Consider the following 55899-nt stretch of genomic DNA (forward strand, 5'->3'; position numbering starts at 1 on the left):
TTCCCGCAAACACATCGAATCAGCCTATTTAGGCTATTTTTTCCACCATTTCTGGCGTTATTTCCGGTTTTTACTGAGATCTCTCCCACTGACGTATCATTTGGTCCACCCGAAACAGGTTGGCCAGGGTGAATAACATCGCCAGTTGGTTATCGTTTTTCAGCAGCCCCTTGTATCTGGCTTTCACGAAGCCGAACTGCCGCTTGATGATGCGAAACGGGTGCTCCACCTTGGCACGGATGCTGGCTTTCATGTATTCGATGTTGATGGCCGTTTTGTTCTTGCGCGGATGCTGCTTCAAGGTTTTTACCTTGCCGGGACGCTCGGCGATCAGCCAGTCCACATCCACCTCGGCCAGCTCCTCGCGCTGTGGCGCTCCTTGGTAGCCGGCATCGGCTGAGACAAATTGCTCCTCTCCATGAAGCAGATTACCCAGCTGATTGAGGTCATGCTCGTTGGCCGCGGTGGTGACTAGGCTGTGGGTCAGGCCACTCTTGGCATCGACACCAATGTGGGCCTTCATGCCAAAGTGCCACTGATTGCCTTTCTTGGTCTGATGCATCTCCGGATCGCGTTGCTGCTCTTTGTTCTTGGTAGAGCTGGGTGCCTCAATGATGGTGGCATCCACCAAAGTGCCTTGGGTCATCATGACGCCTGCTTCGGCCAGCCAGCGATTGATGGTCTTGAACAATTGACGGGCCAGTTGATGCTGCTCGAGCAGGTGGCGGAAATTCATGATGGTGGTGCGATCCGGCAGGGCGCTATCCAGGGATAATCGGGCAAACAGGCGCATGGAGGCGATTTCGTACAGGGCATCTTCCATGGCACCGTCGCTCAGGTTGTACCAATGCTGCATGCAGTGAATACGCAGCATGGTCTCCAGCGGATAGGGCCGTCGGCCATTGCCCGCCTTGGGATAAAACGGCTCGATGACAGCGGTCATATTCTGCCATGGCAGAATCTGCTCCATGCGGGAGAGGAAAATCTCTTTTCGGGTCTGACGGCGCTTAGTGCTGAATTCACTATCGGCGAAGGTGAGTTGATGGCTCATGATGTCCCTCTGGGATGCGCTCCGGATGAATATGATGATCTCATATCAGGAACTTGTTCGCACCTTCCCCAGATGAACGCCGGATCCACCTGCGATATCAATAAAACCCCGGCCCAGAATGCCGCAGCGGAGAAAAAGAGCAAGGACTTCACCAAATTCAAAGGCACTTACTCGGTGTTTGCCGCGAACGGCCAGCGTCTCGGTAATCGGGTCATTGTCGTTAAGCCGCGCGAGGTTCGTTACAAAGGTCAACTGGTAGAGCTTCCGCGCGTGATTAATGGCGTGCTGTTGTTCAGTGTCGACCTGACGCAATACTCAATCGCGGGTACACGCGGAAGCGAACTGGGTACCTGGCTGGATGACCGCACTAATACTGGCGGCACCATTGGCCATTAATCATGAATCAGTATCCTGAGATGCATATATTTGTTTATTGGTGGATTATGCGTTTGTGATTGTTCGGTTGCTGTATAATGAAAAATCTGAATGTCAGCTTCTGGCACAAAGCGGACATTACAGTTTTTCAGGGCTCTTTCTGCCGTCAGTTAGCCCAGTCTTCCAGAACCAGGCCAGGCACACGCTCAAACTCTCGCACGTTGTTCGTCACCAGCACGGCGCCGGCGGCGATGGCATGCCCGGCGATCGCCGTATCGTTCGGACCGATTGGCGTCCCGGCCGCAGTCAGTGCTGCCTTAATCTCCGTAGTTGCGTCCACCGCGGCGCGGTCCCAGGCGAGGATTGCATCAAGGCGGGCGCAGAATGCTTCGACAAGCATGCCGTGGCGGGGGGATGCCTTTTTTCCGATTGCACCGAAACGCATTTCGGCATAGGTAATGGCCGAAACCACGATTCGGTTATTCCGCAGCACTGCCTGCTCCAGCCGTTTAATGACAGCTTCGGGCTGCTCACGCATGATGAACGAGCAAATGTTGGTGTCCAGCATATAGGTCTTGATCACAGGTCAAACCTTCCTTCATCGCTGACGACGTCCCCACGCTCGGCCATAAAGTCCGAATCGGCTTTTTCGAGCTGAGTAAACGAACCCCATGTTGGGCGAACGGGACGAAGGATGATGCTGTCACCTTCCCGGACGATCTCCAGTTCGCTAACTCCCTCAAAATCCAGGTCACGGGGCAGACGAATGGCGCGATTATTGCCATTTTTGAAAATCGATACGGTTCTCATAATATTTCTCCTGATTGGCTGCCTTTTAAGCATATGCTAAGTATATGTAGAGGTGAAGCATATGTATAGATGTGGCATCTTCTGAGTTATGAGGTGTGCATATGTGAGACACGCAAAGCACGTCCCGCAAAGTAAACTGTCTGGAGAATGCCTGCGCTGAGTGTTTTTCGGGACGTTAAAATCAGAATGCTTCTACATCCGTAAACTCAACGATGTTGACTAGCTGAAGGTCATTCTTGAGGATTACATTCGGTACTACAACACGCGACGAATCAGCCTTAAATTTAACGGCCTCAGCCCGGTTGAATACCTCCTGAAGACCTACCCGCTGCGGCTTTAGCCACGTTATCCTGATTTCACCTAGACGGTCTGATGTTGGCAAGGGCATTACGAGGCCTGACGGCCCTCAGCAGTATTGATACCAGCCCTGTTGTTGCGGGGCGTTTCTGATGTTCCGGACACGGCCAGGCTGAAATGAACAGCATTCAAAATGAGCAAAAAGTGCTTCTCGTAAAAAATTTACAAATCTTTTTTGCAGGAAAACATGCCTCTAATTCGCAACAGGAAGCCCGGAGAGCGATTCTTCGTTACGCATAAGGCCAATTGTGTTTCAACAGTAAAAACTGTTTCTGAGGCCTTTGGTTGCGAATAGTGGGCTATTAACGCGTATTCCCGTAACGCTGAAAAGTCATGAATAGCTATGAATAGCAGTGACCTTGCAGGTAAACGTCAGGTTTATTACTATTCAGGCATCGATACTGACCGGAACCACTCAACACTGGTATGTTGATGGGGTATTGATGTCGGAGAGTAATCTCCCCCAGCCTAAGAGCGGGATATCCAAAGACACAGACCGGAACCCAACAAGAGTGGATAACATCGATGATCTACTCTGGTGAAAAGGCGCTGATATCAGCGCCTTTTTGCTTTTCTGGACGTGTAAACCGTCTGTCCATTCAGTCGCAGATGTGCGACATATGCAAATTTCATGGGCCTACTCTTTGGTATGGAGTGTCGTCCCCACTGATTGACTTCATAAGCTGATACAACATAAAGCTTTAAGCCGTTCGGGTGACCGTTGTCCTTACGCAAGTCAAAGAAGATCGCATAGTCATTAACCTCCATATAATGATACATCTCATTGTTTCCCTTATTGATATGGGGAACAACGTAGGAGGTCAGCAGATTTGTTGAAAGCATCTGCGGCAGGTTAAGGCTGGCAGCATATCTGTCAGCACAGAAAAATCGATCCGGTGGAATTTCCGGTCCGTTTCCTTTCTGGTCAGAAAAGACATGATTGCTGTAGTTGATTGTTATCTGTACGGGGTCAGGGATATTGGCGATTTCTGCCATAAACGTCAAAGGCGCGAGGTGCTTCATACAGTAGCTTTTTCCATTAAAGGAAAGATTTTTATGTGCGCCTTTCACTGTTATCCCTTACGAATCCAATGGAGCGGGAATTGTATCACAACCCCATGCGGGGCAGATGCGCCCGAGATGTAAAAGATGTGCATAGAGTACGCGCATGGCCGGCCTCACTGGCTGGTATCCTGAAGAGGCCAACCATGGTTACTATGTCTCCCGCTGGGGTAACGGACGTGGCCGCCTGCTGTTCACCTGGATAGTCTTGCTCGGTGCCGCTGTCGCTGCGTTGTTTGCCAATGACGGCGCCGCGCTGATCCTGACGCCGATTGTGATTGCGATGCTGCTCGCACTGGGGTTCAGCCAGGGCACGACACTGGCCTTTGTCATGGCCGCAGGATTTATTGCAGATACGGCCAGCCTGCCACTCATTGTGTCTAACCTGGTTAATATCGTCTCGGCGGACTTCTTCGGTCTGGGCTTTACGCAGTACGCCTCCGTTATGATCCCCGTGGATGCGGCAGCGATTGCGGCCACGCTGACCATGCTGCATCTCTTCTTCCGCAGGGATATTCCGGCAACGTATGACGTTTCGCTGCAGAAGACGCCTGCCAGCGCGATCAAGGATCCGGCAACCTTCAGGGCGGGCTGGATTGTCCTGTTATTGCTGCTTGTCGGTTTCTTTGTTCTGGAGCCGCTGGGGATCCCGGTCAGTGCGATAGCGGCGGCTGGAGCAGCAGTGCTGTTTGTGGTGGCGAAAAGAGGCCATGCCATCAACACCGGGAAAGTCCTGCGCGGTGCGCCATGGCAGATCGTTATTTTCTCGCTGGGCATGTATCTCGTGGTCTATGGCCTGCGCAATGCAGGGCTCACGGAGTACCTGTCTGGCGTGCTGAATCTGCTGGCAGACAAGGGGCTATGGGCAGCGACGTTCGGCACCGGCTTCCTGACGGCATTTCTCTCATCAGTGATGAACAATATGCCGACGGTACTGATTGGCGCGCTGTCGTTTGACGGGAGTACGGCGACCGGCGTCGTCAAAGAGGCAATGATTTATGCCAATGTGATAGCTGCGATTTAGGCCCGAAAATCACCCCGATTGGCAGTCTGGCAACCCTGTTCTGGCTGCATGTGCTTGCCCAGAAAAATATAAAGATTACCTGGGGATATTACTTCCGTACCGGCATTGTTATGACTGTGCCGGTGCTGTTTGTCACTCTGGCCGCGCTGGCGTGGCGGCTCTCTGTCACTTTGTAATGAGATACTGATATGAGCAACATTACCATCTATCACAACCCGGCCTGTGGCACTTCACGCAACACGCTGGAGATGATCCGTAACAGCGGCAACGAACCGACTATAATTTATTATCTTGATACGCCCCCGACCCGCGATGAGCTTATTAAACTTATTTCAGATATGGGAATTACGGTGCGTGCATTGCTGCGTAAGAATGTTGAGCGTTATGAGCAACTGGGACTTGCAGAAGACAGGTTTACCGATGAGCAATTGATAGAATTAATGCTGCAGCATCCAATTCTTATCAACCGGCCAATTGTTGTCACACCTGCAGTAACGCGCCTGTGCAGACCTTCAGAGGTGGTGCTGGAAATTATTCCGGAACCTCAGCAGGGTGCATTCACGAAAGAAGATGGCGAAAAGGTTATTGATGAAGCAGGGAAGCGGGTGAAGTAATAAGCAACGAAATGGATAATTCGATTGTGGAACACGTTATTTAGCTTTAACAGCAAACAAAAAAGAGCCCATGTATTCCATGGACTCTTTCTGAGATGCCTCGATTATTCTGTCCAACTTTTGGGGGGCAGTACAAGGCGGGGCTTTCCACTTCCCGTCCCATGCATGAGACGGTCAGTCTCAAGCACCCACGGCCACTCTAACGAACCCTCATAAGAAAACCTTATCCAGCTCACACTTCTACGAGTCTGCTCGTAAACTTTTTCACTTCTGCAATGCCCCTTTTCCCGCTCAGGAGCGTGATATTCATCACGTTAGGCCAGCGGATAATCGTTATTCAGCGCAATTATGTGGCACAGATCACTGGTGCCGCTCTCCTTTCCACTTCGAAGTGGAAAACAACTCGCTACAAACCCGCAACAGCCAGCGTTAGTTTTATCCCAGAGCCAATAACGGGGTAAGACGAGTGATTAACGGAACGGTAATAAACGACACTGGAGACCAGGCGGCGCAAACTGAACAGTTGGCCGACACCATGCTCAGGCAGACTTTCGCCCTGCTTAGTCATCACCACATTATCCCCAATGCCGTTCAGGAGCAGATGCTGACCTCCCACGTTCGTGCCATGGCGCACCGGTCGGTAACCGGCGAGCCGTTGCCGGAGGTCGAGGCTGACCTGTTTGACGAAATTTCACCAGAATCCATGCGGCTTGCCCGTGAAGTGGTGGCGCAGTTTGGCAATCTTCCTGATGAAGAAGCCTGGCTGCTCTCCGTTCACTTCGAAGTCGCCAAAGACAACCTTTAAGGAGCACATCATGGAACAAATTACAGTGGTCATCGGCGATCGCCTGGGTAAAGGCCAGAAGGTTGCAGCAGGCGTTGAAAAAGCGGGTGGCCGCGCGGTCGTAGTACCGGGCATGGCGGCAGATATGAAGCTGGGCGACGTGATGAAGGCGGAGAACGCCACCTTCGGTATCTCCTTCTGCGGCAGCGGCGGCGCGGGTGCTATCACCGCCCAGACCAAATATGGCTATAAAGCGAAGTACGGCATGCGCTCGGTCGATGAAGGCGTTACCGCCATCAACGAAGGCTGCAACGTGCTCGGCTTTGGCTTTATGGATAAAGAAGAGCTGGGCGAGCGTCTGGTTCAGGCGTGGCAGAAGAAGCACGGCGCATAAGCATGAAAGAACAGTTCACCACCACGGTGAGAGTGAAGGGCAAAGGCGACGCCAAAGCGCGCGCCTTTGCCGACGCGCTGAACCATGTTCAGGCCGCGGTGATGAAAGCATCGCCGCATATCTTACTGCGTATTGAGCCACAGGATGTGCAGGTTGTTCAGGCGCAAGAAGCGGTGCGTAAAGAGGCGTTTCTGTTCTTCTTTTTGCGCCGGGAAAGACGCACCTACAGCGTGGAGCTGGACGTGACCGTCAACGTGACTGCCATCAATCTGGACCAGGTGGACTTTGTCACGCAACGCTGATTCTTACTAATAGGGCAGACGAATGTTCCTGATAATTTTAATAAAATCGCTCATCATCGGCGGCCTGGTTGGCGTCGGCGTTGGGGCCGGGGCTGCACGCATGTTTCATGCGCCTACCACACAGGGTATGGGCGCGTTTCGTACGTTGGGGGAGCTGAACTCCTGCGAGGGGGATCCCGCGTCCCACTTCTCCTTTGGGTTAGGCTTCTTCTTTAACGCCTGGGCCTCGTCGGTTGCGGCGGGTTCCTTCACCCAGGACGTTGACCACCGCATCATCCCGAACTGGGGTGCCGCAGCGCTGATGATCAAAAACCGCAACGTCGGCGAGACGCTGCACGATCCCCGCAAAATGGCGATCGCCTGCGGCGTGATCGGCATGATTGTCGTCACCTTCCTGAACCTCACCGCCTCCTCCGTTCCGGCTGCGTTGCAGGTCACCGCCGTTAAGGTGCTGGTACCGGCGGCAAACCTGCTGGTCAACACCGTGATGCCGGTGATCTTCTGGCTGGCGGCCATCGACGCGGGTAAAAAATCGGGCTTCTGGGCCACCGTCTTTGGCGGCGCGGCGCAGCTGATTATGGGTAACGCCGTGCCGGGTCTGGTGCTGGGGATCCTGATCGGTAAAGGGGTGGAAGAGAGCGGCTGGAACCACGTCACCAAAGTGATGATGGCGGCCATCGTTCTGCTCTTCGTGCTGAGCGGCTTCTTCCGCGGCTTCGACATGAAGATGATCGAATCCTTCCATCTGACCGTGCCGAACTGGCTCGACATGATCCACAACTCGCTCAGCGGCAAGTAACAGGAGCCTCTAAATGGAACAGAATAAAGGTTTTTGGTATGCCGACTGGTCGTTCCCGATCTTTGTTGGCCTGCTCTCCTCCGGCGTCTTCGCCGGGACGCACATGTACTACCTCTACGGCATCGGCGCCTTTAACGAAGTGGCCTTCGTGGCGATGCTGAAAGCGGGCATCGATACCGGTGCCTACGGCGCGGTGGCGGCGTTCGGCGCCAGCTTCCTGTTCGCCCGTATTATCGAAGGTTCCCTGGTGGGGATCCTGGATATCGGCGGGGCGATCCAGACCGGCGTCGGCTTAGGCGTGCCGGCGCTGCTGCTGGGGGCGGGCATCATGTTCCCGGTGACCAACTTTATCGCCTCGCTGGCAACCGGCCTGGTGATTGGCCTGGCGATTGGCTACGTCATCATCCTGGCGCGTAAATTCACCATCAATCAGAGCAACTCCACCTATGGGGCAGACGTGATGATGGGCGCGGGTAACGCCTCCGGCCGCTTCCTCGGGCCGTTGATTATCCTCAGCGCGATGACCGCCTCGATCCCAATCGGCATCGGTTCCCTGCTGGGCGCGCTGCTGTTCTATATCTGGCAGAAGCCGATTACCGGTGGCGCCATCCTCGGCGCAATGCTTTTGGGCTGGCTGTTCCCGGTCGCCCTTTAATACCCGCGGGCGCTCCGGCGCCCGTCTTCTCAGGAGAACCCCATGTTTGATTTACTCCTGCGCCGTGCGCGCCTCACCGACGATACCCTGACCGATATCGCCATTCAGGACGGGAAGATCGCGGCGGTTGGCGACATCACCGACCCCGCACAGCACACCGTTGAGCTCAACGGTGACACCTGGGTCAGCGCAGGCTGGATTGACTCCCACGTTCACTGCTACCCGAACTCGCCGATTTACCACGACGAGCCGGACAGCGTCGGCATCGCCACCGGCGTCACCACCGTGGTGGACGCGGGCAGCACCGGCGCGGACGACGTGGACGATTTCTACGCCATCACCCGCAAGGCCACAACCGAGGTCTTTGCCCTGCTGAACATCTCCCGCGTGGGGCTGATAGCCCAGAACGAGCTGGCAAACATGGCCAATATCGACGCCGACGCGGTAAAGCAGGCGGTGAAGCGCCACCCTGATTTTATCGTCGGCCTGAAAGCGCGCATGAGCAGCAGCGTGGTGGGCGAGAATGGCATTACGCCGCTGGAACGTGCGAAGGCCATCCAGAGAGAGAACGGCGATCTGCCGCTGATGGTACACATTGGCAACAACCCGCCAAACCTCGACGAAATCGCCGAACTGCTGAGTTCAGGCGACATCATCACCCACTGCTACAACGGCAAACCGAACCGCATTCTGACCCCCTCCGGGGAGCTGCGCGCCTCCATCACCTCCGCCCTGAAGCGCGGCGTGCGCCTCGACGTGGGCCACGGCACCGCGAGCTTCAGCTTTGAGGTGGCAAAACGCGCCATCGCGATGGGCATTCTGCCGCACACCATCAGCTCGGATATCTACTGCCGCAACCGCCTTAACGGCCCGGTCGGCTCGCTGGCGAGCGTAATGTCAAAATTCCTCGCCATCGGCATGTCGCTGCCGCAGGTGATTGAGTGCGTCACCGCCAACGCCGCCGACGGCCTGCGCCTGACGCGCAAAGGCCGCATTCAGCCGGGTCTCGACGCCGACCTGACGCTCTTCACCCTTAAGCGCCAGCCAACGCTGCTGGTGGATGCCGAAAACGACAGCCTGCAGGCTGAACACATTCTGGTGCCGCTTGCCGCGATCCGCGCGGGCAAGGGCTACATGACCGAACAAGGGAGCACGGAACATGCCTTCAATTTTTGAGAAATACAATTTAAAACAGGTGATTAACACCTCCGGGCGCATGACGGCGCTCGGCGTCTCCACCCCGCGCCCGGAAGTGGTGCAGGCGGCAATGGCGGGGATGAACCAGTACTTCGAGATGAAGGATCTGGTGAACAAAACCGGCGAATACATCGCGAAGCTGCTGGACGTGGAAGGCGCGACGGTGGTCTCCTGCGCATCCGCGGGCATCGCCCAGTCCGTGGCGGCGGTGCTGGTGAAAGACAGCGACTGGCTGCTGGAGAACCTCCACGTCACTCCAATTGAGAACAACGAAATCGTGCTGCCGAAAGGCCACAACGTCAACTTTGGCGCCCCGGTGGGCACCATGGTGGCGCTGGGCGGCGGCAAGCTGGTGGAAGCGGGCTACGCCAACGAATGTTCCGCCGATCAGCTGGCGGCGGCGATCACCCCGCGCACCGCGGCGATCATGTATATCAAATCCCATCACTGCGTGCAGAAGAGCATGCTCAGCGTGGAGCAGGCGGCAGTGGTGGCGCGCAAACACGACCTGCCGCTGATCGTCGATGCGGCGGCGGAAGAGGATCTGCACACTTACTACCGCGCCGGGGCGTCTCTTGTTATCTACAGCGGCGCGAAGGCGATCGAAGGGCCAACCAGCGGGCTGGTGATTGGCAGAACCCAGTATGTGGAGTGGGTGAAGCGTCAGACGGCGGGCATTGGCCGGGCGATGAAGGTGGGTAAAGAGGGCATTCTGGGCCTCACCTGCGCCATCGAACACTACCTGACGGCGACCAAAGAGAGCGGGGCGGAGATGGTGGCGAAGATGACGCCGTTTATCGACGCCCTCAACACCCTGAACGGCGTGACCGCCCGCGTGGTGTGGGACAGCGCGGGCCGCGATATCGCCCGCACCGAGATTAAGTTCGACGAAGCCACCACCGGCGTCGGCACCGGCGATCTGGTGCATGCGCTGAAGCAGGGCGAATACGCCATCTACTTCCGCGGCTATAAAGCGAACGAAGGGATTATCGAAGCGGACGTGCGCAGCGTCACCGTTGACCAGCTCAACATTGTCTATCGCCGCATCAGCGAAGTATTAGGCCAGGAGAAAACCGCATGAAACTGACCCCTAACTTTTACCGCGACCGCGTCTGCCTGAACGTGCTGGCCGGCTCGAAAGCCAACGCCAGCGCCATCTACGAAGCCGCAGAGGGCCATGTACTGGTGGGCGTGCTCTCCAAAAACTACCCGGACGTGGCAAGCGCGGTGGCGGATATGCGCGAGTACGCTCAGCTTATCGATAACGCCCTCTCCGTAGGGCTGGGAGCAGGTGACCCGAACCAGTCGGCGATGGTGAGCGAGATCGCCCGCCAGGTGCAGCCGCAGCACGTTAACCAGGTTTTCACCGGTGTAGCCACCAGCCGTGCGCTGCTGGGGCAGAGCGAGTCCGTGGTCAACGGCCTGGTCTCCCCCACCGGCACCGTCGGGATGGTGAAAATCTCCACCGGCCCGCTGAGCAGCGCGGCACCAGATGGGATCGTCCCAGTGGAAACGGCCATTGCCCTGCTGAAAGATTTCGGCGGCAGCTCAATCAAATACTTCCCGATGGGCGGTCTGAAGTGCCGGGACGAATACCAGGCGGTGGCGGAAGCCTGCGCCCGTCACGACTTCTGGCTGGAGCCGACCGGGGGTATCGATCTCGACAACTTTGAGGCGATCCTGCAGATCGCCCTCGATGCAGGCGTGAGCAAGATCATCCCGCATATCTACAGCTCGATTATCGACAAAGCCAGCGGGGATACGCGTCCGGAAGATGTGCGTACGCTGCTGGAGATGACGAAAAAACAGGTTAAGTAGTCCCTCACCCTAACCCTCTCCCGCCGGGGGAGGGATACACGATCAGGAGCCACCATGCATACCCGTAACCTGCTTGTCGCTTCACTCTCAATGCTTGCCACCGCCGCTGTCGCCCAGACGCAGTACGCCTGGGTGGGGACCTACAACCCCAACGGCGAAGGGCTCTACCGCTTTACCGTCGATCCGCAATCCGGCGCGCTCGCCAACAAAACGCTGGTGAGCAAACTGCCGAACGCTGCGCAGTTAACCGCCTCCCACGACGGCAAAACGCTCTATCTGGCAAGCGAAGTGGAGCAGGGGGTGGTGCAGGCGCTGCGGGTGGGCGATAACGGCGAGCTGAGCGAACTGAATCAGGTGGCCTCCGGCGGTGCGGGACCGGTCTATCTCTCGCTGACGCCGAACGGCAAGCACCTGCTGGTGGCCAACTATGTCAGCGGCTCCATTGCGGTGCTGCCGATCAACGCTGACGGCAGCCTGGGTAATGCCACGGATACCCACCAGGATCAAGGCGAACCGGGTGCCGCGAAACCCCAAGCCGCCGTAGAGGGCAGTTTTGCCATCAGCGATCACAATGGCCCCCATGCGCACATGATCGCCGCCGATCCGAGCGGAAAATATGTTTTTTCAACCGATCTGGGGCTGGATCGGATCTACCAGTACCGTTTTGACGATCGCACCGGGAAGCTCACCCCGAACGATCCGCCGTTTATCAGCGCCTCTTCGAAAGGGGCCGGACCGCGCCATTTCGTCTTTACGCCAAAAGGTGATGCCCTGTGGCTGATTAACGAAGAGGCGTCTACGCTGACCCATTATGCCGTAGAGGCCAACGGCACGCTGAAAGAGGGCAAGAGTGTCTCTGCGCTGCCAGCCGGCTACAAGGGCACCAGTTTTGCCGCCGGGCTGGCGTTAAGTGGTGATGGTAAACAGTTGTATGTTGCTAACCGTTTGCATAACAGCATCGGCCACTTTACCGTAACGGCGGAGGGTACGCTGACGCATCAGGACAATGTCTGGACGCGTGGCGATTACCCGCGCACCCTGACGCTCGATAAACAGGGGCGCTGGCTCTATGTCATGAACCAGCGCAGCGACAACATCACCCGGTTTCGCGTGGCGCAGGACGGCAAGCTGAGCGTCGAGCCAGACTATACCCCGGTCGGCAGCCCATCCCAGATGGTCATTTCACCTTAAGCTGTAAGAGGACAACCCCGTGCGATTTCCCAACCAACGTTTAGCGCAACTGTTCGAGATGTTGCAAAACGAGACGCTGCCACAGGACGAACTGGCGCAACGGTTGTCGGTCTCCACGCGTACCGTCCGGGCTGATATCACCGCGCTGAACGCGCTGCTGGCGGGGAACGGGGCGCAGTTTATCCTCAGCCGCGGTAACGGCTATCAACTGAAAATTGACGATCCGGCGCGCTATCAGCTGTTGCAGGCTTCGCATCCGCGGACGTTGCGTATTCCGCGCACCGGCCCCGAGCGGGTGCACTACCTGGTGGTGCGCTTTCTCACCTCGGCATTCTCCCTCAAGCTGGAGGATCTGGCCGACGAGTGGTTTGTCAGCCGCGCCACGCTGCAGAGCGATATGGCGGAGGTGCGCGAGTGGTTTCATCGCTATCGCCTGACCCTGGAGACCCGCCCGCGTCACGGTATGAAGCTGTTTGGCAGCGAGATGGCGATCCGCGCCTGCCTCACCGATCTGCTGTGGCAGCTGGCGCAGCAGGACAACCTTAATCCGCTGGTGACGGAAGTGGCACTCAATGCCGGCGTGCCGGAGCAGCTCGCCGCCGTCCTGCATGAGACCTTTACCCGTCACCATATCCGTCTGACCGACGAGGGGGAGCTGTTTTTACGGCTCTACGGCGCGGTAACGGTGCGACGCATCAGCGAAGGCTATCCGCTGCCGGAGTTTAACGCCGAAGAGGTGGCCGAGAACGTGCGCGACGCCGCGCGGGATATCGCCAGCGCCATCGCCCGGCTGGCCGATAAAACGCTGTCTCCCTCGGAGGTGACCTGGCTGGGGGTGCATATCGCCGCCCGTCAGGTGCAGGAGATCTCACCCAGCGCCATCAACGCCGATGATGAAGAGGCGCTGGTGAACTACATCCTGGGCTATATCAACACCCACTATAACTACAACCTCCTCGCGGACGCTCAGCTCCACGCGGATCTGCTGACCCACATAAAAACCATGATCACCCGGGTGCGCTATCAGATCATGATCCCCAATCCGCTGCTGGATAACATCAAGCAGCACTATCCGATGGCGTGGGACATGACCCTGGCGGCGGTGTCGAGCTGGGGCAAGTACACCCCGTATGCGATCAGTGAAAACGAGATTGGCTTCCTGGTGCTGCATATCGGGGTCGGCCTGGAACGCCACTACAACATTGGCTATCAGCGCCAGCCGCGGGTGATGCTGGTGTGCGACGCGGGCAACGCGATGGTGCGGATGATCGAGGCCGTGTTGCAGCGCAAGTATCCGCAAATCGAGGTGACGCGTGTGCTGACGCTGCGGGAGTATGAGCAGTGCGAGAACATCAGCGAAGATTTCGTCATCTCCACCGCGCGGATCGGCGAAAAAGCCAAGCCGGTGGTGATGATCGCCCCGTTCCCGACCGACTATCAGCTCGAGCAGATCGGCAAGCTGGTGCTGGTGGACAGAACGCGCCCCTGGATGCTGGAAAAGTACTTTGACGCCAGCCACTTCCGCGTGATTAATCAGCCCATCGACCAGCAGACGCTGTTCCGTGAGCTGTGCGGTCAGCTACAGGAGGAGGGGTTTGTAGATGCAGAGTTTCTCGACTCGGTGGTGGAGCGCGAGGCCATCGTCAGCACCCTGCTCGGCGACGGCATCGCCCTGCCGCACTCCCTCGGTTTGTTGGCGCAAAAAACCGTGGTCTACACCGTGCTGGCCCCGCAGGGGATCCAGTGGGGGGATGAAACCGCGCATGTCATCTTCCTGCTGGCGATCAGTAAAAGCGAGTATGAAGAGGCGATGGCCATCTACGATATCTTCGTCACCTTCCTGCGCGAACGGGCGATGACGCGGCTCTGTCAATGTCACGACTTCGCGGAGTTTAAAACCGTGGCGATGGAGAGTTTGAGCCGGTTTTGAGAGGCGCTATCCAGAATTCGATGTAATGCGAATGTAATGCTAAACTGCATTACACATTCGTTTTTACCGGAGGCATAATGGCCACGCTTAACGTCCGTCTGGATGACAAACTCAAAAACGAGGCATATGCCGTGCTGGAAAAACTGAACATTACCCCGACGGAAGCCGTTCGGCTTCTGTTCCAGTATGTCGCGGAAAATGGCCGCATGCCGGTCAAAACCGTGACGGTAAGTGACAGCGAAGATGAACTGATCAGGACGGTCAGGGAACGGCTGGCGAATCCGCAAAAAGGGATCAAGGTTAGTCTGGATGACCTATGAGCTGGAATTCGATCCACGTGCGCTAAAGGAGTGGCAGAAACTGGGTGATACGGTTAAGAGTCAGTTTAAGAAGAAGCTGGCAGTCGTCCTGTCAAACCCGCGAAGAGAGTCTGCCAGGCTACATGGCTTACCGGACTGCTACAAAATTAAACTCAGTTCGTCCGGTTATCGGCTGGTATATCAGGTCAGGGATAAGGTCATTACGGTATTTGTGGTCGCAGTGGGAAAACGCGAAAAATCAGCCGTCTATCACGACGCAAATCAACGGCTTTAAGACTCAACGCAGATGATGCACCACCTGGTTACTGCTGCCGCGCCAGATCAGCATCGGATCTTTCAGATCCTGCACAAATTTGCCGTCGATCAGCACGTTGATCAGATCCACCACCTGCATCTGCTCATCGTTCAGTTCGTCCAGCTTATAGCCCGTCCACACCCAGATATCTTTGCCCGGGCACTCGGCGCGAATGCGCTGCACCAGCTTCAGGATATCCGGCACGTTTTGCGGGTGCAGCGGATCGCCGCCGGAGAGCGAAATCCCCTGGCGTTTGATGCGCGTGTCGTTGAGATCGTCGATGATCCGCTGCTCCATCTCCGCGGTAAACGGCATGCCGGAATTCAGTCGCCAGGTGCTTTTGTTGTAGCAGCCGGGGCATTCGTGAACGCAGCCGGATACAAACAGGGTGCAGCGGGTGCCAGGGCCGTTGACGATGTCGACAGGATAATATTGATGATACTTCATAGCGTATAACCACGCCGGGTGTCGCGTAGCGATCCCGGCCTACAGTGTGAATGCGAATTGTAGGCCCGGATCGCTGCGCGCCACCGGGCATAAATGTGGCAGAGGGTTACCCGATCTGCCCATTCCCTAAATGCTTCACCCGGCGCTTCACCTCTTCCTGCTTGCCGGCGTTGAACGGACGGGCGTCCGGGCTGCCGAGATAGCCGCACACGCGGCGGGTCACGGAGACGCGGGCGGCGTCGTGGTTACCGCATTTTGGGCAGGTGAAGCCTTTGCTGGTGCACTCGAACTCACCGGTAAAGCCGCACTCGTAGCACTCATCTATTGGCGTGTTGGTGCCGTAGTAGGGCACGTGCTGATAGCTGTAATCCCACACGTCTTCCAGCGCCTTCAGGTTGTGCTGAATGTTCGGGTATTCGCCGTAGCAGATGAAGCCGCCGCTGGCGATCGGTGGGTAGGCCGCTTCAAAATCGATCTTGTCGTACGGGTTGACCTTCTTCTCCACGTCGAGGTGGAAGCTGTTGGTGTAGTAGCCCTTATCGGTAACACCTTCCACCACGCCAAACTCGGCGGTATCCAGGCGGCAAAAGCGATCGCACAGGTTTTCGCTCGGGGTGCTGTAGAGGCTGAAGCCGTAGCCGGTCTCCTCTTTCCACCGATCCACCGCGTCGCGCAGGCGCTGGACGATAGCGATACCTTTCTCACGCAGGGCTTCGCTGTCGTAGATGTGCTTGTCGCCAAACAGGGCGTTAATGGTTTCGTGGATGCCGATATAGCCCAGCGAAATGGAGGCCCGGCCATTCCTGAAGATCTCCGCCACGTCATCGTCGGCCTTCAGGCGTACCCCGCAGGCCCCTTCCATATAGAGGATCGGGGCGACGCGGGCTTTGACCCCTTCCAGACGGGCGATACGGGTCATCAGCGCCTTACGCGCCAGCACCAGGCGCTCGTCCAGCAGTTTCCAGAATGTTGCTTCGTTGCCTTTGGCTTCCAGCGCGATGCGCGGCAGGTTCAGGCTGATCACGCCCAGATTGTTACGCCCGTCGTGGATCTGCTCGCCGTTCTCATCTTCGTACACGCCGAGGAAGCTGCGGCAGCCCATGGGGGTTTTGAACGAGCCGGTGACCTTCACCACCTGGTCATAGTTCAGAATGTCCGGATACATGCGCTTGCTAGCGCACTCCAGCGCCAGCTGTTTGATGTCGTAGTTTGGATCGCCAAACTTGTGGTTCAGGCCGTCGCGGATGGCGAACACCAGCTTCGGGAAGACCGCGGTTTTGCGGTTTTTGCCGAGGCCGGAAATGCGGTTGCGCAGAATGGACTGCTGGATCAGGCGCGATTCCCAGCTGGTGCCCAGACCAAAGCCAAAGGTGACAAACGGCGTCTGACCGTTGGCGGTGTGCAGGGTGTTCACCTCATATTCCAGCGACTGGAAGGCGTCGTAGCACTCTTTCTCGGTGCGGGAGCGGGCATATCCATCCGCATCCGGGATCTGCCACTCTTCCGCCACCTGGCGATGCTTGTTGAAGCTGGCGGTCACAAACGGGGCCAGCACTTCGTCGATCCGGTTGATGGTGGTGCCGCCATAAATGTGGCTGGCGACCTGGGCGATAATCTGCGCCGTCACTGCGGTGGCGGTGGAGATCGATTTTGGCGGTTCGATCTCGGCGTTGCCCATCTTGAAGCCGTGGGTCAGCATGCCCTTCAGGTCGATCAGCATGCAGTTGAACATCGGGAAGAATGGCGAATAGTCGAGATCGTGATAGTGAATATCCCCGCGCTCATGAGCCTGCACCACGTCGCGTGGCAGCAGGTGCTGACGGGCATAGTGTTTAGCCACAATACCGGCCAGCAGGTCGCGCTGGGTGGGGATCACTTTGCTGTCTTTGTTGGCATTTTCGTTGAGCAGCGCGGAGTTGGTCTGTTCCACCAGGCCGCGGATCTCCTGGTTCAGGCGGCCGCGTTTTTCACGTTCAATATCCCGGTCGTGACGGTATTCAATGTAGGCGCGCGCCAGCTGCTTGTAGGGGCCGGACATCAGCTGGTTTTCCACCGCGGTCTGGATCTCGTTAATGTCGACCTTGCTGCGGCCCATCATCTGGTTGCTGACCACCTCTGCGACGGTGGCGCAGTAATCTGCGTCATCGACTCCCGCTGCTTTAGCTGCACGCAGAATCGCTTCCTGAATGCGCTCTGATTTGAAAGGCACGTTACAGCCATCTCGTTTCATCACATGCGGTGTCATGATCACTCCATTTAAGAACAGGTTATCCACAGAGGCAGGAAAAAGGCGCGGGAGCGTAACTCTCGACGCGTGCGCGATTTCTCCTGATTTCGACCCTTTTTATCCACAATTTTATGTTGTGTGGTTTTCGTGGTCTTGTGGCAAGAATAGACCATGGATACAACATCTTGGGTCGGCGAGCATTCTAAGTTCTATATGTAGTGATTTGCATCAAACAAGTTTGCGATTTATTTGATTCAGGACAAGGTAAAAAACGAAGTGTACAGATGACGCGCGATAGAGGATTTGTAAATTTTTCAAGCCAAAACCGGGCTGATTTTCCAGCCATAAAGCGTGCGCCGGGCAACCGTGCGGTGCCCGGCGCAGAAGGTTATGCCTGTAGCCACCAGACCGCTTCAAAGGGTCGCAGGGTCATGGCGCCTGGCTGCGGCGAGACCTCGGCATAGTTGCTCATCACCACCTGCCAGTTGCCGTCCACCGCCTGCGGTTGCCACGGCTGGCAGGCGCGGCTCAGGTTAGCCACCACCATCAGCGTCTGGCCCTGCCACTGACGGCGGTAGCACCACAGCGACGGGTGATCCGCAAGCAGATCCTGATAATCCCCCCAGGTCAGTACCGGCAGGGTTTTACGCAGCGTAATCAGTGCCTGGTAGGTGTAAAACACCGAGCCGGGATCGGCCAGCGCCGCGGCAACGTTGATCGTCTCTGCGTTATCGCCCAGGGCAATCCACGGCTCACCGGTGGTGAAGCCGGCGTTGGGGGAGGCGTCCCACTGCATCGGCGTGCGGCTGTTGTCGCGGGATTTACTCGCGAGGATCGCCAGCAGTTCATCGGCGTCCCGTCCCTGCGCGCGCAGCCCGGCGAACATGTTGTGGCTCTCCACGTCCCGGTAATCAGTGATGCGGCTGAAGTGCGGGTTGGTCATGCCGATCTCTTCACCCTGATAGATGTAAGGGGTACCCTGCATGCCGTGCAGCACCATCGCCAGCATCTTCGCCGCCGGGACGCGGTACTCTCCCTCATCGCCAAAGCGCGAGACGATGCGCGGCTGATCGTGGTTACACCAGAACAGCGCGTTCCATGCCCGGTTGTGCATCCCCTGCTGCCAGTGGCTGAACAAAGCCTTCAGCGCCACGAAATCGGGCTTCGCCAGCGTCCACTTTTCGCCGTTGGGATAATCCACCTTCAGGTGGTGAAAGTTAAAGGTCATCGACAGCTCACGCCCATCAAGCGCCGCGTACTGCTGGCAGTGCGCCAGGCTGGTGGAGGACATCTCGCCCACCGTCATCAGGTTGCGCGGGGTAAAGACCTCCCGGCTCATCTCCTGCAAAAACGCGTGTATGCGCGGCCCATCGGTGTAGAAGCGGCGGCCATCACCGATCGCATCGTCGGGGAAGTCCTGCTCTTTTGACACCAGGTTAATCACGTCGAGACGCAGGCCGTCCACGCCGCGATCGGCCCAGAACTCGCACACCTTTTTCAACTCGGCGCGCACCTGCGGGTTCTCCCAGTTAAGATCGGCCTGCTCCGGGGCAAAGAGGTGCAGATAGTACTGCTCGCTTTCGGCGTGCCAGCGCCAGGCGTTGCCGCCAAACTTGGAGCGCCAGTTGTTGGGCGTCTGCTCCGGGGTGCCGTCGCGCCAGATATAGAACTCCCGGTACGGGCTGGCTTTATTGAGCGACTCGCGGAACCAGGGGTGCTGGGTGGAGGTATGGTTAAACACCATATCCAGCACGATGCGTATCCCACGCGCATGAGCCTGGGCCACCAGCGCGTCGAAATCATCCAGCGTGCCGTAGGCCGGATCGATGCTCAGGTAGTTTGCCACGTCGTAGCCGTTATCCACCTGGGGGGAGATGTAGAAGGGCGTCAGCCAGAGGGCGTCAACGCCGAGGGTTTTGAGGTAATCGAGACGCGACGTCACGCCGCGCAGATCGCCGGTGCCGCGCCCGGTGGTGTCCTGGAAGCTCTTCGGGTAGATCTGATAGATGACGCCGTTTTGCCACCAGTGAGGAAGGGTATTCATAATGCGTTCCTGCAAATGCGAAGGGGCGCGCAACTGCGCCCCGAAGAAGATTAAACCGCCTGCAACGTGCCCTGACGATACTTGCGCTGATAGACAACGGTCGTGAGCGCCATCGGCACGACGATCGCCACGGCCATCGCCAGCGCGAAGACCTGCCAGAAGGCGGTCTGGATGGAGAGGATGCCCGGCAGACCGCCGACGCCGATGCCGTTGGCCATCACGCCGTTCAGGCCGCACAGCAGGCCCGCCAGCCCGGAGCCGATCATCGCGCAGAGCATCGGGAATCGGTATTTCAGGTTGATGCCGTACATCGCCGGTTCGGTGACGCCGAGATAGGCGGAGATGGCTGCCGGCACCGAGATCTCACGTTCGTTATGCTTACGGCTGACGATGATGATGCCGGTTACCGCCGAGGCCTGAGCAATGTTCGACAGGGCAATCAGCGGCCACACCGGGGTGCCGCCGAGGCTCTGGATCATCTGCATATCAATCGCCAGGGTGGTCTGATGCACGCCAGTGATCACCAGCGGGGCATAGAGGAAGCCGAACAGCGCGGCGCCAATCGGGGCGAAGCTGCCGGTCATCAGGTGACGCACCGCGAAGGCTACGCCGTCGCCAATCATGCGGCCAAACGGACCGATAAAGGCGTGGGCAAGGAACACCGCGAGGATCAGGGAGCAGACCGGCACCACCACCAGGTAGAGGTAGTCCGGCACCATGCGCTTAAGACGGGTTTCAATCATCCCCAGCGCCAGGCCGGCGAGCAGGGCCGGGATCACCTGCGCCTGATAGCCCACTTTGGCGATGGTGAACAGACCGAAGTTCCACACCTCCGGGACCTGCTGCCCAAGTAAGTAAGCGTTCATTAACTGTGGAGAGACCAGCGTTACGCCCAGTACGATGCCGAGGATTGGCGTACCGCCCATTTTGCGCACCGCCGACCAGCAGATCCCCACCGGCAGGTAGAAGAAGATCGCCTCGCCAATCAGCCACAGGAAGTCATAGATGCTCTGCAACGCCGGGTAGATCTGCGCCAGGGTTTTGCCGCCGCTCATCGGCACATCGCCAATCACGTTACGGAAGCCGAGGATCAAGCCGCCGCTGATCAGCGCCGGCAGCAGCGGGAAGAAAATCTCCGCAAAATGTGAAATGAGCTGTTCATGCCACTTCATATTCTGGCGTGCCGCTTTCTTGGCCTGCTCTTTATCTGCCGATGAATGACCGGTGGTCGCCAGCAGCGCCTTGTAGTAGTCGCCCACCTCGGTGCCGATAACTACCTGGAACTGCCCGGCGTTGGTGAAGCAGCCCTTCACCATCGACAGCTCTTCGATCGCTTTCGGGTTGGCTTTGGCCGGATCGTTCAGCACAAAACGCAGGCGGGTAATGCAGTGGCTGACTGTGGCGATATTGTCACGTCCGCCAACCAGCACGATCAGCTGGTCGATATCCGTTTGTTTTACTTTGCTCATCATGAATCCTCATGATACGGGTTCAGGGGAAGGAGATAACTGGCGGCAAGCCTACTCTTTCGTATTCACAACGAAAATGGGAACGTTCCCGAAACCGGGCGAGGATCACAATAAAGCCTTTTTTGAGGCTCAGGAGAGGGTGGCGGGAATAACGATCTGACGCGGTTTGCTGCGGCCGTTGATCTGCTCAATCAGCTGCATGGCAGCCTGGCGACCGGAGTCGGCGTAGCCGGGATCGACAGTGATGATCTCCGGGTGGAGGAACTTCATCAGCGGCGTATTGCCCACGCTCGCCAGTTGCAGGCTATCGATTCGCTGTTCTTGTAAGTACTTACTTGCGCCAAGAGCCAGAGTATCCGTGGCACAGAGCAGGGCGGTAGTCTGTGGGGTCAGCACGTCGGCCACCTTTTCATAGCCCTGCTTCATGCCAAGGCCGGGGAGTGCGGCCACGGCGGGGAGCGCGTGCTGTTTACAAAACGCGAGGTAGGCAGCATGACGGCGCTGACCGGTGGTAACGTCGCTGTGCGGCACGCCAAGATAGCTGATATGGCGATGGCCGCTCTCATACAGGCGCTGCATCAGGGTAAGGATCGCCCCTTCGTCGTCATAGCATACGGAGGCAAACCCGCGGGCATCCCGCGCCATCAGCACCAGCGACGGCTTCCAGGGGATAAGCATCTCTTCGCTGATGCCGGTAAAGCCAAACAGCACCACGCCGTCAATGTTGCGGCGTTTCAGCATGCCGAGGTGCTCTTCCACCATTTGCGGCGAGAACTTGCTCTCCATCATGATCGGATCGTAGCCCTGCTCGTAGAAGACGGGCAGCATGGTCTGTACGGCCAGGTTTTCCGACAGTGAATCCAGACGGGTGACGATGATCGCCACCACTTTGTCGCTCTGTCCACGCATGGCGCGCGCCGAGCGAGACGGGGAGAAGCCGTGCTGATTCATTACCGCCTCGACGCGTTCGCGCGTGCGCTGGCTGACACCACTTTCGTTGTTCAGCACTCGCGAGACGGTGGATTTACCCACGCCGCTCAGACGCGCGATGTCTTTAATGGTGAGGCGATTCTGCATGCTTTCAGTCCTGTAACGCATTGATGAAATAATCAATAAGCCTAAATCGGGTGTCCGGTTCCGCAATGGGTAAAGTCTGGTTTACGTTTGGTTTAATGCCCGGCCGTTATCATACCGCCCGAATTGTCACGAACGGTACGGCTAAAACGCTATAGTACGCGCCGACTTACCTTTTTTTACTTACCGGAGGCGATATGGATCCCGATCCCACCCCTCTCCCGCGAGGGAGAACCCTTTCTTTCCGGTAAGCCTGTTCTCACTGCCTTACCGGATGCGTAAGGCAGTAACGTATTCCTGCGTTCCTGCATAACTGTTACCGCCTCTCAGGCGTGGCTTTGTCACGCCTGAAGGCAAGACTGCGCCCGTTTTTACGGGGGCGGGGGACTTGTTATGTTCAAAAATTTCACACAACAGCTGCTGGCCCGGCTGAGCCGCCACCTGCCTCGCCGTCTGGTGCAGCGCGACCCGATGGCAATTGGCAAAACCGATACCACTATCCCCGGCGCGCTTGCCGCCCACTGTCTGCGGGTGGCCGCGATGGAAGAGCCCGCGCTGTGGCGGACGTTTGGCAGCCACCCGGAAGGGCTCACCGCCGCCGAGGTTCAGGCTACCCGCGCCCTTCATGGCGAAAACACCCTCCCGGCGCAACAACCGGCCCGCTGGTGGGTGCATCTGTGGACCTGCTACCGCAACCCTTTTAACCTGCTGCTGACGGTGCTGGGCCTCATCTCCTATGCCACCGAAGACCTGTTTGCCGCCGGGGTGATCGCCCTGATGGTGGGCATCTCCACGCTGCTGAACTTTATCCAGGAGGCCCGCTCAACCCGGGCGGCGGATGCCCTGAAGGCGATGGTCAGCAACACCGCCACCGTCCTGCGCACCCTTAACGACAAAGGGGAAAGCGGCTGGCAGGAGATCCCCATTGACCAGCTGGTGCCGGGGGATCTGGTGAAGCTGGCGGCCGGGGATATGATCCCGGCAGATTTACGCATTCTCCAGGCCCGCGACCTGTTCGTGGCCCAGGCATCGTTGACCGGCGAATCCCTGCCCGTGGAGAAGGTGGCCCACAGCCGCGACCCGCAGCAGAGCAACCCGCTGGAGTGCGACACCCTCTGTTTTATGGGCACCACGGTGGTGAGCGGTACGGCGCAGGCGATGGTGATTGCCACCGGGGGCAACACTTGGTTTGGGCAGCTGGCCGGGCGCGTCAGCGAGCAGGAGAGCGAACCCAACGCCTTCCAGCAGGGGATTGGCCGCGTCAGCATGCTGCTGATCCGCTTTATGCTGGCGATGACCCCCATCGTGCTGCTGATTAACGGCTACACCAAAGGCGACTGGTGGGAGGCGGCACTGTTTGCCCTCTCGGTGGCGGTAGGCCTCACCCCGGAGATGCTGCCGATGATTGTCACCTCGACCCTGGCGCGCGGGGCGGTAAAACTCTCGAAGCAGAAGGTGATCGTTAAACACCTCGACGCCATCCAGAACTTTGGCGCCATGGATATCCTCTGCACCGACAAAACCGGCACCCTGACCCAGGACAAGATCGTGCTGGAGCACCACACTGACATCGCAGGCAAGATCTGCGAGCGGGTGCTGGAAACCGCCTGGCTGAACAGCCACTACCAGACCGGGCTGAAAAACCTGCTCGACGTCGCGGTGCTGGAAGGGGTGGATGAAGCCGCCGCCCGCGCCCTTTCATCCCGCTGGCAGAAGGTAGATGAGATCCCCTTTGATTTCGAGCGCCGCCGGATGTCGGTGGTGGTGAGTGAAGAGCAGGGCGTGCATCAGCTGATCTGCAAAGGGGCATTGCAGGAGATCCTCAATGTGACTACCCAGGTGCGGTATCACGGCGAGATTGTCCCGCTGGATGAGACCATGCTGCGACGCATCAAACGCGTCACCGACAACCTGAACCGCCAGGGGCTGCGCGTGGTGGCGGTCGCCAGCAAGCTACTGCCCGCGCGGGAGGGGGACTATCAGCGTATCGATGAATCTGATTTGATCCTCGAAGGGTACATCGCCTTCCTCGATCCGCCGAAAGAGACCACCGCACCGGCGTTAAAGGCGCTGAAAGAGAGCGGCATCACGGTGAAAATTCTCACCGGCGACAGCGAGCTGGTGGCGGCGAAAGTGTGCCGCGACGTCGGGCTGGATGCGGGTGAGGTGGTGACGGGCGGCGATATCGAACACCTTAGTGACGACGCGCTGGCGCTGCTGGCCCAACGCACTACGCTCTTTGCCCGCCTGACCCCAATGCACAAAGAGCGCATTGTCACCCTGCTGAAGCGCGAGGGGCACGTGGTGGGCTTTATGGGCGACGGCATTAACGATGCGCCCGCGCTGCGTGCCGCGGATATCGGCATCTCGGTCGACGGGGCGGTGGACATCGCCCGGGAGGCGGCGGATATCATTCTGCTGGAGAAGAGCCTGATGGTGCTGGAGGAGGGAGTGATCGAAGGCCGCCGCACCTTCGCCAACATGCTCAAGTACATCAAAATGACCGCCAGCTCCAACTTTGGCAACGTCTTCAGCGTGCTGGTGGCGAGCGCGTTTCTGCCGTTCCTGCCGATGCTGCCGCTGCATCTGCTGATCCAGAACCTGATGTACGACATCTCCCAGGTGGCGATCCCGTTTGATAACGTTGACGAGGATCAGATCCAGAAGCCGCAGCGCTGGGAGCCGGCAGAACTGGGCCGTTTTATGCTCTTTTTTGGCCCGATCAGCTCCATCTTCGACATTCTGACCTTCTGCCTGATGTGGTTTGTGTTCCACGCTAACACCCCGGAACAGCAGACCCTGTTCCAGTCCGGCTGGTTCGTGGTGGGGCTGCTGTCGCAAACGCTGATTGTGCATATGATCCGCACCCGGCGTATCCCGTTCCTCCAGAGCCGCGCCGCCTGGCCGCTGATCGTGATGACGGGGATTGTGATGGTGCTCGGTATCGCGCTGCCGTTCTCGGGGCTTGCGGGCTATCTGCAACTGCAGGCGCTGCCGCTCAGCTACTTCCCATGGCTGGTGGCGATCCTCGCCGGGTATATGACGCTGACGCAGCTGGTGAAAGGGTTCTATAGCCGCCGGTACGGGTGGCAGTGATTTTTGCCGGGTAAGGCGAAGCCGCCGCCCGGCAAATGGCTTTCTTCCCAAATTCAACAACCTGTGATCGCCGTCATCCGCCGCGCTTGACGACAAATTGAGCGCATGTTAACAGAATGTTTTGCCTTTTTCGGCCCGTCAAATAAGGAACATTCATGTTACGGTACAGCCTCTTAACCGCCGGGCTTATGCTCGGCTTTTCTGCGTTTGCGGCCCCCGCAGGCGATCTCCCCCTGATGCCCTGGCCTGCAAAGGTCGAACGCCCCGCCACCCAGGGCACGCTGGTCATTAACAATAACTTCCAGGTGAGCGTCTCCGGGGACGATCTCGGCGACGCGGTGGCACGTCTGCGCCAGCGGGTGGCGCTGCAAACCGGCTGGACGCTCCAGCCGCAGGCCGATAAGCCGGAAAAACCGACCGTCACCATCGCTATCGCCCGCAAGGTGGCGCCCGTGCCGAAACCGGACAGCGATGAAAGCTACAGACTCACCGTCGATGACCGCGGGGTGAACATCACCGCCAACACCCGCTTCGGCGCGCTGCGTGCCATGGAAACACTGCTCCAGCTGGTGCAAAACGGCCCGGAAAACACCTCTGTACCGTGGGTGACCATTGAAGATGCCCCGCGCTTCCCGTGGCGCGGCCTGCTGCTTGATTCGGCCCGCCACTTTATTCCGCTGGAGGATATCAAACGCCAGATCGACGGCATGGCGGCAGCAAAACTCAACGTGCTGCACTGGCACTTAACCGACGATCAGGGGTGGCGGTTTGCCTCGAAGCGTTATCCGAAACTGACCGAACTCGCCAGTGACGGACTCTTCTACACCCAGGATCAGATGCGCGACGTGGTGCGCTACGCCGCCGCGCGTGGTGTTCGCGTGGTGCCGGAAATTGACATGCCCGGCCACGCGTCGGCCATTGCGGTGGCCTATCCGGAGCTGATGAGCGCCCCGGGGCCCTATGAGATGGAGCGCCAGTGGGGTGTGCTCAAGCCGGTGATGGATCCCACCAAAGAGGCCACTTACGCCTTCGCCGGCGCGATGATCGCTGAACTGGCGGCGATCTTCCCGGATCCCTATCTGCATATCGGCGGCGATGAGGTGGATGACACCAAGTGGAAAAACAACCCTGCCATCCAGCACTTTATGCGCGACAACAAGCTGGCGGACAGCCACGCGTTGCAGGCCTATTTCAACCGCAAGCTAGAGACGATCCTCGAGAAAAACCAGCGCCAGATGGTGGGCTGGGATGAGATCTTCCACCCGGATCTGCCCAAAAGCATTCTGATCCAGTCCTGGCAGGGGCAGGACGCGCTGGGGGAGGTGGCGAAGCAGGGCTACAGGGGAATTCTCTCCACCGGCTTCTATCTCGATCAGCCCCAGTACACCGCCTATCACTACCGCAATGAGATCGTACCCCAGGGGCTGAACAAGGTGGATGTCATCACCGACAGCGACAGCGCCCAGAGCTGGTCCTTCACCCTGCCGCGCCTGAAGGGCAAGCCGCTGGAGGGCAGCTTTACCCTGATAAAAGGCGAGGCGGGCTGGCGCGGGTTTATCGATTTCAGCGGCAAATCCCGGCGTGCGGTGCAGGATATCGTCTGGCGCAGCGACAATCAGGTAACCTTCACCGTCGATACCTGGATGGGGGAGACCCGCCCGGTGGTGAACGTCTCTGACGACAAGATTGACGGCTATTTCCTGCTGGGCAACAGCCGTTATCCGGTGACAGGCCAGCGGCTGGATGCGGTGCCGGAGGGGATCGCCCCGGCGGTGCCGGATGCCAGCCAGCAGGCCAATTTGCTGGGCGGCGAGGCGGCGTTGTGGGCAGAAAACGTGGCGGCGCCAGTGCTGGATATCAAGCTGTGGCCGCGGGCCTTCGCGGTGGCGGAGCGCCTGTGGTCGGCGCAGGAGGTGAACGATATCGACAACATGTATACCCGCCTGCAGGCGATGGATAGCTGGTCGACGGTGTCGGTAGGGTTGCAGCAGCATGCCCGCCAGCAGGTGCAGTTCACGCGTCTGGGGAACACCACCGACACCCTGCCGCTGACGATCCTCGCCCAGGCGCTGGAGCCTGCGCACTATTACACCCGTAACCATCTTAAGTTCCAGGCCGGAAATTATGATCTTTTTGAGCCGCTAAACCGCCTGGCCGACGCGCTGGCGCCGGAGAGCAGCCAGGTGCGGCAGATGAACCGCTGGGTTGAGCGGCTGGTGAGCGATGCTGAGGATAGCGAAAGCGCGGAGTCGTTGCGCCATCTCTTTACCCGCTGGCAGACCAACACTCCGGATGCGCTGGCGCTGGCCGAGAACAGCTATCAGCTGAAGGCGCTGAAGCCGGTGATCCAGACGGTGGACAAGCTGGCGGCGATTGGGCTGCGCTTAACGGATCTGGTGGCGCGCCAGGGGACGCTGGATGATACGGAGATTGCGTCGATTCAGGGCGAGCTGGATAAGGCGGCGCAGATAGAGGATGAAGTGGTGATTGCAGCGGTCTATCCGCTGGAGAAACTGCTGCGCGCGACGCGCAATCAGTAGTCGGTGAAAATGCCCGGTGGCGCTACGCTTACCGGGCCTACAGAACCCGCACCATTCTGCGGTCACGCAGGCCGGGTAAGGCGAAGCCGCCACCCGGCAAACAGATCGCACAGACCTGTTCACCGGGCATCAGGAGAGCCTATTACTTCAGGGTCCACGCCATCTGCCAGTGGGAACCTACGCCCGGTTCGAACTGGTTAGCCGTCGGAGCGTACTGCACGCAGTAGCCGCTGTAAGGCGCTTTCTTACACTGGTACGTTTTGCCATCTTTCGGCTGCAGTACCACGGTGCCCGCTTTGTAGGAGGCGATGTTCTGCGGGAAGGTGTAGTCATATTTACCCGTCGTACCGGATGACTCCTCGTTCTCCAGCATCATGTCGATCACATCCTGCGCGAACAGTACGCCATCTTTGTTGGTGGCGAAGTATTTCAGCATGTGGTGGCCAGGCGTCACGTCAGTCAGGTTCATGGTCACGTCCTGGTTGGCGTTTTCATATCCTGCTTCAGGTAACCTTTTTCCGCCCCTGCGTGGTTCATCGCACGCGCTTCCAGGCTCACATCGCCCTGGGTATTCACGTGGAAGGTCACGGTTGCTGCGCCGTTCTTGATTTTGGAGAACCGCACGTTGGTGACGGCGATGTCTTCACTCACCTGAGCCTGCTGCTCTTCATAGGAGATCGCGACAGATTTCAGGGTGCTGCCATCTTTCACATAGACGTTGTTCGCGCCGTGAACCGGGTTCACCACGCCGCTCTCATCTTTAACACCGACGCGAACATCGCTGTGCGCGGCGTTGATTGCCTGCGCCAGGTCATAAGACCACTGGCTTGCCTGACCCTGGGAAGCAGAAGAGATGGTCAGCTGGGTGCGCATGGAGACCACTTCGCCATTGGCATCAAAGAAGCGGGCAATCACTTTATCGCCTGCATTGACGTTATTACCGGCGATCTGGCCGCTCAGGGTTTTCGTCCACTCGGAGACCTGAGCCGGGGTTTCGTCAGGGGTCACATTGCCGCCGTTACCGAAATCAACGTCGATAGCCTGGTAGAAGCTGTTAGTGGTATCGGCAATTTCCCATACCGCGTAAATAACCTGGTAGCCGGTACGCTGTGGCACATTACAGGTCATTTCCTGACGCTGAGCCGGAGCCTGGCCATTACCATTTACGGTACAGAATGGGGTGGATTCAAATTGATCGCGGGTCAGCGGTTTATTTGGATTCCAGTCTTGTTTGGTAATATACCAACGCCAGTTGGTGGTTTTATGCGGAGCAGTATGATACCAGGTGAAGGTATTTTTACCGGCGGTAATTGGGGTCTTAGTCCAGGCGTTCAGGCTCTGGCGATCGAGCTGAGAATATCGGGCAATACCGGCGCTTGCCAGCTGTCCATCCGGTGGCAGAGCGCCAGTCGGGAAGCCGGAGGTGCGTTCAACACTCTGTGGTTCCCATTGTACGGAACCACAATCAATATTTTTACCAAGCTTACACATATAAGCGCGGCTGGCCGGAGATTCAACATATCCATGCGCTAAAGCCGATGAAGCAACCGTGAGTGTGGCAAGTGCCAACGCAATTTTAGACAGTTTCATTTTTTATTCCATTAAAAGGGATCAATAATTTCGGGGCAGGGTTAGTTTCCCCAGGAATAAAAAATTAATCATTTCAATCGGCGATGAAAAATAATGGTGAAAATACTTGAAGTCTATTTCCGGCTGTGTATTAAGAAAATAAAAAAGGCAGCCCAGGCTGCCTTTTGCATATCAAAATCAACTATTAGCGGCGCACGGCAATCGCTTCGATTTCGATTTTCACATCTTTTGGCAGACGTGCCACTTCCACGCATGAGCGCGCCGGGAAGCTGGCGTTATGCTCGGTGAAGAAGGCTTCGTAGGTGGCGTTGACGGTGGCGAAGTCGTTGAGATCTTTTACGAATACCGTTGTCTTAACGATATCGCCCACTTTCAGGCCAGCGGATTCAACGATCGCTTTGACGTTTTCCAGCGACTGGCGCGCCTGAGCGGAGACATCTTCTGGCACATCACCGGTTTTTGGGTTCACCGGGATCTGGCCGGAGGTGATGATCATGCTGCCAAGATCAACGCCCTGAACGTAAGGGCCAATAGCTGCAGGTGCATTTTCCGTCGCGAGTTCTTTGGTCATGATTTCTCCTGAATAAATACAAATAGTCCCGGCCATTATAGAAAGCCAGACATGCATTGCCACCTCAATTAGTTGGCCAGCACCACATTATGCGAAAACTCTTTTTCACAATATTTGCATTTAAGTGCGATATCATCCGCGCGTTTTTTCACTGCAAAACTGGAGTTTACCGGCTCAGCATGGCTGATGCAGTTGCTGTTCGGGCAGACCAGCACGCTTTCAATGCGCTCCGGCAGGCTGGGGCGCGATTTGCCCACCACTTCGTAGTCGTCAATGCGGTTAACGGTCGCTTCCGGGGCATAGAGGGAGAGCTGGTTTACCTGCTCGTCGGTCAGGAAGGTGTTCTCAATTTTAATCAGATCTTTGCGGCCCATCTCGCCGGAGGGCAGGTTCAGGCCGATGGTGATGCGCTGGTCGGTTTCGGTCAGTTTGAACAGGGTCAGCAGCTTAAAGCCCACCTGCGCAGGGATGTGGTCAATTACGGTGCCGCGCTTGATGGCTTCGACCTGGAGTTTGTTATCGTGTGTCATTGTCATTTCCCCTTACAGAGCTAAATCGCGATTCAGAACCAGTGCCAGTATCGCCTGACGGGCGAAGATGCCGTTTCCGGCCTGCTGGAAGTACCAGGCGTGCGGCGTCTTATCGACATCGGTGGTGATCTCATCGATGCGCGGCAGCGGGTGCAGCACCTTCATGTTGCTGCGAGCGCCTTCGAGGTCGCTGGCGCGCAGGACGAACTGCGCCTTCACGTTGGCGTACTCCGACGGATCCAGGCGCTCTTTCTGCACGCGGGTCATATAGAGAATATCCACGTCGCCCATCACCTCTTCGATGCTGGCGTGCAGGCTCCACTGAATCTTTTTCTCATCGAGCATATCGAGGATGTACTGCGGCATCGCCAGCGCGTCCGGGGCGATAAAGTAGAAGCGGTTGCCGTTGAACTTCGCCAGCGCCTGGGTCAGGGAGTGGACGGTACGGCCATATTTCAGGTCGCCGACCATGGCGATGTTCAGCTTCTCCAGGCGGCCCTGGGTCTCCTGAATGGTAAACAGATCCAGCAGGGTCTGGGTGGGATGCTGGTTGGCGCCATCACCGGCGTTCAACACCGGAACACCGCCGGAAAACTCGGTCGCCAGGCGGGCTGCACCCTCCTGAGGATGGCGCATGACGATGGCGTCAACGTAGGTGCTGATGACCGAGATAGTGTCCGCCAGGGTTTCGCCTTTTTTGCCGAGCGAGGTGTTGCTGCTGTCGGAGAAGCCCACCACGCTGGCGCCCAGGCGGTGGATAGAGGTCTCAAACGACAGGCGGGTACGGGTGGAGGCTTCGAAGAAGCAGCTGGCGATCACCTTGTGCTTCAGCAGCTCCGGTTGTGGATTGGCTTTCAGTTTTGCCGCGGTTGCCAGAACCAGCTCCAGCTCTTCACGGCTGAGGTCGTTGATGGAAATGATGTGTTTTTGATAAAGCGGATTCATTTTTATCTCCTGACGCCGGGCAAAAAAAAGCCCCTCAAATGAGGGGCTTCTGGAATAGGGATCGCAACGGGAAGAAAAACAGCAGGCCAGCGTCTGCTTTAAGACGCGCTGGGGCACTCTGTCGAACATGTTTGAGCATGCTTCCTCCTGGCAAATTGTGGGGCATTATACGCAGCCTGACCCGCGGATCAAGCGAATAATGCACACTTTACGCAGCGAAAACGGTTGGGCGTGCATGGTTATGCGCAAGTGCAAATCCCGGGCAAAAAGTGGTGGTATGGCAGCTAAAATTCTCGTATAAAAGTTTAAAATGAAACGTTGTTTTATATTGAGGATTACATCATGATCGTTGGCAACATCCACAACCTCCAGACCTGGCTGCCGCAAGAGCTGCGCCAGGCAATCGAACACGTTAAAACCCATGTGTCCGATGCTACCCCGACCGGTAAACATGATATCGACGGCAATAACCTGTTTTACCTGGTTTCCGAAGATATGACCCAGCCCTTCGCCGAGCGTCGCGCCGAGTACCACGCCCGTTATCTGGATATCCAGATCGTGCTGAAAGGCCAGGAAGGGATGACCTTCAGCACCCTGCCAAACGGCACGCCTGAGACCGACTGGCTGGCGGATAAAGATATCGCTTTCCTGCCGGAAGGCGAGCAGGAGAAAACCGTGGTGCTGAGCGAAGGCGATTTCGTGGTCTTCTATCCCGGCGAAGTCCACAAGCCGCTGTGCGCGGTGGGCAACCCGGCGCAGGTGCGCAAAGTGGTTGTGAAGATGCTGGTGGCCTGACGCCTTTCCCCTCTCCCGTCGGGAGAGGGAGTTTCATCCTTTCATTCCGTTCTGTGATCAAGCTTAAAAAACCGACACACCCTCGTGTTACCTGATTGTCCTTCGCTTTCTTCGCGTTCTAGTATAAAAGTTAAATAAACGAACGCTGTTCTATAATGTAGAACAAAATGAGTCAGCAAGGAGTTATCATGCAGCAGACCGTGCAGTTCTCAGGCATTATTCCCCCTGTCTCCACTATCTTCACCGCCGACGGCAGGCTGGATGAGCAGGGCAGCGCCGCGCTTATCGACCACATGATCGATGCCGGGGTCGATGGCCTGTTCTTTTTAGGCAGCGGCGGGGAGTTTTCCCAGCTCAACACCGCAGAGCGCAAAGCGATCGCCGAATTCGCCATCGCCCACGTGAACGGTCGTGTGCCGGTGCTGATCGGTACCGGGGGCACCAACGCCCGGGAAACCATCGAGCTGAGCCAGCATGCCCAGCAGGCCGGTGCCGACGGCATCGTGGTGATCAATCCCTATTACTGGAAAGTGTCGGAAGCGAACCTGATCCGCTACTTTGAGCAGGTGGCCGACAGCGTTACGCTGCCGGTGATCCTCTATAACTTCCCGGCCCTGACCGGGCAGGATCTGACCCCGCAGTTGGTTAAAACCCTGGTGGACTCCCGGGCCAATATCGTGGGCATTAAAGACACCATCGACTCGGTGGCCCATCTGCGCAGCATGGTCCTCACCGTCAAAGCGGCGCACCCGCAGTTCGTGGTGCTGTGCGGTTACGACGATCACCTCTTCAACACCCTGCTGCTGGGGGGCGACGGGGCGATTTCCGCCAGCGGTAACTTTGCCCCGCAGGTGTCAGTCAACCTGTTGCAGGCCTTCCGCGACGGGGAGCTGGCCCGGGCAGCGCAGTATCATCAGACTCTGCTGCAAATTCCGCAGATGTATCAGCTGGATACGCCGTTTGTGAACGTGATCAAAGAGGCGATCTCCCTGTGCGTGCGCCCGGTCTCCACCCACGTGCTGCCGCCTGCCGGGCCGCTGGATGAGGCGCGCAAGGCGCAGCTGAAAACGCTGCTGCAACAGCTCAAGCTCTGCTGAACCGGAAGGTCACGATGTCGATAGAAACCATTTTTACCCCGCAGGATGACGCCTTCTATTCGGTGATCACCCACGCGGCGGGGCCGCAGGGGGCGCTGCCCCTGACCCCGCAGCTGCTGATGGAATCCCCCAGCGGCAATCTGTTTGGCATGACGCAGAACGCCGGGATGGGCTGGGATGCCAATAAACTCACCGGCAAAGAGGTGCTGATTATCGGCACCCAGGGCGGGATCCGCGCGGGCGATGGCCGCCCGGTGGCGCTGGGTTACCACACCGGTCACTGGGAGATTGGCCTGCAGATGCAGGCGGCGGCAAAAGAGATCACCCGCAACGGCGGAATACCCTTTGCCGCCTTTGTCAGCGACCCGTGTGATGGCCGCTCCCAGGGCACCCACGGTATGTTTGACTCCCTGCCGTACCGCAACGATGCGGCGATCGTCTTTCGTCGTCTGATCCGCTCCCTGCCCACGCGCCGGGCGGTGATTGGCGTCGCCACCTGCGACAAAGGGCTGCCTGCCACCATGATCGCCCTGGCCGCGATGCATACCCTGCCGACCATTCTGGTGCCGGGCGGGGCCACGCTGCCGCCAACCTTCGGCGAAGATGCCGGCAAGGTGCAGACCATCGGGGCGCGTTACGCCAACCATGAACTCTCGTTGCAGGAGGCTGCCGAGCTGGGCTGCCGCGCCTGCGCCACACCGGGCGGCGGCTGTCAGTTTCTCGGCACGGCGGGCACCTCCCAGGTGGTGGCCGAAGCCTTAGGCCTGGCGCTGCCTCATTCGGCGCTGGCCCCGTCAGGGCAGGACGTGTGGCTGGAGATCTCCCGCCAGTCCGCGCGGGCGGTGATCGCGCTGGATAATCGCGGCATCACCACCCGCGATATCCTCACCGATAAAGCGATTGAAAACGCGATGGTGATCCACGCCGCGTTCGGCGGCTCCACCAATCTGCTGCTGCACATCCCCGCCATTGCCCACGCGGCGGGCTGCACTATTCCGGACGTGGAGCACTGGACGCGCATCAACCGCAAGGTGCCGCGGCTGGTGAGCGTATTGCCGAATGGGCCGGATTACCACCCGACGGTGCGGGCGTTCCTCGCGGGCGGCGTGCCGGAGGTGATGCTCCATCTGCGCGATCTCGGTCTGCTGCATCTGGATGCCATGACCGTCACCGGCCAGACCGTCGGGGAAAACCTCGACTGGTGGCAGAGCTCTGAGCGGCGGGAACGCTTCCGCCAGTGCCTGCGCGAGCAGGACGGCGTCGATCCTGACGACGTGATCCTGCCGCCGGCGCGCGCGAAAGCCCGTGGACTGACCTCCACGGTGGCCTTCCCGGTGGGCAACATCGCGCCGGAGGGATCGGTGATCAAAGCCACGGCCATCGACCCGTCGGTGGTGGGTGAGGATGGCGTTTACCGTCATACCGGCCGGGCGCGGGTGTTCGTCTCGGAAGCCCGGGCGATCAAGGCGATCAAAAACGGCGAGATCGCCCAGGGCGACATCATGGTGGTGATCGGCGGCGGGCCGTCCGGCACCGGCATGGAGGAGACCTACCAGCTCACCTCGGCGCTGAAGCATGTTTCCTGGGGTAAAACGGTCTCGCTGATCACCGATGCCCGCTTCTCGGGTGTCTCCACCGGGGCCTGTTTTGGGCATGTGGCGCCCGAAGCGCTGGCCGGTGGGCCGATTGGCAAACTGCGCGATAACGACATCATTGAGATTATGGTGGACCGCCTTACCCTGACCGGCAGCGTGAACTTTATCGGCACGCCACTGGCGCCGCTCACCCCGGAAGAGGGGGCCATTGAACTGGCACGTCGCCAGCCGCATCCGGACCTGCATGCCCATGAATTTTTACCCGACGATACGCGCCTGTGGGCGGCATTACAGTCGGTGAGCGGCGGCACCTGGAAAGGGTGTATTTACGATACGGATAAAATTATCGAGGTTATTAACGCCGGTAAAAAAGCGCTCGGTCTTTAATTATATTTATCGCTCTTGTCGTCTACGGAAAATATTCCGTGGACGGCTTTTTCATGCCTGCTATTTATTTATTTTTACGCTTTTAAAACAGCCATTTGATATATATCGAGCAGTGTCACAAAAGCAAAATAACGTAATTCAGAAATAAGATATGGCCATTGCTGATAAATTAATCAGCTTATTACACTCTATTAACACGTTGTTGTGAATTCAGCACACTAAATAAGGGTGTATTTCTGATGATGCCATTAACCATGAAAGATAAAATTGGCTACGGGCTGGGTGACACCGCCTGCGGCTTTGTCTGGCAGGCGACCATGTTCCTGCTCGCCTATTTCTACACCGATGTGTTTGGTTTATCCGCCGGGATTATGGGCACGCTGTTTCTCGTCTCCCGCGTGCTGGACGCGGTGACCGACCCGCTGATGGGGCTGCTGGTGGACCGCACCCGCACCCGTTACGGCCAGTTCCGCCCGTTCCTGCTGTGGGGCGCGATCCCGTTTGGCCTCGTCTGCATGCTCACCTTCTACACCCCGGATTTCTCGGCCAACGGCAAAGTGATTTACGCCTGCGTCACCTACATCCTGTTGACCCTGGTCTACACCTTCGTCAACGTGCCCTATTGCGCCATGCCGGGGGTGATCACCGCCGATCCGAAGGAGCGCCATGCCATGCAGTCCTGGCGTTTCTTCCTCGCCGCGGCGGGATCGCTGGCGATCAGCGGCATTGCCCTGCCGCTGGTGGGGATCATCGGGAAAGGCAACGAGCAGCTGGGGTACTTCGGCGCGATGTGCGTGCTGGGGCTTTGCGGCGTGGTGCTGCTGTTGGTCTGCTTCTTCACCACCAAAGAGCGCTACACCTTTGAGGTGCAGCCGGGATCGTCGGTGGCGAAAGATCTGAAGCTGCTGCTGGGCAATAGCCAGTGGCGGATCATGTGCGCCTTCAAAATGATGGCCACCTGTTCCAACGTGGTGCGCGGCGGGGCGACGCTCTACTTTGTGAAATATGTGATGGATCATCCGGAGCTGGCGACCCAGTTCCTGCTCTACGGCAGCATCGCCACCATGTTTGGCTCGCTCTGTTCTTCCCGTCTGCTGGGCCGTTTCGACCGGGTGAAGGCCTTCAAGTGGATCATCGTCGCTTACTCCCTCATCAGCCTGCTGATCTTCTTCACCCCGGCCGAGCATATCGCCCTGATCTTTGCCCTCAACATCGTGTTCCTGTTTGTCTTTAACACCACCACGCCGCTGCAGTGGCTGATGGCCTCCGACGTGGTGGATTACGAGGAGAGCCGCAGCGGCCGTCGTCTGGACGGGCTGGTGTTCTCCACCTACCTGTTCAGCCTGAAGATCGGCCTGGCGATTGGCGGCGCGGTGGTGGGCTGGATCCTGGCATACGTGAACTACTCCGCCAGCAGCAGCGTGCAGCCGGTAGAGGTGCTCACCACCATCAAAATTCTGTTCTGCGTGGTGCCGGTGGCGCTCTACGTGGGCATGTTCATCATGCTGTCGTTTTACAAACTCACCGATGCGCGAGTGGAGGCCATCAGCCAGCAGTTACTCAAGCATCGCGCGGCGCAGGGCGAAGCCATTCCCGCCGCGGCAACGGCAGCATCTCATTAAGGAGGAGGCTCTATGTACACCATTACCAACCCGATTCTGACCGGCTTTAACCCCGACCCGTCGATGTGTCGCCAGGGCGAGGATTACTACATTGCCACCTCCACCTTCGAGTGGTTCCCGGGCGTGCGCATCTACCACTCCCGGGATCTGAAGAACTGGCGGCTGGTAAGCACCCCGCTGGATCGCGTGTCGATGCTGGACATGAAGGGCAACCCGGACTCCGGCGGCATCTGGGCGCCGTGCCTGAGCTACGCCGACGGGCAGTTCTGGCTGCTCTATACCGATGTGAAGATTGTCGACTCCCCGTGGAAAAACGGGCGCAACTTCCTGGTCACCGCCCCCTCCATCGAGGGGCCATGGAGCGAGCCGATTCCGATGGGTAATGGCGGGTTCGATCCGTCGCTATTCCACGATGACGATGGCCGAAAATACTACATCTACCGCCCGTGGGGGCCGCGCCACCACAGCAACCCGCATAACACCATCGTGATGCAGGAGTACGATCCGCACACCTGCACGCTGTCGCCGGAACGCAAAACCCTCTTCACCGGCACGCCGCTCTGCTACACCGAAGGGGCGCATATCTACCGTAAGGAGGGCTGGCACTATCTGGTGGTCGCTGAAGGTGGCACAAGCTACGAGCACGCCGTCGTGGTGCTGCGTGCAAAAACCATCGACGGGCCCTACGAGCTGCACCCGGAGGTGACGATGATGACCAGCTGGCACCTGCCGGAGAACCCGCTGCAAAAAAGCGGCCACGGCTCACTGCTGCAGACCCACACCGGGGAGTGGTACATGGCCTTTCTCACCAGCCGCCCGCAGCGCCTGCCGGGCATTCCGCTGCTGGGCTCCGGCGGGCGGGGATACTGCTCCCTGGGGCGTGAGACGGGGATCGCGCGCATTGAATGGCGCGACGGCTGGCCGTACGTGGAAGGCGGCAAACATGCCCAACTGACGGTGCCTGGCCCGCAGATGACCGAGAGCCCCGCCGTGGCGCAGGCCGACTGGCGTGACGACTTCGACGGCGAGCGCCTCGACCCGGAGCTGCAGACCCTGCGCATTCCGTTCGACGACTCCCTCGGCTCCCTGCGGGCGCGTAAAGGCTTCCTGCGGCTGTATGGCAACGACTCACTTAACTCAACCTTCACCCAGTCCACGGTGGCGCGCCGCTGGCAGCACTTCACCTTCCGCGCGGAAACGCGGATGGAGTTTGCCCCGCGTCACTTCCAGCAGAGCGCGGGCTTGACCTGCTACTACAACAGCAAAAACTGGAGCTACTGTTTTGTGGACTACGAGGAGGGGCAGGGCAGAACCCTGAAGGTGATCCAGCTCGACCACAATGTGCCGTCATGGCCGCTGCACGAGCAGCCCATCCCGGTGCCGGATGAGGCGCAGAGCATATGGTTGCGGGTGGATGTCGATCGTCTGGTCTACCGCTACAGCTATTCGTTTGACGGGGAGCAGTGGCACACCGTGCCGGTGACGTACGAGGCGTGGAAGCTGTCGGATGACTATATCGGCGGGCGCGGCTTCTTTACCGGCGCGTTTGTGGGGCTGCACTGCGAGGACATCAGCGGTGACGGCTGCCACGCCGACTTCGACTACTTCACTTACGAGCCGGTATAACGGCTCAGGCCGGGTAGCCCAGCGCGCGTGAGAGCTGGCGCCCGGCCTCCTGCAACTGCTCGCGGAAGCGGGCCAGCTCCTCGTCGTCCACCCGGGAGGTTAAGGTGGAGAGGCTCAGGGCGGCAATGACCCGGGACTCGTGGTTACGCACCGGGACCGACACGCAGCGCACCCCCTGTTCGTTCTCTTCGCTGTCCAGGGCATAACCCTGCTCGCGGGTCTGCGCCAGCGCGGCCAGCAGCGCCTCGCGGGAGGCCAGGGTCGCCGGGGTAAAGGTGGTGTAGTGATAGCCTTCCAGCAGGGTATTCAGCTCGGTCTCGCTCAGCCAGGCGATCAGCACTTTGCCGATGGCGGTGGCATGCACCGGCAGGCGACGGCCAATGCGCGAGTAGGCGATGGCCGCCAGTTTGCCTTCGATCTTCTCGATATAGACCCCTTCGCGCCCGTCCAGAATGCCCAGATGGGTGGTCTGCCCGGTACGCTCCGACAGCGCCGTGAGGAAGTGCTTCGCTTTCTGGCGGATATCCATGGTGCTCACCACGAAGTGACCGCGCTCAACCAGCTTCATGCCGGGACGATACTTACCGTTCTCCGGGTTCTGATCGATATAGCCGTGCAGTTGCAGGGTTTTGAGAAGCGAGTGGAGCGTGCTCTTGCTCAGGCCCATCTGTTTACTGATGTCGGTGATTTTAAGTTCCGTCGCCTGTTCGTTAAACAGATCGAGGATCTGTAAGGCACGTTCAACAGATTGAATAATAGGCATAAGATCGGCATATCCGCGCTGGAATTAAGGCAAAAAAGTACCCTGTTTACGCTGAAAAATCAATCGACCGGGGAGGCGGGAGCGCTATTCCTCTCACTATTCGTGGCGGTTAAATTTGACTTAAGGGAATATTGAGGCTTATTGACTATCTTTGAAAGAATAGGCTGTACCTATTATCGCATTTTAATTGTTCTTTTACACTTATTGATCGTATGGCTTTCCGCTTTTCGCATAGTTCGTTAAAGGTATTTTGATGACCGCATCTAAAACATGGATCACTTTGGGTACGATTGCCAGTCCGGCCACAGGAACATTATTTTCGAAAATTCTTACGCAGCATAATCATAAATATATTCTCTGGTATAACGGAGAGCGGCTTTTTAAACCTGGCGATCAAATAAAAGTATTATATAACCGTCTATTCGTGAATGACGAGCTATGCGATATTCATATTCTGCAAATTGATAAATACAGCCACACCCTGTGGCGCGTGATGCACAATATGTCCAGATGCCCCGGCCATCGCGACCCGGAGAGTAAACAATGCGATGCCCCGGTAAAATGTATTTTTAAAAAGTGCCCTTACGGTAAGGTGCGGGTAACAGCAAATTAATTTCCTGAACAGATAATTTGAAAAGCAGGAGGGCCAAAACCCTCCCGTTATTTAAACGCAACCGTTATTCACCCAGGGTCGCAACCATCACCGCTTTAATGGTATGCATTCGGTTCTCTGCCTGGTCAAATACAATACTTGCCGCCGATTCAAATACCTCGTCCGTCACTTCCATTCCGCCATGCAGATCGAATTCCTTCGCCATCTGCTGACCCAGCGTAGTCTGGTCGTCGTGGAACGCCGGCAGACAGTGCAGGAACTTGACATCCGGGTTACCCGTCAGCGCCATCATCTGGCTGTTCACCTGATAGCCACGCAGCAGGGCGATACGCTCGGCCCACTTCTCTTTGGCTTCGCCCATCGACACCCACACGTCGGTGTAGATAAAGTCCGCGCCCTTCACGCCCGCCGCGACATCTTCGGTGAGGGTGATTTTGCCGCCGTTCTTTTCTGCCAGCGCGCTGCACTCCGCCACCAGGCGCTCTTCCGGCCAGCAGGCTTTGGGTGCCACCAGGCGCAGATCCAGCCCGGTCAGCGCGGCTGCTTCCAGCATCGAGTTACCCATGTTGTTACGCGCATCGCCGGTATAGACCAGCACCATCTCGTTGAACGCCTTGCCCGGCAGATGTTCCTGCATGGTGAGCAGGTCCGCCAGCAGCTGGGTGGGATGGAACTCGTTGGTCAGCCCGTTCCACACCGGCACCCCGGCAAATTCCGCCAGGGTTTCAACAACCTCCTGGCCGTGGCCGCGATACTGAATGCCGTCGTACATCCGGCCCAGCACCCGCGCGGTATCTTTAATTGACTCTTTATGCCCAATCTGGCTGCCGCTCGGCCCGAGATAAGTGACGCGTGCGCCCTGGTCAAATGCGGCAACTTCGAAAGAGCATCGGGTACGGGTTGAGTCTTTTTCGAAGATGAGCGCGATGTTTTTGCCAGTAAGCTTCTGTACTTCAGTCCCTTTTTTCTTATCGGACTTCAGCTGTGCTGACAGGGCAAGCAGAGAGGTGAGCTGTGCAGGGGTAAAATCGAGCAATTTCAGGAAATGTTTTTTATACAGTTCAGACATTTTATCCTCACATGGCAAAGGCCACTTATTGAATTAAAATTCACTTTATCTGTATCAATATTCACTTGCAACCCCGTTGCACAAATCTTTCTTACAAAGGTGGAGGCAAACACATCCGTGTGTGAAAATAGAAGTATCTGCCGCACTTTAAAGAGGAACGAGCCATGGCAAACCCAGAACTGCTGGAAGAACAGCGCGAAGAGACGCGACTGATTATTGAAGAACTGCTGGAAGATGGCAGCGATCCGGATGCGCTCTACACCATCGAGCACCATTTCTCTGCGGATGATTTCGAAGCGCTGGAGAAACTGGCGGTGGAAGCGTTCCGTCTGGGTTATGAAGTGACCGAGCCGGAAGAGCTGGAAGTGGAAGAGGGCGACACCGTCATCTGCTGCGATATCCTGAGCGAAGGCGCGCTGAAGGCAGAGCTGATCGACGCCCAGGTTGAACAGCTGATGAACCTGGCCGAGAAGTTTGAAGTGGAATACGACGGCTGGGGCACCTACTTCGAAGATCCGAACGGCGAAGAGGGTGACGAAGACGACGAAGATTTCATTGATGAAGATGACGACGGCGTGCGTCACTGATTGATTCAGCGGTGGCCTTTGCCACCGCTTTTCCAGGTACAAAAATGGATTACCCGCATATACTCGCCCCTGTTCTCAACTTCCTCCAGTGCCCGACCCCGCAAGCATGGATTGATCAAGCCCGCGACCCGGCGAACCTGCCGCTGCTGCTCACCGACCATATGGTGTGCGAGCTCAAAGCCGCCCAGACTGCGCTGTTATTAGTGCGTAAATACGTCGCCGACGAGAGCGGGGCCGACGCGCTGCTCGAGTGGCTCAAGCCCTATGAAGCCTTTACCTTCCGCGAAGGCCCGGAGCCGGACTTTGTCGCCCTGCATAAGCAGATTGGCAAAAGCGTGATGCCGAAGACCGACGACCCCTGGGGCCAGGCGCTCATCGACAGCATGGTGCTGCTGATTAAAGAGGAGCTGCACCACTTCTGGCAGGTGCGCGAGGCGATGCTGACCCGCAACATCCCCTACGTCAAAATCACCGCCAGCCGCTACGCCAAAGGGATGCTGAAAGCCGTGCGCACCCACGAGCCGCTGACGCTGATCGACAAGCTCATCTGCGGGGCCTATATCGAAGCCCGCTCCTGCGAACGCTTCGCCGCGCTGGCGCCGTTCCTCGACGAGGAGTTGCAGAAGTTTTACCTGTCGCTGCTGCGCTCTGAGGCGCGGCATTATCAGGACTATCTGACCCTTGCCCAACAGGTCAGCGACGAGGATATCTCTCCCCGGATACAGCTTTTTGGTGAAATTGAAGCCACACTTATCTCAACACCGGATAACGAGTTTCGCTTCCATAGCGGCGTGCCGGTGTAAACCGGCATAGCTAAAGGATTAAGGATGCGTAACGATGAGAAGAGCGTGGACACCTATAGTCGCAGTGGCAGTTATCTCCGCAGCAGTAGCCTTCTGGGTTTATTACGACAAGCAACGCCTGCAGAACACGCCCGAACACCGGCTTGATACCACCCTTAACGCCATGCCCTCCTGGCAGGTGCTGAAAGAGCAGGACCCCCGATTTGTGGCACGTATTCGCGAGCAGATCCTCACTATGCAAAAGGCGGGCGATTCTGAGCAGGACATTATTGACGTGGTCCAGCCGCAGATCCTTAGCCTGCAGATGTCGCGCCTGCAATACGCCCCCGACGCGAATGCGGTGGCGTATATGAAGATCAACATGGAGCAGACCGCCGCCATTCAGAAGGTGAGTGACGACGCCTGTTTTCGTTTCCTGTTTCCGGGCGTGAAGGGGGGCATCAACCCGATGCGGGTGCTGGATAAAGATATGATGCAGCGCCGCATGCAGGCCGACGCTGAGATGATGCGCGCGGGCTGGAGTAACGATCGTCACACCGTGACCCCGGAAGAACATGCTGCCGCGGTAGAGGATGTGCGCCCGATTATGCAGGAACTTACTGTTCACTACGGCAAGGATATCCAGCTGCTGGTGATGCCGGAGAACGCGGTGGGCAAAGAGAAGCTTACCTGCGAGATGGTGCAGGCGATGTGGGGCAAGGTGCTGAAGCTGCCGGAGCAGAAGGCGGCGAGGGTGATTCGGATGGCGGTAACGGAACTGGATTGACGGAGGCGCTGGTTTTTTGGGCACTTAACGCGGTTTAGCGCGTCGCCGCTTGCATGGCGGCGCGCGACAGGTATAATCCACAACGTTTCCGCATCCCCTTCAGTGCCGAAGTGGCGAAATCGGTAGACGCAGTTGATTCAAAATCAACCGTAGAAATACGTGCCGGTTCGAGTCCGGCCTTCGGCATTCAACACAAAGTTTTCATATAAAACAGAGAGTTAGAGTAAAAGCTCTGCCTTTCTTGCCTGTGTTTTTTGCTTGAATAATGTCACCAACGATTGCCGCTGTGTTTGGTAGTGGCTTTTGGGATGTTATCACGCAGCGGCAGGTAGTTTCCAGGCTCAACCCTGTACAAAACGTGAACGGTCAGCACTGACGACATAAAATTATGTCGCTGGTCTATCTGTTGCGTTTTTCCTTTGAAGCCGGAAGACGCCGCCAGCGTCTCTAATCCTTTTCCCATAACCCTTGTCAATGTGGCTCGCGCTTCGTGCGGCGCTCTATGATGCAACACCTTGTGAAAGGTCGCAGAGAATAAACAGGCGTAATGTTGGGAAGACTAACCGGATCGGGAAAGAATCCGGCTCTGCCACGGTTTCAGCCACCGGATCACAACGGCTACCTGATAAGAGGCCATGACAAGGCATCATCATTCCCGCGAGGGGATCACATATGGCTCGTTCTTCCCTGTGAAGGGAAAAGAGCTAACTGCGGATGTCGCTTCGCTCCGCCTCTCCTTATGTGCCCAACACGGCACGTAAAGGTCACTTATTGCCTTCGGCACCATTTGGTAGGGTATTTTTGCATCTGGATTTGTCACTGCGATTTTCTGTAGCCTGCCTTTGTGGCCCCAGTGTGAGGGCAGATCTGGAGGTAATCATGGCGAAGAATGCAGCAGCAACCAAACGCAACAACCGTAAAATTCACGCTCGTAAGTTTCTGGCGACACCAGAGGGCAAAGCATGGCTTGAACGGAAGAAGGCAGAAGAGGCTGAGTTGAAAATGGTCTCGGAGGCCCGGAAATTTATCTGATATCAGCCAACCACAAAGGAGCCGGCCATGCCCCTGTGCTCGTTTAAACTGCTGCTGTACAACTGATGATACGCCTAAAGGGGTTGATCGCTGGATGTACCATCACGACACTTTATGGTTGCTATTACCTTTTTTCTTCTTCCGCTCGATGTTTGCTAAAACTTTTTCTATCCATTTAGGCTCATCTTCGAGATCTGAATAGTAGCAATACTCTGGAACAGCTTTCCAGAATGCAGTTATTGCATCAGCAAATTCAACAAACTGCTCTTCCGTGACCTGCAAATCATCATGAACAGGGATAGTTTGCCAATCTTTAACACCGGTAGGATGAGGATAATACTCAGGATGGGTTAACGATAAGGTTTGATGAGAATCTCCATCACCATGCTTGTAAACGTTCACGACCAGGTTGCAGGCTTTGAGCTTTTCCCCGTATACAGTTCCATTGATTTTGAGTCCAATCCATTCAAGAAAATCAATCAGTTGATTGAAGGTGAAATTCCAGATCATTGGAATGATAATTTCTTCTTTGCACCAGTTACTTAGCTGCTTGATAGTATGTTTTCGCAACATTTTATCAAACTGGTGGTACATCCCTGCTGTTACCGCCAAAAGCACACTATTTTGCATCTCCATCAGTGACCACGCATAACTTACTCCTTCATGATAAGCCTGCTCGTAGGCTTCTGAGGGGTCGTCGTAGTCGGGGTTAAAGTATTGCGCTGATGCTTTCAGAAATTGCTCTTCTCGCTGTTCTGCTTCTTGATCAAGATCTCCGAACTGAGAGAGAAGCCGCCGCCTTGCCTCAGAAACGTAAAATTCATGAGGTTCAAGAAAGTATGGAAGATCGGCTCTGGCTAGCCAGTAGGTAACAAAATTTTCTGTAGACATACATTTCCCTAATGGAGCGATAGACATTTTGAGGTTATGTTATCTTCGGTGAGGGTTAAAATCCTTAACTGATGCTGTGGAATTGTCATTTGGTTTGAAATGCGGTAGAAGGATAAAATTTGCACTGTGCGCTTTAATGGAAACATCCATAAAATGAGGTGGTTATGAGTGAGCGCTACGAATTCTTACCAGGTTGTTTCCTGACAGTTTCAATCTCTTCGGGATACTTTACAGTCATCCTTGCTGGCTCGCTTCCTCCTGATGCCCCAGGTTCTGTTCTTGCTGATAATGTCGAACAAGTAATAGGTGTACTCGATGCATACTTTCAATTGACTTACTCGCAGCGTCAAAGCATTGCTGAATACCTTAGCTCTCAGGGGATGGAACTTTGAAAGAATGGCTGTTTGATGTGGATAATTTGACCATGCTTGCTGCATGGGCTGGATTTTTACTATCGATATTCCAGTTATTAAAATCAAGAACATCTATTCGGCTTTTCTTGGGGTGTGATCGGGATGAGGACAGAATATACGTTTCCAACAAGAGTGCTCACGATGTGACATTAAGTTCAGCTGGTGTAGTTACTGCCAGCGGACGCCTTAGCGATAGTTCGAACGAATATTGCGACGAATACATGATCAGCCCGATGTTGCCGCGTCGATTGAAAGCCCGTGATGAAATGATCCTGGTAGTGCCATTCATCAACAAGGCTCACCATAACAAGATGCATCATCGCGGAGGGGTGTACGTGACTACATCTGACGGGAAACTGTTCAGTGATGTTAGTTGGCTGCGCCGTCGTTGGTGGTGGTTGTTGTCAGTGATTTTGCGCGATACTAAACGGTGATTCCTGATGACTCCCTCATCTTGGAACTGACCAACGAAGACGGGGCCATCATTAGCCCCGTTGCATTGCTTATGAATGCCTACCGCAGCGCCTCAAGCCACGCCAGCAACTGGCGCAACTGTTGCCCGGTCATCGCCGGGATTTTAACCGCCTGACCGGCTTCGATGTTGCTCAGCGTCACGTAACTAAATGAATAGATAGAATTTTCATAACGGCAAAGCGTCTTGCCGTTGGCTGTCTCCTCTTGTTCAGTGAGTTGCATCGTGATCCGTCCGGCGTGTGCTGGCTGACATGCCAGCAGGGCCAAAACTGTTAACACTGATGTTGTGCATTTTTTCATCATTACCATTCCTCCCCGAGAGAATATTCTCCCGCTAATGTGTCAGCCGTCTCCTGCGTGAACCCGATGTAAAACAGGGTCGAAGCCGGGTTGGCCTGGCCCAACAACTTTGTGATGTGCTCCAGCGGTGCGCCGTTCTCAAAGAGAATGCGGCCTTTGCTCTTGCGTGGAGTATGACTTCCCACATCCTGGAAACCTGCACGGCGTCCGCACTTGCCGTACTCCGTCAGCACTGCGTTGTGTGAAACTGGCTTACCCTTCGATCTCAGATCAGAAAGGCTGAATATGTAGTCACCGAATTTTGGGCGGTCTGCTGCTTCTTCCCGGCGAGCTTGGACTATGGAGCGCATAGCCGGGGTAATGGCGACCTTATGAATTTTCCCCGTCTTCTCCTGCTTTATAGAAAGATGCGTCTTACCCTCCGCGAACTGATCCCACGTCAATTTGACGGCGTCACCGAACCGAAGAGCGCTTTCAAATTGCATCGCCCAGAGGCAGCGAAACAGGTTCGTCTTTTTGTTCTTTGCTAACTCCGCGCTGACTGCTTTCACTTCGTCGGCGGTTTTCAACGCGACCATTGCGTTACCCATATTCTCCCCTTGCCGCCGTGCGGCTCTGAATCTTTCAAGGGATGTATTTTTGATCAAAAACAGTAACATGGAAAGTGCTTTAATTTAATAATCGCACGAAATGATCAAAAAATGGGCGCAGGTTGTACACAAGGAATGTTCATGCAAACACCTACCCGCCCGCCGGGGAGAATCACCAATATGAGGTCATGCCGTAAGCTGGCTGGGAAATATCACGCCCCCTCGCGGGGCGCTGGTCAAAGTGGCCCGTCTTTTGTGTGTCTCGTTCACGAAAATATCCCTGCACACCAACAGATCTGCTTGACGTACACTCACACCCCACGGAAAAAGTCAACAGTCTTTCGCAAATATCTTACTGGTCAGGTTATCGAGTCCCGCCCGAGTCCCGAGCACCAGATCAGAGAAGTGAATAAACCTTGCCTGATCCTGCATAAACGATGCATATAAAGGCTGTCTGATGATGTGAGCAGGCTCATCTACGTATTATCAACCACTTGGAGAGTGGAGACTGTTAGTCTTCACTTTCACGGCTTCGCTTTTCCCTCTGCCCTACGGGCCAGGTTTCCCCACCAACAAGAGGCCAGGCGCTGGCGATATGGCCCGACCTCCGGCCCTGGTCGTTGTCTTATCCCACAACAGTTCCGGCCTCAACCCTTCCACCATCCGGCAACCCTTACCACGCTTCACCAGAAACCCTTAGCGGCGTTTGCCGCCGCGATCTGAATCTTGATTACCACAATCACAGCGCCCTCCAGAGCGCGTCCCATGTGCCTGAAAATCGGGCTGAAAAGCGAGGCGATTCTCAACTTCTCTGGTTTTTGGTGAAGGAATTTTTTTTCAGTGAAATGGGGGTGTCGTGAGGTGAATCTGGTTTAGCACCGCGATGAACAGGCAAGCCACGATATCGGCAGACAGAATTGACGAAGCCGCAATTGGAGCGGCGCTCAGACCTGATCGTTATGTTTTCCACACTATCGCGGAGGTCGTGACTTGACCACTACCACGAGCGGAAATTGTCTCAGACTGACCCGGACTGGTCGAATTAGCGCGTATTTAACGGGGATTTATCTGCATTTATTTTGAGAAAAGATGCGCCAGCGCCGGAGGCATGGGTAGGAGATTTTCACTGGGAAGGGGTATACCTGTTATAACAGGTGGTCTGGGTATACCAGTTATAACAGAAGGGGGTATACCTGTTATAACAGAAAGGGGTATACCAGTTATAACCAGTAACAACTAAATCTGTAAACTAAACCCGTTAACTAAATCAACACCTTTAATAGATCATTAAAATCCTATGCGGTCTTCCCTGGCCGTGAAGACCTTACCGCAGGGCAAACGACCAACACCTTTTCGATTCCGGTTGTGACCTCCATCTCTTTCTTTCTGGTCTCTGTTCAGTCGCATACGCTCCGCGCTTCGCGATATGCATCGCCCATGCGGTGACTCGTTATCCTGTTCTGACCGAACAGGCTCGCCACCTTTTGGGCAGCAAGGGCGACAGCCCGCGCAGTAATTTGGAAACACTGTCACGAAATCGTAGATTGAGAGTCTATGGGGCCGCGAGGGGGTGGGCCGGGGTGTGATAAGCAACATCCGTGCCAACTTCATCGTATCAACCCAACCGAGGCTTCACAGGAAGCCCGTAGAGCGCTTATAACGCATCAGGTAATAGGATAGTAGCCATAACGCCTTAGAATCGCTTAGAACGCGTTCTGGAGCGTTTTAGCGTTAATCAAAAAGATCTTGACATTGAAATCAGGATTGTGCCATAGTAAGATAACGAAATCATTGCATTCTTTAATTGCGCTTGCTATTTGTAAGTATTTCTGATACAATGTTTTAACAAATTAAGGTGCGTCGCCGCCCGGTGATGACTCCTGACTAAATGGGTACAGAATGACCCTCCGGTAATAATTTCAATCCTACGGAGGAACCCAATGAACAAACCTAAATCCCAACGCATCACCCCTGCCACCATGACAGGCGAGCAGATCGCAGACGCCATCATGTACGGCACGTACACCAAAACCGCACTATGGTCGTTCATTAGCCGTAATGGTGGTGCAGACGCCGCACATGCAAAGCATCCGCAACTGGCTGTTGCACTTCATATCCTGAAACAGGAACGAAAGAAGGCAAAGAGCGCCCGAGCGGTCAAGGCGATCCTGAAACCGTTATCCCGCCAGTTCGCTGACGGTCAATCGATGACTGAGATACTGGCCCCGGTGCTCCAGAGCTATCGCCGTCTGTACCGTGAGAAATTCAATCTGGATATGACGCCCGAACAGGTGATCATGTTCCTGGTTGCCACCCACGGTGTGGAGACTCTGGAAAACTACGGTTATAGCGCTGTTGCCGGGAAGTCGCCAGCCTGATCGCAGCGGCGCAACGCCGAGCCAATCAAATCGCCTCAAGAAATGGCAGACCAAATCAAATGCAGGCCATCAAGGCCGCCGAATCCTGATCGCAATCCGCGATAGCAGGATCAAATCCGCATGTCTGACAACAGGAGACTTGAACCATGAATATCTCATTCCCGGATGAGACGTACCGAACGTTACTCACGGAAGCAAATCGCCGCGATATGCCGATGGCGAGATTGTGTAGTGAATTGCTGCAAACAGCTGCAAAAATCATTGATAAAACGAAAGCAGACAACCAAACAGAAAACCAGCGAGGAAATGATGGACGTAACGAATACAGAAAATAAAGAAATTTTTGACCAGTCTGCCACACGGTTAAAAGGGATCAAAAACCTGATGACACCTTCCGGGGATGTAATGCGTGTTACTGATACCGACCTAAAGTGGTTCAACCATTTTTACACCTTCGAGGTGCAGGGTAAGAAATGTTATCAGAGTATCCCCACCATCGCGAAAGTGATGGGGCGGGCCAGGTCAGGAGCACAGGAGAGGATCGACAAACTGGAGTCGCTGGGCCTATTGACGGTAGGTAAGGAGACTTTTAAGGATGGCTGGCGCAATACGTACACCTGTACGCCAATTGATGTCATCGTTTCTCGCATGACTGATGCGAAAGTTACACCTCAAGACAAGAAGCTGAAAAAGTCTCAGCTTGACTCTCTGCTTAGAAAATCCGAGGCAGTAGATGCCCTGGCTATCAATCATGGGATAAAGGAAATGGCGAAAGCTATCGGAGACCTGGATCTCTCAGATTCGGAAGTGATGCAATTCGCTTTTCAGATTACAGCAGAGAAATTAGCCGTGCTGGGCTGGAATATCGAAACAACCGCTAAGGAAGATGGCAAATCCGATGAGAAGGTTAAACCACAGGCAGAACAGGCAGCAAAACAGGCAGCACCCGCTGCTACACCATCAACTGATGCGACCGCAGGCCAGCACTCTGATCAAAGTGCTAACATGGCCTCTGAGTCTGCCACGTCTACTGCTGGACAGCGCTATAGCGTGGAATCTGACAATAACCGTAGCAGCGATGATCTCACCAATGGTGGTCATGAGATGAGCCAGGATGAGCAGGACGATGATCCACCGTTTCAACCTAATAAACCAGAGTCAGATGATGCCCCCTGGCAGGGCATGGCCTTTGAGAGTGACGGGCGTTTAACCGAAGCTGCCTATAAATGGGCGCTCACTGCTGGCGCGACTGGCTGGCGTCATGCCTGCCGTTTAGTGTGGGAAAAGGTCGGCGTGATACCGCCAGATGAAATTAACGAGGATCGCAAGCCTAAATTTTTAATGTGAGGAATAATGATTGAGAAACGCAAGGCGCTGACCGCCAACCAGAACGACCCAGAACAAAAAACAGATTTACCAGAAGATCTTCCAGACCTACCCGAACTCCCAGATCCATTACCCGGCCCAGAATTACCTGACCTCACCCGCCTATATAAACGGCGTTGCCGTGATGGCGACGTTATGCAGAAGTGCAAGCACATGTTGATCGCGGGATATTCTCCAGGACGCGTGGCATTGCTGCTGAGGCTACCGCTGGAAAAGGTTAAAGAACTCCACCAGGCGAGTTACAACCCGGTATGTAGGCGCTTTGCGAATCCGAACAACGAGAGATTAATTCCCACTATGTGGAGCGAAGGCGCAATGCTCGCGGAGGTCTGCCAAGCGCTGGGATTGCCCCTTTTCACTGTGGTAATGTCCCTCCGGCAGAATGGCGTTACCGAGGCCGCAATGGCCCCACGAATGCCAGATTACAATGATCCGCTATGCGTGGAATACCGCCGTGTTGTGGCCCGAAAAGCTGCGAGCAAATCGCGGCCTATTCAGATAAATCCTGTTCGACGCATACGTAAATCCGCAGGGAAAACTGCGACAGCCTGACATAATCTCTTTGAATATAATAGACATTTTACCTTACCTGACCATCATCTGGCGTATCGCTGCGCCCGTGACGGGCTGGTTATCCTATTAAGGAATAAAAACAAAAATGAAAAACTTGCTTAAAACCGTTCGCGATTCCATAGCCGCAGCCATGAACGGGCGCACCATCGAACAGATGGAAACCGAACAGCGGCAGGACGCTGTAAAAAACGCCGTGGATGACTATTTAATCCGCCATCCCGATTGGCAACCATCAACGAAGCCAGCGCCGAAAGCTGCGCCAGTGACTAACACCAAGCAGAAAACCGCGAAGATCAAAAAGGCGCTTGGTGCTGGGGCAGGTGGCTTCCAGGCCCACGAGATTGATCCGGAAATGCTCCGTCTGGCGCGGGATAAATGCCGCCAGGTGGTCGCCTCAGACCCTGAACGCTATTCGCACATCATCGGATCCACACCGCTTAAAAGAATTGAGTGATTCAAGGCAGAATTGCCGATACAGGATGAGTTACCGACTGAATTTACGTGAAATTTGTTGATAATGATTATCATTCGTGGTAAAATACTAACATAGGGTGATTAATGGATTCGAAAGAGTCTACTGCGAACTACAGCCAATTGAACGTAATTTAATCTCCTCTCAGGCGCTGACTCCTTGATACCTTGCACGGGCCATCTCTGCTTCCAGCGCCGCTTATTCCCCTGCCGTGGTATTAGCCTTCCGCGATGGGGTTTGCCAGCGGTCTAACAACCGCAATAAGTCCCGGCTCTCCTCCGGGCCATCTTGCCATGATGATAACTGGCACGAGCGCACGGCGTAGGGATTCAGAGGTCTCCCGCCGTTGTCGCTCCCTTATTCCAGCCCGGTAAAGCCGGGTTAGCAGAGCTAACGCCCGTAGAGGGCGCTGCACATTCCCGTCTCTCAGAAAAATAACGATAAAGATCCTCGTTGCTCCTCAGGGGCGGTCTCTCCCACCGCCTGATTTTTTCTGAATGACAACTCAATAAAAGAAGGTCGCCACCGTGCGACCTCTTTTGTACTCGCACGCCGTCAATTCTGACGATACGGCCCGAAAGGCCAAAGCCTACAGGCCAGCAAACAACAACTTTATGGAGTGACTTTTATGAAAATGGGCGAATCCCAACGCACCTTTAATGATGTCGTGACCTATCAGGCCGACGCTAATTTTGCAGTGAAAACAATCAACATCCCAAACCTGGCTGTCGAAGTGCAGCCCGGTTCGGTTATTAAGGCCGATGGCACTGCATTTACCTCCGGCAATGATGCGTTACTGGTTCTGAGTCATCACCGTGCTGGTACAGATGCAAACATTATCGTTGCTGACCGTGGCGTCTACATCCGCCCGGAAACCGTCATCGCCGTTATGGGCGCGACTGTAGGCACTGCTGCAATTGCTGCTCTGACTGCATCCGGCAACATCCGCGTAGCTCAGGCTGACGCTCAATAATTTTACCGATAAGGACATCACAACATGGCTCTAACAAAAGATTTTTCATACGTCGATTACAGTTCGACCTATGCGAACGTTCCGGCTCGCAACCGTATCTTAACCAACCTGAACATTTTCCAGCGTGACGTTACTGACCAGTTTAAAACCAGTCTGGACATTCTGAACGCTCAGGCTGACACCATCGCCCCGGCAGCGAATCGCTTTTCCAGCGAATGGGGAAGCACACCGAAGTCAAAAGCAGCTAACCATCTGATCGAGCTTCCTCTGTTCCCTACGCAGGATGTGATCACGGCGGCAGACGTCCAACCGTTTCGTAAAATCGGCTCTTCGCTACAGGCCAACGTCCTGGACGCTGTAACTGCTAAAAGCCTGGCTCACTATGAACGCTTCGCTGCGACTCGTGAACGCATGTTTGCTGAAAGCCTGTTCCGTCATCGCGTCACCGATATGGAATACACCGCAGATGGCCCGATCCTGGATTGGTCAGAGGAATTTGGCTATGACCAGAGCACCGGAACCATCTACACGGGGGTTGCTGCTGATCCGTTAGAATCCCTGTCCGATGAGGTCAGCGCCATGAAGCGCCGCATGGGTGGCCTTGCTTCCCTGCTAAAAGGCATCTACCTGTTCGCGGGTTCCAACCTGTTCAAGAAGTTGCGCTTTAACCCATCGGTTCGCCAGCTTGTGCAGTATGGTGTGCTTGATCCTGATGGTCTGGTATTCAATAAAGAGATCAATCCGGCATTCAGCTATTACGTCCTGGATAACGTGACCGTAGTCGAGATGTCCGATACCGAATTCTACGGCATCGGTGCAGATCAGGGCTTCATGGTTCCGGTCTTCGAGAAGCCGTTAAGTGCTGATCAGGCATCACCATTTACCAACCTTGTCGGCCCAACGAGCCGCAACCTTGAGCTTGCCTTTGCTGACGTGGTGGACTTCCGCATCTATAGCAGCACCGATGCGTATAAGAACATTACGCTTTCCAGTGAGTTCAGCCTGTTGCCGATTTGCTACCGCCCGGATCTGGTGACCGCCATCACCAACGATGCTTCGTAATCAGGCGAGGTAACAGCCCAACGGGATAAAACCCCAGGGGCTAACGGTTTTGGGGCGGCAATTGTCGCCCTCCGTCATTTTCCCAGCGTCGCAATGGCGACGTTAACGAAGTTAACCCGCGTCAAGCGGGCTGCGCTTGGAGAGGTAAATATATGCAATTGAAGATTCTGGGTGTGGGCAACGCGCCGTTGCTGTCTGTCAAGGTTAAGACGTTGGACGATGCAGAAGGGTTGCTAAACGTATCAGCACTCGCCAGGGCGTTGGCGGTAAAGCGCAGCACCTTCTTGTCGAAGATCGCCAGCGTGGGCCTGGAACAGGCCATCATTCATTACGCTGCCATCAAAAAGCAGAAGGACGTGCTCGCCACACTGTCAGAGAAAGACGCTGCTGCATTCCTCGCTTCCTGCAATGCTAATAGTGCAAGCGGCGAGGTATTTTCATTATAAGTCAATATCTTATTTATTGGTTTCTGTAACTGTGGTTTAAAACAATTCTTGACGGATTGACGTAGATTGCGTAATCTGTGCTCATAAACAACTAAGTTGCAACTTACTCATATCCCAAAAGCAGGAGGTTAAAATGGCTATTACAAGTAGTATGTTCGGTCGCACCATCCTGACTGGTAAAGACGCTGAGCAAATGCTCAAACAAATGAGTCAATCTAAGCCAAACGAGAACGCTAAACGCTCGTTACAGGATGCTCGTGCGTTACGTCAGAAAATGTCTAAACGCGGCTAATCACAATTAGGGCAGGTTGTTGAGTAAAATGGATGAAGTGATACAACCTGACCTACAAATCCTACCTTTAAACCAATTCCATAATCCAAAACGATTTAGTAGCGGTGCCGAAGAGTTTCAGCCGCTTAAAACGTTCCTCCAACAAGATGCACTGTTGTTTCAGGATGGGTGCATAGCCCAGACTTATGTTGTTGTTGATGACAACACGAGAGTAGATAAAAGTATCCCTCAAGATAGTTTTTCATACAAAATTTTGGGATACATTACACTTACTTGTAGTCAGGTTAACTTAAAAGAGTACGATTTAGGTAACTGTGCCCGCGCAGAAAGGTACGAATTTCTACCCGCTGTAAAAATTGCACGTTTGGCTGTTGACTCAAAATTGAGAGCCAGTGGTATAGGTTCCATGCTATTTGGATATGCTCTTTTAATGGCATTGGACGATATCAGGCCGATGGTTGGGTGTAGGTTTTTAATAACTGATGCAAAACGGGGTGCAATGGATTTTTACCATAAACAAGGGATGGAATTGCTTGATACCGAAGAAAATCAAGTAGCAGACCATCCCATCATGTTCATTGATCTCTTCACGTTACTTGAAAATTAACAATCTCGACATATCTTGATAGCTCCACTGGTGACGCCGCATTTTTTGAGTACGTCTTGAAGGTCTCCGTTTTCCCGCGTTCATGGCCCATTAGAAGGGCTATCCTGTCCTCTGGAACCTGGTTCCGGTCTAACTGCTGGGCTACCTCGTGGCGCAGGCTGTGGAACACCTTTCGTTCTGTTCCAACTTCACCCAGCGCAAGCCGTTTAGCCCGTGTAAAACGCTGCGTATGCCACGTTGAGCGCTTGCCGTCTGCACGGTCAATGATTGACGCACGGTAGAAAAGGAAGCCGTTATGTGGCTTCTGGAGAAGGGACTCCACCAGATCAATAATACGGCTGTGAACCGGGATGATACGCGCTGCTGATTTGGTTTTTCCCTCCGTGACTTCGAAGCAAAGGACGCCCTCAATCTCGCGGATGTTTCCAACACACAAAGAGCAAATTTCATTCAGCCTCATGCCGCTGTACATGCCGATCAGCGTAACCGCTTGCATCTCTTCGTCACCCTCCAGGGCAGTGAAGACCTTCGCCAGTTCCACATGGGTGAAAACCTCATAGCTTACCTTGCTACTTTTCGCTTCCAGGCCATGACCACGCCAGGGGTTATCCTGTGGTGCGTCGTGATATCGGTTACGGGCTAAGTCCCAGATTTGAGCAAGGGCGCTGATGTAGTTTTGAATAGTCTGGGGCGCTCTCTCGCATTTCAGTTTATCCAGCCAGCCAGTAACTATGGTTCGGTTGATATCTTTCAATGGAATATCGCGCTTGCGAAGG

Annotated in this window: 60 protein-coding genes, 1 tRNA gene and 3 pseudogenes (2 of these 64 cut by a window edge); 42 read left to right on the forward strand and 22 right to left on the reverse strand. The window is 56.0% G+C overall.

Annotated elements, in window-relative coordinates; translation table 11 throughout:
• On the reverse strand, window positions 1-89 hold the 5' portion of the coding sequence (locus tag C2U54_RS27950) for a hypothetical protein (RefSeq protein ID WP_327059512.1). It extends 109 nt beyond the left edge of the window; only the first 89 of its 198 coding nucleotides appear in the window; the start codon lies at window positions 87-89; its stop codon lies off the left edge, out of view.
• Window positions 71-1051: an IS5-like element ISKpn26 family transposase gene (locus tag C2U54_RS07170; RefSeq protein ID WP_000019441.1), complete on the reverse strand. Its 981-nt coding sequence runs from the start codon at window positions 1049-1051 to the stop codon at window positions 71-73. Before C2U54_RS07170 ends, C2U54_RS27950 begins: the two co-directional genes overlap by 19 nt.
• On the opposite strand from C2U54_RS07170, the gene C2U54_RS27420 reads away from it, so the two are divergent.
• Window positions 1043-1447 (forward strand): hypothetical protein, encoded by a 405-nt coding sequence (locus C2U54_RS27420; protein ID WP_168191998.1) that lies wholly within the window; start codon window positions 1043-1045, stop codon window positions 1445-1447. The two genes, C2U54_RS07170 and C2U54_RS27420, sit on opposite strands and share 9 nt — an antisense overlap.
• A 145-nt stretch (window positions 1448-1592) precedes the next feature.
• Here the strand turns inward: C2U54_RS27420 and C2U54_RS07180 are convergent, their stop codons facing one another.
• Both C2U54_RS07180 and vapB read right to left on the reverse strand, forming a co-directional pair.
• Complete coding sequence (locus tag C2U54_RS07180) at window positions 1593-2009, reverse strand: PIN domain-containing protein (protein ID WP_103178020.1); 417 nt, start codon at window positions 2007-2009, stop codon at window positions 1593-1595.
• On the reverse strand, window positions 2006-2236 hold the full coding sequence (gene vapB, locus C2U54_RS07185) for a type II toxin-antitoxin system VapB family antitoxin (protein WP_021314452.1): 231 nt from the start codon (window positions 2234-2236) through the stop codon (window positions 2006-2008). Before vapB ends, C2U54_RS07180 begins: the two co-directional genes overlap by 4 nt.
• Before the next feature lie 110 nt (window positions 2237-2346).
• On the opposite strand from vapB, the pseudogene C2U54_RS27700 reads away from it, so the two are divergent.
• Window positions 2347-2576, forward strand: a pseudogene (locus tag C2U54_RS27700) (IS3 family transposase); the annotation flags it as partial.
• Window positions 2577-3148: 572 nt separating this feature from the next.
• Here C2U54_RS27700 and C2U54_RS07195 read toward each other — a convergent pair.
• Entirely contained in the window at window positions 3149-3664 is a 516-nt protein-coding gene (locus C2U54_RS07195) for a hypothetical protein (RefSeq protein ID WP_032664851.1), read from the reverse strand.
• 145 nt (window positions 3665-3809) lie between these two features.
• Here C2U54_RS07195 and C2U54_RS07200 point away from each other — a divergent pair.
• The 14 genes and pseudogenes from C2U54_RS07200 to C2U54_RS07265 all read left to right on the forward strand — a co-directional run.
• Window positions 3810-4855 (forward strand): annotated as a pseudogene (locus C2U54_RS07200) (arsenic transporter); the annotation flags it as partial.
• Window positions 4856-4867: 12 nt separating this feature from the next.
• The gene (arsC, locus tag C2U54_RS07205) at window positions 4868-5293 is read left to right on the forward strand and encodes a glutaredoxin-dependent arsenate reductase (protein ID WP_103178021.1); all 426 of its coding nucleotides are present in this window, start codon (window positions 4868-4870) and stop codon (window positions 5291-5293) included.
• A 466-nt stretch (window positions 5294-5759) separates the two neighbouring features.
• Window positions 5760-6098, forward strand: coding sequence for a glycine dehydrogenase (locus C2U54_RS07210; RefSeq protein ID WP_103178022.1), 339 nt, complete (start codon window positions 5760-5762; stop codon window positions 6096-6098).
• Window positions 6099-6108: 10 nt separating this feature from the next.
• Window positions 6109-6471 carry an SFCGS family glycine-rich protein gene (locus C2U54_RS07215; RefSeq protein ID WP_006179053.1) on the forward strand — a complete coding sequence of 121 codons (363 nt, stop codon included), beginning with the start codon at window positions 6109-6111 and terminating at the stop codon, window positions 6469-6471.
• Window positions 6472-6473: 2 nt separating this feature from the next.
• Complete coding sequence (locus C2U54_RS07220; protein WP_006810338.1) at window positions 6474-6773, forward strand: DUF4312 family protein; 300 nt, start codon at window positions 6474-6476, stop codon at window positions 6771-6773.
• Between the two features lie 22 nt (window positions 6774-6795).
• The gene (locus C2U54_RS07225; RefSeq protein ID WP_039030609.1) at window positions 6796-7572 is read left to right on the forward strand and encodes a DUF4311 domain-containing protein; all 777 of its coding nucleotides are present in this window, start codon (window positions 6796-6798) and stop codon (window positions 7570-7572) included.
• Between the two features lie 13 nt (window positions 7573-7585).
• Window positions 7586-8227, forward strand: coding sequence for a DUF4310 family protein (locus tag C2U54_RS07230; protein ID WP_103178023.1), 642 nt, complete (start codon window positions 7586-7588; stop codon window positions 8225-8227).
• A 42-nt stretch (window positions 8228-8269) separates the two neighbouring features.
• Entirely contained in the window at window positions 8270-9403 is a 1134-nt protein-coding gene (locus tag C2U54_RS07235) for an amidohydrolase/deacetylase family metallohydrolase (protein ID WP_103178024.1), read from the forward strand.
• Complete coding sequence (locus C2U54_RS07240; RefSeq protein WP_103178025.1) at window positions 9387-10505, forward strand: DgaE family pyridoxal phosphate-dependent ammonia lyase; 1119 nt, start codon at window positions 9387-9389, stop codon at window positions 10503-10505. Before C2U54_RS07235 ends, C2U54_RS07240 begins: the two co-directional genes overlap by 17 nt.
• Window positions 10502-11242: a 2-dehydro-3-deoxy-phosphogluconate aldolase gene (gene dagF, locus C2U54_RS07245; protein WP_103178026.1), complete on the forward strand. Its 741-nt coding sequence runs from the start codon at window positions 10502-10504 to the stop codon at window positions 11240-11242. Before C2U54_RS07240 ends, dagF begins: the two co-directional genes overlap by 4 nt.
• Window positions 11243-11296: 54 nt before the next feature.
• On the forward strand, window positions 11297-12433 hold the full coding sequence (locus C2U54_RS07250; protein ID WP_103178027.1) for a lactonase family protein: 1137 nt from the start codon (window positions 11297-11299) through the stop codon (window positions 12431-12433).
• A gap of 19 nt (window positions 12434-12452) precedes the next feature.
• On the forward strand, window positions 12453-14363 hold the full coding sequence (locus C2U54_RS07255) for a BglG family transcription antiterminator (protein ID WP_103178028.1): 1911 nt from the start codon (window positions 12453-12455) through the stop codon (window positions 14361-14363).
• A 77-nt stretch (window positions 14364-14440) separates the two neighbouring features.
• A complete protein-coding gene (locus tag C2U54_RS07260) occupies window positions 14441-14683 on the forward strand; it encodes a type II toxin-antitoxin system RelB/DinJ family antitoxin (protein ID WP_103178029.1) in 243 nt (80 codons plus the stop codon).
• Window positions 14673-14957: a type II toxin-antitoxin system RelE family toxin gene (locus C2U54_RS07265; protein WP_103178030.1), complete on the forward strand. Its 285-nt coding sequence runs from the start codon at window positions 14673-14675 to the stop codon at window positions 14955-14957. The genes C2U54_RS07260 and C2U54_RS07265 overlap by 11 nt, the downstream gene beginning before the upstream one ends.
• A gap of 3 nt (window positions 14958-14960) precedes the next feature.
• Here the strand turns inward: C2U54_RS07265 and nrdG are convergent, their stop codons facing one another.
• The 5 genes from nrdG to treR all read right to left on the reverse strand — a co-directional run bounded on the left by nrdG (window position 14961) and on the right by treR (window position 22242).
• On the reverse strand, window positions 14961-15425 hold the full coding sequence (gene nrdG, locus C2U54_RS07270) for an anaerobic ribonucleoside-triphosphate reductase-activating protein (protein ID WP_103178031.1): 465 nt from the start codon (window positions 15423-15425) through the stop codon (window positions 14961-14963).
• Between the two features lie 106 nt (window positions 15426-15531).
• Window positions 15532-17670: an anaerobic ribonucleoside-triphosphate reductase gene (gene nrdD, locus C2U54_RS07275; protein WP_103178032.1), complete on the reverse strand. Its 2139-nt coding sequence runs from the start codon at window positions 17668-17670 to the stop codon at window positions 15532-15534.
• 370 nt (window positions 17671-18040) lie between these two features.
• Entirely contained in the window at window positions 18041-19696 is a 1656-nt protein-coding gene (treC, locus tag C2U54_RS07280; RefSeq protein ID WP_103178033.1) for an alpha,alpha-phosphotrehalase, read from the reverse strand.
• Between the two features lie 50 nt (window positions 19697-19746).
• Window positions 19747-21165 (reverse strand): PTS trehalose transporter subunit IIBC, encoded by a 1419-nt coding sequence (gene treB / locus C2U54_RS07285; RefSeq protein ID WP_180210234.1) that lies wholly within the window; start codon window positions 21163-21165, stop codon window positions 19747-19749.
• Between the two features lie 129 nt (window positions 21166-21294).
• A complete protein-coding gene (gene treR, locus C2U54_RS07290; protein WP_103178035.1) occupies window positions 21295-22242 on the reverse strand; it encodes a trehalose operon repressor TreR in 948 nt (315 codons plus the stop codon).
• A 194-nt stretch (window positions 22243-22436) separates the two neighbouring features.
• On the opposite strand from treR, the gene mgtL reads away from it, so the two are divergent.
• The 3 genes from mgtL to C2U54_RS07300 all read left to right on the forward strand — a co-directional run bounded on the left by mgtL (window position 22437) and on the right by C2U54_RS07300 (window position 27875).
• Complete coding sequence (mgtL, locus tag C2U54_RS28070) at window positions 22437-22490, forward strand: mgtA regulatory leader peptide MgtL (RefSeq protein ID WP_371816545.1); 54 nt, start codon at window positions 22437-22439, stop codon at window positions 22488-22490.
• Between the two features lie 142 nt (window positions 22491-22632).
• On the forward strand, window positions 22633-25335 hold the full coding sequence (gene mgtA / locus C2U54_RS07295; protein ID WP_103178036.1) for a magnesium-translocating P-type ATPase: 2703 nt from the start codon (window positions 22633-22635) through the stop codon (window positions 25333-25335).
• 155 nt (window positions 25336-25490) lie between these two features.
• Window positions 25491-27875 (forward strand): beta-N-acetylhexosaminidase, encoded by a 2385-nt coding sequence (locus C2U54_RS07300; RefSeq protein WP_103178037.1) that lies wholly within the window; start codon window positions 25491-25493, stop codon window positions 27873-27875.
• Between the two features lie 142 nt (window positions 27876-28017).
• On the opposite strand, the pseudogene gbpA reads toward C2U54_RS07300, so the two are convergent.
• The 5 genes and pseudogenes from gbpA to C2U54_RS07330 all read right to left on the reverse strand — a co-directional run bounded on the left by gbpA (window position 28018) and on the right by C2U54_RS07330 (window position 31677).
• Window positions 28018-29465 (reverse strand): annotated as a pseudogene (gbpA, locus tag C2U54_RS07310) (N-acetylglucosamine-binding protein GbpA).
• A 184-nt stretch (window positions 29466-29649) separates the two neighbouring features.
• Window positions 29650-30036: a 2-iminobutanoate/2-iminopropanoate deaminase gene (gene ridA, locus C2U54_RS07315; RefSeq protein WP_103178039.1), complete on the reverse strand. Its 387-nt coding sequence runs from the start codon at window positions 30034-30036 to the stop codon at window positions 29650-29652.
• Between the two features lie 68 nt (window positions 30037-30104).
• Window positions 30105-30566: an aspartate carbamoyltransferase regulatory subunit gene (pyrI, locus tag C2U54_RS07320; RefSeq protein WP_039030593.1), complete on the reverse strand. Its 462-nt coding sequence runs from the start codon at window positions 30564-30566 to the stop codon at window positions 30105-30107.
• Window positions 30567-30578: 12 nt separating this feature from the next.
• Window positions 30579-31511, reverse strand: coding sequence for an aspartate carbamoyltransferase (gene pyrB, locus C2U54_RS07325; protein ID WP_103178040.1), 933 nt, complete (start codon window positions 31509-31511; stop codon window positions 30579-30581).
• 34 nt (window positions 31512-31545) lie between these two features.
• On the reverse strand, window positions 31546-31677 hold the full coding sequence (locus tag C2U54_RS07330; protein ID WP_370463881.1) for a pyrBI operon leader peptide: 132 nt from the start codon (window positions 31675-31677) through the stop codon (window positions 31546-31548).
• Between the two features lie 176 nt (window positions 31678-31853).
• Between C2U54_RS07330 and C2U54_RS07335 the strand changes: the two genes are divergently transcribed.
• The 5 genes from C2U54_RS07335 to C2U54_RS07355 all read left to right on the forward strand — a co-directional run bounded on the left by C2U54_RS07335 (window position 31854) and on the right by C2U54_RS07355 (window position 38633).
• Window positions 31854-32306, forward strand: a complete 453-nt coding sequence (locus tag C2U54_RS07335; protein ID WP_103178042.1) for a YhcH/YjgK/YiaL family protein — start codon at window positions 31854-31856, stop codon at window positions 32304-32306.
• Window positions 32307-32494: 188 nt separating this feature from the next.
• Window positions 32495-33403 (forward strand): dihydrodipicolinate synthase family protein, encoded by a 909-nt coding sequence (locus C2U54_RS07340; protein ID WP_103178043.1) that lies wholly within the window; start codon window positions 32495-32497, stop codon window positions 33401-33403.
• Window positions 33404-33417: 14 nt separating this feature from the next.
• Window positions 33418-35385 carry a YjhG/YagF family D-xylonate dehydratase gene (locus C2U54_RS07345; RefSeq protein WP_103178044.1) on the forward strand — a complete coding sequence of 656 codons (1968 nt, stop codon included), beginning with the start codon at window positions 33418-33420 and terminating at the stop codon, window positions 35383-35385.
• Between the two features lie 239 nt (window positions 35386-35624).
• Entirely contained in the window at window positions 35625-37007 is a 1383-nt protein-coding gene (locus C2U54_RS07350) for a glycoside-pentoside-hexuronide (GPH):cation symporter (protein WP_103178045.1), read from the forward strand.
• Between the two features lie 12 nt (window positions 37008-37019).
• On the forward strand, window positions 37020-38633 hold the full coding sequence (locus C2U54_RS07355) for a glycoside hydrolase family 43 protein (RefSeq protein ID WP_103178046.1): 1614 nt from the start codon (window positions 37020-37022) through the stop codon (window positions 38631-38633).
• Between the two features lie 4 nt (window positions 38634-38637).
• On the opposite strand, the gene C2U54_RS07360 is transcribed toward C2U54_RS07355, so the two are convergent.
• Complete coding sequence (locus C2U54_RS07360) at window positions 38638-39396, reverse strand: IclR family transcriptional regulator (protein ID WP_103178047.1); 759 nt, start codon at window positions 39394-39396, stop codon at window positions 38638-38640.
• A gap of 253 nt (window positions 39397-39649) precedes the next feature.
• Between C2U54_RS07360 and C2U54_RS07365 the strand changes: the two genes are divergently transcribed.
• The gene (locus tag C2U54_RS07365) at window positions 39650-40009 is read left to right on the forward strand and encodes a hypothetical protein (protein WP_103178048.1); all 360 of its coding nucleotides are present in this window, start codon (window positions 39650-39652) and stop codon (window positions 40007-40009) included.
• A gap of 64 nt (window positions 40010-40073) precedes the next feature.
• Here the strand turns inward: C2U54_RS07365 and argF are convergent, their stop codons facing one another.
• Together argF and argL are read right to left on the reverse strand one after the other, a co-directional pair.
• Complete coding sequence (argF, locus tag C2U54_RS07370; protein ID WP_103178049.1) at window positions 40074-41078, reverse strand: ornithine carbamoyltransferase; 1005 nt, start codon at window positions 41076-41078, stop codon at window positions 40074-40076.
• Window positions 41048-41353, reverse strand: a complete 306-nt coding sequence (argL, locus tag C2U54_RS28075) for a putative translational regulatory protein ArgL (RefSeq protein WP_371816481.1) — start codon at window positions 41351-41353, stop codon at window positions 41048-41050. Before argL ends, argF begins: the two co-directional genes overlap by 31 nt.
• On the opposite strand from argL, the gene rraB reads away from it, so the two are divergent.
• The 5 genes from rraB to C2U54_RS27425 all read left to right on the forward strand — a co-directional run bounded on the left by rraB (window position 41243) and on the right by C2U54_RS27425 (window position 44266).
• On the forward strand, window positions 41243-41665 hold the full coding sequence (gene rraB / locus C2U54_RS07375) for a ribonuclease E inhibitor RraB (RefSeq protein ID WP_103178050.1): 423 nt from the start codon (window positions 41243-41245) through the stop codon (window positions 41663-41665). The two genes, argL and rraB, sit on opposite strands and share 111 nt — an antisense overlap.
• Window positions 41666-41709: 44 nt before the next feature.
• The gene (gene miaE, locus C2U54_RS07380; protein ID WP_103178051.1) at window positions 41710-42468 is read left to right on the forward strand and encodes a tRNA isopentenyl-2-thiomethyl-A-37 hydroxylase MiaE; all 759 of its coding nucleotides are present in this window, start codon (window positions 41710-41712) and stop codon (window positions 42466-42468) included.
• Window positions 42469-42502: 34 nt separating this feature from the next.
• Entirely contained in the window at window positions 42503-43234 is a 732-nt protein-coding gene (locus tag C2U54_RS07385; RefSeq protein WP_103178052.1) for a topoisomerase II, read from the forward strand.
• Window positions 43235-43338: 104 nt separating this feature from the next.
• A tRNA-Leu gene (locus tag C2U54_RS07390) sits at window positions 43339-43420 on the forward strand.
• A gap of 693 nt (window positions 43421-44113) precedes the next feature.
• Window positions 44114-44266 carry a hypothetical protein gene (locus C2U54_RS27425; RefSeq protein ID WP_168191999.1) on the forward strand — a complete coding sequence of 51 codons (153 nt, stop codon included), beginning with the start codon at window positions 44114-44116 and terminating at the stop codon, window positions 44264-44266.
• Window positions 44267-44368: 102 nt separating this feature from the next.
• On the opposite strand, the gene C2U54_RS07395 is transcribed toward C2U54_RS27425, so the two are convergent.
• Window positions 44369-45157, reverse strand: coding sequence for a hypothetical protein (locus C2U54_RS07395; RefSeq protein WP_064411343.1), 789 nt, complete (start codon window positions 45155-45157; stop codon window positions 44369-44371).
• A gap of 164 nt (window positions 45158-45321) precedes the next feature.
• Here C2U54_RS07395 and C2U54_RS27175 point away from each other — a divergent pair, with 164 nt between their 5' ends.
• Both C2U54_RS27175 and C2U54_RS27180 read left to right on the forward strand, forming a co-directional pair.
• Complete coding sequence (locus tag C2U54_RS27175) at window positions 45322-45549, forward strand: hypothetical protein (protein ID WP_115672926.1); 228 nt, start codon at window positions 45322-45324, stop codon at window positions 45547-45549.
• On the forward strand, window positions 45546-46004 hold the full coding sequence (locus C2U54_RS27180) for a hypothetical protein (protein WP_115672927.1): 459 nt from the start codon (window positions 45546-45548) through the stop codon (window positions 46002-46004). The genes C2U54_RS27175 and C2U54_RS27180 overlap by 4 nt, the downstream gene beginning before the upstream one ends.
• A gap of 79 nt (window positions 46005-46083) precedes the next feature.
• On the opposite strand, the gene C2U54_RS07405 is transcribed toward C2U54_RS27180, so the two are convergent.
• Together C2U54_RS07405 and C2U54_RS07410 are read right to left on the reverse strand one after the other, a co-directional pair.
• Entirely contained in the window at window positions 46084-46347 is a 264-nt protein-coding gene (locus C2U54_RS07405) for a hypothetical protein (RefSeq protein WP_103178053.1), read from the reverse strand.
• Window positions 46347-46934 (reverse strand): tyrosine-type recombinase/integrase, encoded by a 588-nt coding sequence (locus C2U54_RS07410; RefSeq protein ID WP_040215122.1) that lies wholly within the window; start codon window positions 46932-46934, stop codon window positions 46347-46349. The genes C2U54_RS07405 and C2U54_RS07410 overlap by 1 nt, the downstream gene beginning before the upstream one ends.
• Window positions 46935-48874: 1940 nt before the next feature.
• Between C2U54_RS07410 and C2U54_RS07415 the strand changes: the two genes are divergently transcribed.
• The 10 genes from C2U54_RS07415 to C2U54_RS07450 all read left to right on the forward strand — a co-directional run bounded on the left by C2U54_RS07415 (window position 48875) and on the right by C2U54_RS07450 (window position 55123).
• Window positions 48875-49312 (forward strand): hypothetical protein, encoded by a 438-nt coding sequence (locus tag C2U54_RS07415; protein ID WP_040215124.1) that lies wholly within the window; start codon window positions 48875-48877, stop codon window positions 49310-49312.
• Window positions 49313-49458: 146 nt separating this feature from the next.
• Window positions 49459-49647 (forward strand): hypothetical protein, encoded by a 189-nt coding sequence (locus C2U54_RS27185; RefSeq protein WP_134083049.1) that lies wholly within the window; start codon window positions 49459-49461, stop codon window positions 49645-49647.
• A complete protein-coding gene (locus C2U54_RS07420) occupies window positions 49619-50659 on the forward strand; it encodes a hypothetical protein (RefSeq protein WP_139156315.1) in 1041 nt (346 codons plus the stop codon). The genes C2U54_RS27185 and C2U54_RS07420 overlap by 29 nt, the downstream gene beginning before the upstream one ends.
• Before the next feature lie 6 nt (window positions 50660-50665).
• Window positions 50666-51250 carry a hypothetical protein gene (locus C2U54_RS07425; RefSeq protein ID WP_072056573.1) on the forward strand — a complete coding sequence of 195 codons (585 nt, stop codon included), beginning with the start codon at window positions 50666-50668 and terminating at the stop codon, window positions 51248-51250.
• 106 nt (window positions 51251-51356) lie between these two features.
• Window positions 51357-51725: a hypothetical protein gene (locus C2U54_RS07430; protein WP_103178055.1), complete on the forward strand. Its 369-nt coding sequence runs from the start codon at window positions 51357-51359 to the stop codon at window positions 51723-51725.
• 646 nt (window positions 51726-52371) lie between these two features.
• Window positions 52372-52716 (forward strand): hypothetical protein, encoded by a 345-nt coding sequence (locus C2U54_RS07435; protein WP_071557271.1) that lies wholly within the window; start codon window positions 52372-52374, stop codon window positions 52714-52716.
• A gap of 24 nt (window positions 52717-52740) precedes the next feature.
• Window positions 52741-53778, forward strand: a complete 1038-nt coding sequence (locus tag C2U54_RS07440) for a major capsid protein (RefSeq protein WP_103178056.1) — start codon at window positions 52741-52743, stop codon at window positions 53776-53778.
• Between the two features lie 152 nt (window positions 53779-53930).
• Window positions 53931-54224: a hypothetical protein gene (locus tag C2U54_RS07445; protein ID WP_071557274.1), complete on the forward strand. Its 294-nt coding sequence runs from the start codon at window positions 53931-53933 to the stop codon at window positions 54222-54224.
• Window positions 54225-54357: 133 nt separating this feature from the next.
• Entirely contained in the window at window positions 54358-54516 is a 159-nt protein-coding gene (locus C2U54_RS27430) for a hypothetical protein (protein WP_165370637.1), read from the forward strand.
• A gap of 28 nt (window positions 54517-54544) precedes the next feature.
• The gene (locus C2U54_RS07450; protein WP_071557275.1) at window positions 54545-55123 is read left to right on the forward strand and encodes a GNAT family N-acetyltransferase; all 579 of its coding nucleotides are present in this window, start codon (window positions 54545-54547) and stop codon (window positions 55121-55123) included.
• Here C2U54_RS07450 and C2U54_RS07455 read toward each other — a convergent pair.
• A protein-coding gene (locus C2U54_RS07455; protein ID WP_071557277.1) for a site-specific integrase crosses the window boundary here: on the reverse strand, window positions 55104-55899 show its 3' portion. The gene runs 449 nt beyond the window's last position; the window shows 796 of its 1245 coding nt (coding positions 450-1245); the start codon falls outside the window, past its right edge; its stop codon occupies window positions 55104-55106. The two genes, C2U54_RS07450 and C2U54_RS07455, sit on opposite strands and share 20 nt — an antisense overlap.

Origin of the sequence: Leclercia sp. LSNIH1 (genome assembly GCF_002902985.1) — a bacterium.
Classification (GTDB): Bacteria; Pseudomonadota; Gammaproteobacteria; order Enterobacterales; family Enterobacteriaceae; genus Enterobacter.

Excerpts from the sequence above, each read along its gene's own strand:
- argL (WP_371816481.1), bottom strand. The coding sequence starts at position 41,353 with ATGGTGCTCGATGGTGTAGAGCGCATCCGGATCGCTGCCATCTTCCAG.
- C2U54_RS07405 (WP_103178053.1), bottom strand. The coding sequence starts at position 46,347 with ATGATGAAAAAATGCACAACATCAGTGTTAACAGTTTTGGCCCTGCTG.
- C2U54_RS07170 (WP_000019441.1), bottom strand. The coding sequence starts at position 1,051 with ATGAGCCATCAACTCACCTTCGCCGATAGTGAATTCAGCACTAAGCGC.
- C2U54_RS07385 (WP_103178052.1), top strand. The coding sequence starts at position 42,503 with ATGAGAAGAGCGTGGACACCTATAGTCGCAGTGGCAGTTATCTCCGCA.
- C2U54_RS07395 (WP_064411343.1), bottom strand. The coding sequence starts at position 45,157 with ATGTCTACAGAAAATTTTGTTACCTACTGGCTAGCCAGAGCCGATCTT.
- treB (WP_180210234.1), bottom strand. The coding sequence starts at position 21,165 with ATGAGCAAAGTAAAACAAACGGATATCGACCAGCTGATCGTGCTGGTT.
- C2U54_RS07425 (WP_072056573.1), top strand. The coding sequence starts at position 50,666 with ATGATTGAGAAACGCAAGGCGCTGACCGCCAACCAGAACGACCCAGAA.
- C2U54_RS07435 (WP_071557271.1), top strand. The coding sequence starts at position 52,372 with ATGAAAATGGGCGAATCCCAACGCACCTTTAATGATGTCGTGACCTAT.
- C2U54_RS07335 (WP_103178042.1), top strand. The coding sequence starts at position 31,854 with ATGATCGTTGGCAACATCCACAACCTCCAGACCTGGCTGCCGCAAGAG.
- mgtA (WP_103178036.1), top strand. The coding sequence starts at position 22,633 with ATGTTCAAAAATTTCACACAACAGCTGCTGGCCCGGCTGAGCCGCCAC.
- C2U54_RS27175 (WP_115672926.1), top strand. The coding sequence starts at position 45,322 with ATGAGTGAGCGCTACGAATTCTTACCAGGTTGTTTCCTGACAGTTTCA.
- C2U54_RS07355 (WP_103178046.1), top strand. The coding sequence starts at position 37,020 with ATGTACACCATTACCAACCCGATTCTGACCGGCTTTAACCCCGACCCG.
- C2U54_RS07220 (WP_006810338.1), top strand. The coding sequence starts at position 6,474 with ATGAAAGAACAGTTCACCACCACGGTGAGAGTGAAGGGCAAAGGCGAC.
- C2U54_RS07430 (WP_103178055.1), top strand. The coding sequence starts at position 51,357 with ATGAAAAACTTGCTTAAAACCGTTCGCGATTCCATAGCCGCAGCCATG.
- C2U54_RS07240 (WP_103178025.1), top strand. The coding sequence starts at position 9,387 with ATGCCTTCAATTTTTGAGAAATACAATTTAAAACAGGTGATTAACACC.
- treR (WP_103178035.1), bottom strand. The coding sequence starts at position 22,242 with ATGCAGAATCGCCTCACCATTAAAGACATCGCGCGTCTGAGCGGCGTG.
- pyrB (WP_103178040.1), bottom strand. The coding sequence starts at position 31,511 with ATGAATCCGCTTTATCAAAAACACATCATTTCCATCAACGACCTCAGC.
- C2U54_RS07330 (WP_370463881.1), bottom strand. The coding sequence starts at position 31,677 with ATGCCCCACAATTTGCCAGGAGGAAGCATGCTCAAACATGTTCGACAG.
- C2U54_RS07360 (WP_103178047.1), bottom strand. The coding sequence starts at position 39,396 with ATGCCTATTATTCAATCTGTTGAACGTGCCTTACAGATCCTCGATCTG.
- C2U54_RS07450 (WP_071557275.1), top strand. The coding sequence starts at position 54,545 with ATGGATGAAGTGATACAACCTGACCTACAAATCCTACCTTTAAACCAA.
- C2U54_RS07440 (WP_103178056.1), top strand. The coding sequence starts at position 52,741 with ATGGCTCTAACAAAAGATTTTTCATACGTCGATTACAGTTCGACCTAT.
- dagF (WP_103178026.1), top strand. The coding sequence starts at position 10,502 with ATGAAACTGACCCCTAACTTTTACCGCGACCGCGTCTGCCTGAACGTG.
- C2U54_RS27425 (WP_168191999.1), top strand. The coding sequence starts at position 44,114 with ATGGCGAAGAATGCAGCAGCAACCAAACGCAACAACCGTAAAATTCAC.
- vapB (WP_021314452.1), bottom strand. The coding sequence starts at position 2,236 with ATGAGAACCGTATCGATTTTCAAAAATGGCAATAATCGCGCCATTCGT.
- C2U54_RS07250 (WP_103178027.1), top strand. The coding sequence starts at position 11,297 with ATGCATACCCGTAACCTGCTTGTCGCTTCACTCTCAATGCTTGCCACC.
- C2U54_RS27185 (WP_134083049.1), top strand. The coding sequence starts at position 49,459 with ATGAATATCTCATTCCCGGATGAGACGTACCGAACGTTACTCACGGAA.
- pyrI (WP_039030593.1), bottom strand. The coding sequence starts at position 30,566 with ATGACACACGATAACAAACTCCAGGTCGAAGCCATCAAGCGCGGCACC.
- rraB (WP_103178050.1), top strand. The coding sequence starts at position 41,243 with ATGGCAAACCCAGAACTGCTGGAAGAACAGCGCGAAGAGACGCGACTG.
- ridA (WP_103178039.1), bottom strand. The coding sequence starts at position 30,036 with ATGACCAAAGAACTCGCGACGGAAAATGCACCTGCAGCTATTGGCCCT.
- C2U54_RS07420 (WP_139156315.1), top strand. The coding sequence starts at position 49,619 with ATGATGGACGTAACGAATACAGAAAATAAAGAAATTTTTGACCAGTCT.
- C2U54_RS07350 (WP_103178045.1), top strand. The coding sequence starts at position 35,625 with ATGATGCCATTAACCATGAAAGATAAAATTGGCTACGGGCTGGGTGAC.
- arsC (WP_103178021.1), top strand. The coding sequence starts at position 4,868 with ATGAGCAACATTACCATCTATCACAACCCGGCCTGTGGCACTTCACGC.
- miaE (WP_103178051.1), top strand. The coding sequence starts at position 41,710 with ATGGATTACCCGCATATACTCGCCCCTGTTCTCAACTTCCTCCAGTGC.
- C2U54_RS07230 (WP_103178023.1), top strand. The coding sequence starts at position 7,586 with ATGGAACAGAATAAAGGTTTTTGGTATGCCGACTGGTCGTTCCCGATC.
- nrdG (WP_103178031.1), bottom strand. The coding sequence starts at position 15,425 with ATGAAGTATCATCAATATTATCCTGTCGACATCGTCAACGGCCCTGGC.
- nrdD (WP_103178032.1), bottom strand. The coding sequence starts at position 17,670 with ATGACACCGCATGTGATGAAACGAGATGGCTGTAACGTGCCTTTCAAA.
- C2U54_RS07225 (WP_039030609.1), top strand. The coding sequence starts at position 6,796 with ATGTTCCTGATAATTTTAATAAAATCGCTCATCATCGGCGGCCTGGTT.
- C2U54_RS07260 (WP_103178029.1), top strand. The coding sequence starts at position 14,441 with ATGGCCACGCTTAACGTCCGTCTGGATGACAAACTCAAAAACGAGGCA.
- C2U54_RS27430 (WP_165370637.1), top strand. The coding sequence starts at position 54,358 with ATGGCTATTACAAGTAGTATGTTCGGTCGCACCATCCTGACTGGTAAA.
- C2U54_RS07340 (WP_103178043.1), top strand. The coding sequence starts at position 32,495 with ATGCAGCAGACCGTGCAGTTCTCAGGCATTATTCCCCCTGTCTCCACT.
- C2U54_RS07235 (WP_103178024.1), top strand. The coding sequence starts at position 8,270 with ATGTTTGATTTACTCCTGCGCCGTGCGCGCCTCACCGACGATACCCTG.
- argF (WP_103178049.1), bottom strand. The coding sequence starts at position 41,078 with ATGTCTGAACTGTATAAAAAACATTTCCTGAAATTGCTCGATTTTACC.
- treC (WP_103178033.1), bottom strand. The coding sequence starts at position 19,696 with ATGAATACCCTTCCTCACTGGTGGCAAAACGGCGTCATCTATCAGATC.
- C2U54_RS07265 (WP_103178030.1), top strand. The coding sequence starts at position 14,673 with ATGACCTATGAGCTGGAATTCGATCCACGTGCGCTAAAGGAGTGGCAG.
- C2U54_RS07415 (WP_040215124.1), top strand. The coding sequence starts at position 48,875 with ATGAACAAACCTAAATCCCAACGCATCACCCCTGCCACCATGACAGGC.
- C2U54_RS07300 (WP_103178037.1), top strand. The coding sequence starts at position 25,491 with ATGTTACGGTACAGCCTCTTAACCGCCGGGCTTATGCTCGGCTTTTCT.
- C2U54_RS07410 (WP_040215122.1), bottom strand. The coding sequence starts at position 46,934 with ATGGGTAACGCAATGGTCGCGTTGAAAACCGCCGACGAAGTGAAAGCA.
- C2U54_RS27420 (WP_168191998.1), top strand. The coding sequence starts at position 1,043 with ATGGCTCATGATGTCCCTCTGGGATGCGCTCCGGATGAATATGATGAT.
- C2U54_RS07345 (WP_103178044.1), top strand. The coding sequence starts at position 33,418 with ATGTCGATAGAAACCATTTTTACCCCGCAGGATGACGCCTTCTATTCG.
- C2U54_RS07365 (WP_103178048.1), top strand. The coding sequence starts at position 39,650 with ATGACCGCATCTAAAACATGGATCACTTTGGGTACGATTGCCAGTCCG.
- C2U54_RS07445 (WP_071557274.1), top strand. The coding sequence starts at position 53,931 with ATGCAATTGAAGATTCTGGGTGTGGGCAACGCGCCGTTGCTGTCTGTC.
- C2U54_RS07215 (WP_006179053.1), top strand. The coding sequence starts at position 6,109 with ATGGAACAAATTACAGTGGTCATCGGCGATCGCCTGGGTAAAGGCCAG.